General features: G+C 65.0%; 52 protein-coding genes, 1 tRNA gene and 3 pseudogenes (2 of these 56 running past the window's edge). 25 read left to right on the top strand and 31 right to left on the bottom strand.

The window, feature by feature from the left end; translation table 11 throughout:
* The 5 genes in view from ccmA to yajC are tightly spaced (at most 25 nt apart) and all read right to left on the bottom strand, a layout consistent with a single transcriptional unit that may run on beyond the window.
* Positions 1–574, bottom strand: partial view of a heme ABC exporter ATP-binding protein CcmA gene (gene ccmA, locus L0V05_RS12580; protein WP_234870990.1) — the 5' portion only. Its footprint begins 65 nt before the window's first position; the window shows 574 of its 639 coding nt (coding positions 1–574); the start codon lies at positions 572–574; its stop codon lies beyond the left edge, outside the window.
* A 5-nt stretch (positions 575–579) separates the two neighbouring features.
* The gene (locus L0V05_RS12575; RefSeq protein WP_234870989.1) at positions 580–933 is read right to left on the bottom strand and encodes an Mth938-like domain-containing protein; all 354 of its coding nucleotides are present in this window, start codon (positions 931–933) and stop codon (positions 580–582) included.
* 18 nt (positions 934–951) lie between these two features.
* Complete coding sequence (gene secF, locus L0V05_RS12570) at positions 952–1,923, bottom strand: protein translocase subunit SecF (RefSeq protein ID WP_234870987.1); 972 nt, start codon at positions 1,921–1,923, stop codon at positions 952–954.
* Between the two features lie 11 nt (positions 1,924–1,934).
* Positions 1,935–3,602 (bottom strand): protein translocase subunit SecD, encoded by a 1,668-nt coding sequence (gene secD / locus L0V05_RS12565; RefSeq protein WP_234870985.1) that lies wholly within the window; start codon positions 3,600–3,602, stop codon positions 1,935–1,937.
* A gap of 25 nt (positions 3,603–3,627) precedes the next feature.
* Positions 3,628–3,951 (bottom strand): preprotein translocase subunit YajC, encoded by a 324-nt coding sequence (gene yajC, locus L0V05_RS12560; protein WP_234870983.1) that lies wholly within the window; start codon positions 3,949–3,951, stop codon positions 3,628–3,630.
* 184 nt (positions 3,952–4,135) lie between these two features.
* Between yajC and L0V05_RS12555 the strand changes: the two genes are divergently transcribed.
* The 3 genes from L0V05_RS12555 (at position 4,136) to L0V05_RS12545 (ending at position 6,900) form a co-directional block, all read left to right on the top strand.
* A complete protein-coding gene (locus tag L0V05_RS12555) occupies positions 4,136–4,828 on the top strand; it encodes a trypsin-like serine peptidase (RefSeq protein WP_234870981.1) in 693 nt (230 codons plus the stop codon).
* Positions 4,829–4,895: 67 nt separating this feature from the next.
* Positions 4,896–6,185, top strand: coding sequence for a serine--tRNA ligase (serS, locus tag L0V05_RS12550; protein WP_234870979.1), 1,290 nt, complete (start codon positions 4,896–4,898; stop codon positions 6,183–6,185).
* A 1-nt stretch (position 6,186) separates the two neighbouring features.
* A complete protein-coding gene (locus L0V05_RS12545; protein ID WP_234872181.1) occupies positions 6,187–6,900 on the top strand; it encodes a TspO-related membrane protein in 714 nt (237 codons plus the stop codon).
* A gap of 32 nt (positions 6,901–6,932) precedes the next feature.
* On the opposite strand, the gene L0V05_RS12540 is transcribed toward L0V05_RS12545, so the two are convergent.
* Complete coding sequence (locus tag L0V05_RS12540) at positions 6,933–7,649, bottom strand: L,D-transpeptidase (RefSeq protein WP_234870977.1); 717 nt, start codon at positions 7,647–7,649, stop codon at positions 6,933–6,935.
* Between the two features lie 52 nt (positions 7,650–7,701).
* Entirely contained in the window at positions 7,702–8,079 is a 378-nt protein-coding gene (locus tag L0V05_RS12535) for a hypothetical protein (protein ID WP_234870975.1), read from the bottom strand.
* 216 nt (positions 8,080–8,295) lie between these two features.
* On the opposite strand from L0V05_RS12535, the gene L0V05_RS12530 reads away from it, so the two are divergent.
* Positions 8,296–9,054, top strand: coding sequence for a class II aldolase and adducin N-terminal domain-containing protein (locus L0V05_RS12530; RefSeq protein ID WP_234870973.1), 759 nt, complete (start codon positions 8,296–8,298; stop codon positions 9,052–9,054).
* A gap of 109 nt (positions 9,055–9,163) precedes the next feature.
* Here the strand turns inward: L0V05_RS12530 and der are convergent, their stop codons facing one another.
* The 4 genes from der to L0V05_RS12510 all read right to left on the bottom strand — a co-directional run bounded on the left by der (position 9,164) and on the right by L0V05_RS12510 (position 14,657).
* Positions 9,164–10,633 (bottom strand): ribosome biogenesis GTPase Der, encoded by a 1,470-nt coding sequence (der, locus tag L0V05_RS12525; protein ID WP_234870971.1) that lies wholly within the window; start codon positions 10,631–10,633, stop codon positions 9,164–9,166.
* A 67-nt stretch (positions 10,634–10,700) separates the two neighbouring features.
* On the bottom strand, positions 10,701–12,080 hold the full coding sequence (locus L0V05_RS12520; RefSeq protein ID WP_234870969.1) for an outer membrane protein assembly factor BamB family protein: 1,380 nt from the start codon (positions 12,078–12,080) through the stop codon (positions 10,701–10,703).
* A 6-nt stretch (positions 12,081–12,086) separates the two neighbouring features.
* Positions 12,087–12,734: a tetratricopeptide repeat protein gene (locus tag L0V05_RS12515; protein WP_234870967.1), complete on the bottom strand. Its 648-nt coding sequence runs from the start codon at positions 12,732–12,734 to the stop codon at positions 12,087–12,089.
* Between the two features lie 78 nt (positions 12,735–12,812).
* On the bottom strand, positions 12,813–14,657 hold the full coding sequence (locus tag L0V05_RS12510) for an ABCB family ABC transporter ATP-binding protein/permease (protein WP_234870965.1): 1,845 nt from the start codon (positions 14,655–14,657) through the stop codon (positions 12,813–12,815).
* Positions 14,658–14,758: 101 nt separating this feature from the next.
* Here L0V05_RS12510 and L0V05_RS12505 point away from each other — a divergent pair, with 101 nt between their 5' ends.
* On the top strand, positions 14,759–15,103 hold the full coding sequence (locus tag L0V05_RS12505; protein WP_234870963.1) for an ArsR/SmtB family transcription factor: 345 nt from the start codon (positions 14,759–14,761) through the stop codon (positions 15,101–15,103).
* A gap of 119 nt (positions 15,104–15,222) precedes the next feature.
* Here L0V05_RS12505 and L0V05_RS12500 read toward each other — a convergent pair whose 3' ends face one another.
* Entirely contained in the window at positions 15,223–16,569 is a 1,347-nt protein-coding gene (locus tag L0V05_RS12500; RefSeq protein WP_234870961.1) for a LysM peptidoglycan-binding domain-containing protein, read from the bottom strand.
* Positions 16,570–16,671: 102 nt separating this feature from the next.
* On the opposite strand from L0V05_RS12500, the gene L0V05_RS12495 reads away from it, so the two are divergent.
* Positions 16,672–17,226: an LOG family protein gene (locus tag L0V05_RS12495; protein ID WP_234870959.1), complete on the top strand. Its 555-nt coding sequence runs from the start codon at positions 16,672–16,674 to the stop codon at positions 17,224–17,226.
* On the opposite strand, the gene rarD is transcribed toward L0V05_RS12495, so the two are convergent.
* The 8 genes and pseudogenes from rarD to L0V05_RS12455 all read right to left on the bottom strand — a co-directional run bounded on the left by rarD (position 17,163) and on the right by L0V05_RS12455 (position 25,680).
* Entirely contained in the window at positions 17,163–18,116 is a 954-nt protein-coding gene (rarD, locus tag L0V05_RS12490; RefSeq protein WP_234870957.1) for an EamA family transporter RarD, read from the bottom strand. The genes L0V05_RS12495 and rarD overlap by 64 nt on opposite strands.
* A gap of 153 nt (positions 18,117–18,269) precedes the next feature.
* Positions 18,270–18,509 (bottom strand): annotated as a pseudogene (locus L0V05_RS12485) (superoxide dismutase); the annotation flags it as partial.
* Between the two features lie 166 nt (positions 18,510–18,675).
* Positions 18,676–19,584: a prolipoprotein diacylglyceryl transferase gene (locus tag L0V05_RS12480; protein WP_234870955.1), complete on the bottom strand. Its 909-nt coding sequence runs from the start codon at positions 19,582–19,584 to the stop codon at positions 18,676–18,678.
* A gap of 93 nt (positions 19,585–19,677) precedes the next feature.
* A complete protein-coding gene (locus L0V05_RS12475) occupies positions 19,678–20,280 on the bottom strand; it encodes a superoxide dismutase (protein ID WP_234870953.1) in 603 nt (200 codons plus the stop codon).
* Positions 20,281–20,459: 179 nt separating this feature from the next.
* Positions 20,460–21,017 carry a sarcosine oxidase subunit gamma gene (locus tag L0V05_RS12470; protein WP_234870951.1) on the bottom strand — a complete coding sequence of 186 codons (558 nt, stop codon included), beginning with the start codon at positions 21,015–21,017 and terminating at the stop codon, positions 20,460–20,462.
* Positions 21,010–24,018, bottom strand: coding sequence for a sarcosine oxidase subunit alpha family protein (locus tag L0V05_RS12465; RefSeq protein WP_234870949.1), 3,009 nt, complete (start codon positions 24,016–24,018; stop codon positions 21,010–21,012). Before L0V05_RS12465 ends, L0V05_RS12470 begins: the two co-directional genes overlap by 8 nt.
* Complete coding sequence (locus L0V05_RS12460) at positions 24,015–24,338, bottom strand: sarcosine oxidase subunit delta (RefSeq protein ID WP_234870947.1); 324 nt, start codon at positions 24,336–24,338, stop codon at positions 24,015–24,017. Before L0V05_RS12460 ends, L0V05_RS12465 begins: the two co-directional genes overlap by 4 nt.
* 94 nt (positions 24,339–24,432) lie before the next feature.
* On the bottom strand, positions 24,433–25,680 hold the full coding sequence (locus L0V05_RS12455) for a sarcosine oxidase subunit beta family protein (protein ID WP_234870945.1): 1,248 nt from the start codon (positions 25,678–25,680) through the stop codon (positions 24,433–24,435).
* A gap of 192 nt (positions 25,681–25,872) precedes the next feature.
* On the opposite strand from L0V05_RS12455, the gene ccmI reads away from it, so the two are divergent.
* Genes ccmI through L0V05_RS12440 form a run of 3 tightly spaced genes read left to right on the top strand, consistent with a single transcriptional unit; the run spans position 25,873 to position 27,808 of the window.
* Positions 25,873–27,099: a c-type cytochrome biogenesis protein CcmI gene (gene ccmI / locus L0V05_RS12450; RefSeq protein ID WP_234870943.1), complete on the top strand. Its 1,227-nt coding sequence runs from the start codon at positions 25,873–25,875 to the stop codon at positions 27,097–27,099.
* A complete protein-coding gene (gene ruvX / locus L0V05_RS12445; protein WP_234870941.1) occupies positions 27,096–27,581 on the top strand; it encodes a Holliday junction resolvase RuvX in 486 nt (161 codons plus the stop codon). The genes ccmI and ruvX overlap by 4 nt, the downstream gene beginning before the upstream one ends.
* Entirely contained in the window at positions 27,578–27,808 is a 231-nt protein-coding gene (locus L0V05_RS12440) for a DUF1289 domain-containing protein (protein WP_234870939.1), read from the top strand. Before ruvX ends, L0V05_RS12440 begins: the two co-directional genes overlap by 4 nt.
* Before the next feature lie 6 nt (positions 27,809–27,814).
* Here L0V05_RS12440 and L0V05_RS12435 read toward each other — a convergent pair whose 3' ends face one another.
* Positions 27,815–28,594 carry a phytanoyl-CoA dioxygenase family protein gene (locus L0V05_RS12435; protein ID WP_234870937.1) on the bottom strand — a complete coding sequence of 260 codons (780 nt, stop codon included), beginning with the start codon at positions 28,592–28,594 and terminating at the stop codon, positions 27,815–27,817.
* A gap of 124 nt (positions 28,595–28,718) precedes the next feature.
* Positions 28,719–29,744, bottom strand: a complete 1,026-nt coding sequence (gene dusA, locus L0V05_RS12430) for a tRNA dihydrouridine(20/20a) synthase DusA (protein ID WP_255683794.1) — start codon at positions 29,742–29,744, stop codon at positions 28,719–28,721.
* Positions 29,745–29,957: 213 nt separating this feature from the next.
* Here dusA and L0V05_RS20725 point away from each other — a divergent pair.
* From L0V05_RS20725 to L0V05_RS12420, 3 genes and pseudogenes are all read left to right on the top strand, one after another.
* Positions 29,958–30,116, top strand: a pseudogene (locus L0V05_RS20725) (transposase); the annotation flags it as partial.
* 8 nt (positions 30,117–30,124) lie between these two features.
* A pseudogene (locus L0V05_RS12425) lies at positions 30,125–30,445 on the top strand (integrase core domain-containing protein); the annotation flags it as partial.
* A gap of 999 nt (positions 30,446–31,444) precedes the next feature.
* Complete coding sequence (locus tag L0V05_RS12420; protein ID WP_234870933.1) at positions 31,445–32,527, top strand: hypothetical protein; 1,083 nt, start codon at positions 31,445–31,447, stop codon at positions 32,525–32,527.
* 188 nt (positions 32,528–32,715) lie between these two features.
* Here L0V05_RS12420 and L0V05_RS12415 read toward each other — a convergent pair.
* Positions 32,716–32,805: transfer RNA gene (locus tag L0V05_RS12415), tRNA-Ser, on the bottom strand.
* A 295-nt stretch (positions 32,806–33,100) separates the two neighbouring features.
* On the opposite strand from L0V05_RS12415, the gene L0V05_RS12410 reads away from it, so the two are divergent.
* The 7 genes from L0V05_RS12410 to L0V05_RS12380 are packed head-to-tail and all read left to right on the top strand — an operon-like array spanning position 33,101 to position 39,665.
* A complete protein-coding gene (locus L0V05_RS12410; protein ID WP_234870931.1) occupies positions 33,101–34,168 on the top strand; it encodes an SPOR domain-containing protein in 1,068 nt (355 codons plus the stop codon).
* Between the two features lie 23 nt (positions 34,169–34,191).
* A complete protein-coding gene (locus tag L0V05_RS12405) occupies positions 34,192–35,346 on the top strand; it encodes a D-alanyl-D-alanine carboxypeptidase family protein (protein ID WP_234870929.1) in 1,155 nt (384 codons plus the stop codon).
* 1 nt (position 35,347) lies between these two features.
* The gene (gene tmk / locus L0V05_RS12400; protein ID WP_234870927.1) at positions 35,348–35,980 is read left to right on the top strand and encodes a dTMP kinase; all 633 of its coding nucleotides are present in this window, start codon (positions 35,348–35,350) and stop codon (positions 35,978–35,980) included.
* Complete coding sequence (locus L0V05_RS12395) at positions 35,980–37,119, top strand: DNA polymerase III subunit delta' (protein WP_234870925.1); 1,140 nt, start codon at positions 35,980–35,982, stop codon at positions 37,117–37,119. The genes tmk and L0V05_RS12395 overlap by 1 nt, the downstream gene beginning before the upstream one ends.
* Positions 37,120–37,126: 7 nt before the next feature.
* A complete protein-coding gene (locus L0V05_RS12390) occupies positions 37,127–37,936 on the top strand; it encodes a TatD family hydrolase (RefSeq protein WP_234870923.1) in 810 nt (269 codons plus the stop codon).
* Entirely contained in the window at positions 37,936–38,730 is a 795-nt protein-coding gene (locus L0V05_RS12385; RefSeq protein ID WP_234870922.1) for an MBL fold metallo-hydrolase, read from the top strand. The genes L0V05_RS12390 and L0V05_RS12385 overlap by 1 nt, the downstream gene beginning before the upstream one ends.
* A complete protein-coding gene (locus L0V05_RS12380; RefSeq protein WP_234870920.1) occupies positions 38,727–39,665 on the top strand; it encodes an AEC family transporter in 939 nt (312 codons plus the stop codon). The genes L0V05_RS12385 and L0V05_RS12380 overlap by 4 nt, the downstream gene beginning before the upstream one ends.
* 13 nt (positions 39,666–39,678) lie before the next feature.
* Here the strand turns inward: L0V05_RS12380 and L0V05_RS12375 are convergent, their stop codons facing one another.
* Positions 39,679–40,791: an alpha/beta hydrolase gene (locus tag L0V05_RS12375; protein WP_234870918.1), complete on the bottom strand. Its 1,113-nt coding sequence runs from the start codon at positions 40,789–40,791 to the stop codon at positions 39,679–39,681.
* A gap of 154 nt (positions 40,792–40,945) precedes the next feature.
* Positions 40,946–42,112: a M20 aminoacylase family protein gene (locus tag L0V05_RS12370; protein WP_234870916.1), complete on the bottom strand. Its 1,167-nt coding sequence runs from the start codon at positions 42,110–42,112 to the stop codon at positions 40,946–40,948.
* Between the two features lie 198 nt (positions 42,113–42,310).
* Between L0V05_RS12370 and L0V05_RS12365 the strand changes: the two genes are divergently transcribed.
* The 3 genes from L0V05_RS12365 (at position 42,311) to L0V05_RS12355 (ending at position 45,350) form a co-directional block, all read left to right on the top strand.
* Positions 42,311–44,083, top strand: coding sequence for an ABC transporter ATP-binding protein/permease (locus L0V05_RS12365; RefSeq protein ID WP_234870914.1), 1,773 nt, complete (start codon positions 42,311–42,313; stop codon positions 44,081–44,083).
* A gap of 241 nt (positions 44,084–44,324) precedes the next feature.
* Positions 44,325–45,038 carry a DUF1194 domain-containing protein gene (locus tag L0V05_RS12360; protein WP_234870913.1) on the top strand — a complete coding sequence of 238 codons (714 nt, stop codon included), beginning with the start codon at positions 44,325–44,327 and terminating at the stop codon, positions 45,036–45,038.
* A gap of 90 nt (positions 45,039–45,128) precedes the next feature.
* Positions 45,129–45,350, top strand: a complete 222-nt coding sequence (locus L0V05_RS12355) for a hypothetical protein (RefSeq protein ID WP_234870911.1) — start codon at positions 45,129–45,131, stop codon at positions 45,348–45,350.
* 3 nt (positions 45,351–45,353) lie between these two features.
* Here L0V05_RS12355 and L0V05_RS12350 read toward each other — a convergent pair whose 3' ends face one another.
* Entirely contained in the window at positions 45,354–46,025 is a 672-nt protein-coding gene (locus tag L0V05_RS12350) for a Crp/Fnr family transcriptional regulator (RefSeq protein WP_234870909.1), read from the bottom strand.
* A gap of 274 nt (positions 46,026–46,299) precedes the next feature.
* Here L0V05_RS12350 and L0V05_RS12345 point away from each other — a divergent pair, with 274 nt between their 5' ends.
* A complete protein-coding gene (locus L0V05_RS12345; protein WP_234870907.1) occupies positions 46,300–46,473 on the top strand; it encodes a hypothetical protein in 174 nt (57 codons plus the stop codon).
* Positions 46,474–46,478: 5 nt separating this feature from the next.
* Here L0V05_RS12345 and L0V05_RS12340 read toward each other — a convergent pair whose 3' ends face one another.
* The 4 genes from L0V05_RS12340 to L0V05_RS12325 form a co-directional block, all read right to left on the bottom strand.
* The gene (locus L0V05_RS12340) at positions 46,479–47,198 is read right to left on the bottom strand and encodes an alanyl-tRNA editing protein (protein WP_234870905.1); all 720 of its coding nucleotides are present in this window, start codon (positions 47,196–47,198) and stop codon (positions 46,479–46,481) included.
* Positions 47,195–49,660: a DUF3772 domain-containing protein gene (locus L0V05_RS12335; RefSeq protein WP_234870904.1), complete on the bottom strand. Its 2,466-nt coding sequence runs from the start codon at positions 49,658–49,660 to the stop codon at positions 47,195–47,197. The genes L0V05_RS12340 and L0V05_RS12335 overlap by 4 nt, the downstream gene beginning before the upstream one ends.
* Entirely contained in the window at positions 49,657–50,691 is a 1,035-nt protein-coding gene (locus tag L0V05_RS12330; protein ID WP_234870902.1) for a cysteine synthase A, read from the bottom strand. The genes L0V05_RS12335 and L0V05_RS12330 overlap by 4 nt, the downstream gene beginning before the upstream one ends.
* A 95-nt stretch (positions 50,692–50,786) precedes the next feature.
* Positions 50,787–52,907, bottom strand: a complete 2,121-nt coding sequence (locus tag L0V05_RS12325; RefSeq protein WP_234870900.1) for a BTAD domain-containing putative transcriptional regulator — start codon at positions 52,905–52,907, stop codon at positions 50,787–50,789.
* Between the two features lie 469 nt (positions 52,908–53,376).
* Between L0V05_RS12325 and L0V05_RS12320 the strand changes: the two genes are divergently transcribed.
* Complete coding sequence (locus L0V05_RS12320) at positions 53,377–53,601, top strand: hypothetical protein (RefSeq protein ID WP_234870898.1); 225 nt, start codon at positions 53,377–53,379, stop codon at positions 53,599–53,601.
* A gap of 92 nt (positions 53,602–53,693) precedes the next feature.
* Positions 53,694–53,951 (top strand): YjiS-like domain-containing protein, encoded by a 258-nt coding sequence (locus L0V05_RS12315; RefSeq protein WP_234870896.1) that lies wholly within the window; start codon positions 53,694–53,696, stop codon positions 53,949–53,951.
* Between the two features lie 36 nt (positions 53,952–53,987).
* On the opposite strand, the gene L0V05_RS12310 is transcribed toward L0V05_RS12315, so the two are convergent.
* A protein-coding gene (locus tag L0V05_RS12310; RefSeq protein WP_234870894.1) for an ATP-binding protein crosses the window boundary here: on the bottom strand, positions 53,988–54,636 show its 3' portion. It continues 188 nt past the right edge of the window; only the last 649 of its 837 coding nucleotides appear in the window; the start codon falls outside the window, past its right edge — the gene reads right to left on this strand; it ends in the stop codon at positions 53,988–53,990.

Raw genomic sequence — 54,636 nt, 5'->3', positions numbered from 1 at the left:
GCGTGAGGTCCAGCACTTGCGCTTCCGGCAGGCCAAGGTCGATATGGGTCGCGATCAGTGCCGCGCCCCCCCGTGCGAGATGGCTGCGCAGCACCGCTCCGAACAACGCGACGGAAGCCGCATCGAGCGACACGGTGGGCTCATCAAGCAGCCAGATCGGCCGCCCGGTGACGATCAGGCGCGCAAGGCCAAGACGGCGGCGCTGCCCGGCCGACAGGTTCTTTGCCGCGCGGTCCTTCAGGCCGTCTAGGTTCATCGCCAGAAGCGCCCCCGGCACACCGCCCTGCCCGTGGACTGCCGCCCAGAAGTCCAGGTTCTCGGCCACGGTCAGCGTCGCCTTCACCCCGTCCGCATGTCCGGCATAGGCCAGAGTCTCGGGGGGAAGCGATACCTCGCCGGCAACGGCGGGCTGAAGCCCTGCCACCGTGCGCAGAAGCGTCGTCTTGCCGATGCCGTTGGGGCCGCGCAGGACCAGGGCCTGCCCTGCCGCAAGTGTGAAGCTCACCCCTTCCAGCACGGTAACCCCGCCCCGGGCGCAGGACACATCGCGAACCTGCAGCTCGGCCGGCTCCATGCGGGTCAGACCGGGATCAGGGCGGTCGCGATCAGCCGCCCTTCCGAGAGAAGCACGTTGTAGGTGCGGCAGGCGGCGGGCGAGTTCATCGGCTCGACACCGATCCCGGCTTCTTCCAGCACAGTGCGGAAGGCTCGCGGAACAGGTGCAAGCTCTGCCCCCATGCCGACGAACAGCACATCAATGCGACCAGCAAGCCTGAGCGGCGTCTCCGTATCGTCAAGACCGCCCCACCCCACTGCCGACCATGGCGAAATCACCACCGGGCCGCGCAAGACCTGGCCGCCAAGCCGGAAGAAGCCGGGGCCATAGCTCTCGATCGGCAGCGCTTCCGGATAGGTGATCTCGGTCAGGCGCATTCCTGCCCCTCGTTCGCGTCAGGCGTCGATATGGGCGAATTCGTTGCCCTTGCCACCCTTCGGCTTCTCGCTGCGGTCAAGGCCGATCATCAGGACGATGTTCTTTGCGACATAGACCGAGGAATAGGTCCCCAGCAACACACCCATGAAGATCGCGAAGCTGAAGCCGCGGATCACGTCGCCGCCGAAGACCAGCATGGAGCCAACCGCGATCAGGGTGGTCAGCGAGGTCATCACCGTCCGGCTGAGGGTTTCGTTCACGGAAAGGTTCATCACATCGCGCAGGGGCATGGTCTTGTACTTGCGCAAGTTCTCCCGCAGCCGGTCGAACACGACGACCGTATCGTTGATCGAATAGCCAAGGATGGTCAGCAGTGCCGCGACAATGGTCAGGTCGAATTTGATCTGGAACAGCGCAAATATGCCGATGGTGATGAAGACGTCATGGAGAAGCGCCAGCACCCCGCCAAGCGCCATCTGCCATTCGAAGCGAAGCCAGATGTACAGCATGATGCCGATACTGGTCGCCGCGACCGCCAGCACCGAGGACCAGACCAACTCGCCCGAAACCTTCGGCCCGACCGACTCGATCGACGGGAAGGTGATCCCGGGATCAACGGCCTTCAGCGCAACTTCGACCTGCTCGATCGTTTCCGGCGTGACCGACTCGGTCTTGTCCAGCGCCGAGATGCGGATCTGCGCCACGTGCTGGTCAGCCCGGAAACTCGGGTCGAAGACCTCGGTGATGGTGATGTCGCCAAGCGGCAGCTTTTCCAGCGCCTGACGGAAGGCGCCCACATCCACGGCCTGCGTGGATTCGGTGCGGATCGTCGTGCCGCCCTTGAAATCGATGCCAAAGTTCAGGCCCATCACGCCCCAGGCGATGAAGGCCAGAACCATGAGCATCATCGAACCGCCAAAGGTGATCCATTGCCACCGGAAGAAGTCGATGTTGGTCTTTTCGGGAACCAGATGCAGACGCCAAGCCATATCCGATCTCCTCAAACCACGATGGTCTTGGGACGGCGCCAGCCGTACCAGATCTCGATCAGCTGGCGCGTCACCAGAAGCGCCGTGAAGACCGATGTGACAATGCCGATGGCCAGCGTGATCGCGAAGCCGCGCACGGGGCCTGCCCCCATGAAGAACAGCACCAGCGCGGTGATCATCGTCGTCAGGTTGGCGTCGATGATCGCCGACATGGCGCGCTCGTACCCGATCTCGATGGCCCGCGCAGGACCCTTCTGCACCCGCAATTCCTCGCGGATGCGTTCATAGACCAGCACGTTGGCGTCAACCGCCATGCCGATGGTCAGCACGATACCGGCGATACCCGGCAGCGTCAGAGTGCCGCCGATGATGGACAGCACGGCAAAGATCAGCGCCATGTTAATTGCCAGAGCGACGGTCGCGAAGACGCCGAAGAGGCCATAGCAGGCGATCATCAACGCCGAGACCGCGACCATGCCGATGATGGCGGCAACCCTGCCGGCATCGATGCTGTCCTGCCCCAGTTCCGGTCCGATGGTGCGCTCTTCGAGGAAGTTCAGCTTGGCTGGCAGAGCGCCGGAGCGCAGCAGCACCGCAAGCTCAGTCGATTCCTCGACCGTGAAGTTCCCGGTGATGATGCCCGAGCCACCTGCGATGTGGCTCTGGATCGTCGGCGCCGAGACGACCTCGTTGTCGAGCACGATGGCGAAGGGCGACCCGATGTTGTTGGCGGTGTAGTCCCCGAAGGCGCGCGCGCCTGCCGGGTTGAAACGGAAGTTCACGGCAGGGCCGCCGTTCTGGTCGAAGGCGGGCTGGGCATCGACCAGATCCTCGCCGCCGACGACAGGCGTCCGCTCGATGATGAGGAAGCTGCCCGGTCGCCCCCGTTCCGGCAAGACCACGTTGCGCGGGCTGCCGGGATCGGCATTTGCGTTGGAGGCCCGCCCGACAACCGGGTTGAAGGTCAGGCGCGCCGTCGTGCCGATCAGCGATTTCAGTTCGGCGGCGGTACCGATGCCCGGAACCTGGATCAGGATTCGGTCGGCGCCCTGGCGCTGGATCGTCGGTTCGCGCGTGCCAGCCTCGTCGATCCGGCGGCGGACGATTTCCAGCGACTGCGCCATCGTTCGTTCGTCGGTGGCGGCCTTTTCGGCGGCCGAAAGCTGGATCGTGATCGTGTCGCCCTCGGCGCTGACCTCGAGCGAGCTTTGACCCACCCCCGTCAGCGTCGTCACCGGCTGCGCCAGCCCCCGCACGATTTCGACGGCCTTCGCCATGCCGTCAGGGTTGCTGATCTTGATCTTCAGCTCACCCGGAGGCGCATCCAGTCGCCGGACATTGCCCACCGCGTCGCGCGCCTGCCGCAAGCTGTCGCGCGCTTCGGGCCAGAGGATGTCGATCCGGTCGGCATAGACATCGGCAACCTGCACCTCGGCCAGAAGATGCGCCCCGCCCCGCAGGTCGAGACCAAGATTGACCAGCCCGGACGGCAGCCAGTTCGGCCAAAGTGCCACGTCCGCCTCCTGGGCGGGTGTCGCGGCCCCGGCGGCCTTCTCGATCGCCGCGGTTGCGTCATTGTGTTTCTCGACGCGCGAGTAGAACGCGTTCGGCATGGCATAGAGCAGACCGGCGGCCACGACGGCCCAGATCAGCAGGCGCTTCCAGAGCGGGGTTTGCATGGACGTGTCCGTGAAGGGGGCCGGCTCAGGCCGCCGGTTCGGTTTTCGACATCACCTGGGCGATGGTGCTGCGCGGAGTACGAACGCGGACGCCATCGGCGATCTCGACCTCGAGGATGCCGTCCTCGTTCACCTTGGTCACCTTGCCGATGATGCCGCCCTGCGTCAGCACCTGATCACCGCGGCGCAAGGCCTCGACCATGGCCTTGTGCTCTTTCAGCTTTTTCTGCTGCGGACGGATGAGAAGGAAATACATGATCCCGAAGATCAGGATCAGCGGCATGAAGCTGGTGATTGCCGCGGCGCCGCCGCCACCGGCGGCCTGTGCGAAGGCGGGGGTTACGAACATCTGTCGTCCTCTCGGCTCGTCGGGGGGACCCCCGGAAAAACTGGTTGCGCACCCTATCTGGGGGGTCGGGGGATGGCAAGGCAAGCCCCCCGCCCGCCGGGGCTTCCCGGCTTGCGTTGCGATCCTGTAGAGAATTCCTGTCGCCGGTGCAATTCAGCGCGTGGCGCAAGGGGCTGACAGTCGCGTGAAACAGATCGCCATCGCTCTTGTCGTGGGCAGCCTGCTGACCTTCGCTGTCCTGACGCAGGGTTGGGGCGAGGCGATCGCCCCCCCGGCCGCCGTCGGAGAAATCACCTATGGCGAAAAGCCCGGCGCGGCGATCTGCACCGGTACGCTGGTCGCCCCGGATCTCGTCGTTACCGCCGGACATTGTCTGCGCCATCATGAAGGCGGTCCTCCGGTTGATCCGGCCACGATCCGCTTTTCGGCCGGGCGCAACGGCGATGCGGTCGTGGCCGAGGCAAAGGGACGCGAGTCGCTCTTTCCCCAGACGGTTCCGCAGGGCGAGCCTTCGATCGCCGGGGATGTGGGCCTCCTGCGCCTCGACCATCCCCTGCCCGGCATCGCCCCCCTGCCCTTTGCCGAAGCCGAAGGTGTGAACCTTCTCGTCATGGTCAGTTATCGCCGCGACGACCCGCACCTGCCCACGGTCGAGCCGGACTGCGGCATCCTGTCGACGACCCCGGCCCTCTTCGCCCTGACCTGTCCGGCGGTCTCGGGCAATTCCGGCGCTCCGCTCCTGGTGGCGGACGGACCGGGCTGGGCCGTCGCCGGGGTGATGGTCGCCCGTGACCGACGCAGCGGACTGATCGGTAGCTGGGCGGCCCGTCCTCGTTTGGGCCTGCGCACCGCCGTTGCGTCGAGCGCCGCGCCGTAGCGCCGTTTGCATTGCGCCTTGGCCTGCGGCATATGGGGCCGACGAGGCCAAACCCGAGGACGCCATCATGCACGACATTCGCGCCATCCGCGAAAATCCCGCCGCCTTTGACGCCGCACTCGCGCGCCGGGGCTTGGCCGGAATGTCGTCGGAGATCCTCGCCATCGACGAGGGCCGCCGCGCCAAGATCCTCGCGGCAGAGACCGCGCAGGCCGAGCAGAACCGCGCCAGCAAGGACGTGGGCGCCGCCAAGGCGCGCGGCGACGATGCAGAATTCGAGCGCCTGCGCGCGCTGGTGGCCGAGAAGAAGGCCGAGATCGCCCGCCTGACCGACGAGGCCGCGACCGAGGATGCCCGCCTCCGCGACCTCCTCCTGACCATCCCGAACCTGCCGCTCGCCGATGTGCCTGACGGTGAGGATGAAAGCGGCAATGTCGAGATCCGTCGGTGGGGCACACCGCGCAGCTTTTCCTTCAAGCCGAAGGAGCATTTCGACATCGCCGGGGTGAAGCCGGGGATGGATTTCGAGACGGCGGCGAAACTCTCCGGCAGCCGCTTCGTGGTGCTGAAAGGCGCGGTGATCCGCGTCCACCGCGCGCTGGCGCAGTTCATGCTCGACACCCACATCACCGAGCATGGCCTGACCGAGACCTGGACCCCGGTCCTCGTCAAGGAGGACGCGATGTACGGCACGAACCAGCTGCCGAAATTCGCCGAGGACAGCTACCAGACCACCAACGGCTGGTGGCTGATCCCGACGTCCGAGGTCACGCTCACCAACTCGGTCGCGGGCGAAATCCTCGACGAAGGCCAGCTTCCGATCCGCATGACCGCCCATACCCAGTGCTTCCGTTCGGAAGCAGGCTCGGCGGGCAAGGACACCTCCGGGATGCTCCGCCAGCACCAGTTCGAGAAGGTCGAGATGGTGTCCATCACCACGCCCGACACCTCGCTTGCCGAGCACGAGCGCATGACGAAATGCGCGGAAGCCATCCTGGAAAAGCTGGGCCTGCCCTATCGCACCATCGTCCTTTGCACCGGCGACATGGGCTTTGGCGCGCAGAAGACCCATGACCTCGAAGTCTGGCTTCCGGGACAGAACACCTATCGGGAAATCTCCTCCGTCTCGGTCTGCGGCGATTTTCAGGCGCGGCGGATGAATGCGCGCTTCCGTCCCGCGGGCGGCAAGCCGGAATTCGTCCATACGCTGAACGGCTCGGGCCTTGCCGTGGGCCGTGCGCTGATCGCGGTGCTGGAGAATGGCCAGCAGGAGGATGGCTCGGTCGACTTGCCGGCAGCCCTGCATCCCTATCTGGGCGGCAAGACCCGGATCGGCGCCGACGGCGTGCTTGTCTGAGATGGCCCCGCGCCTGCGTGCCCTTCTCGTCCTGATCGCGGCGCTGGCCTTCGGGCTGTCGCCGATCTTCACCCCCGATTTCCGCGGCTACGATCCATCACAATTGCCGGTGCAGGCCGGGCGGCCGTCGATCCTGCCGGCGGGCTACGCCTTCTCGATCTGGGGGCTCATCTATCTCTGGCTGCTGGTGCATGCCGGCTACGGCCTGTGGAAGCGGGCCGAGGACCCGGTCTGGGACGCAACACGCCTGCCGCTGCTCGTCTCTCTGGCGGTCGGGGCGATCTGGCTTGCCGTCGCCGTACGCTCGCCGTTCTGGGCCAGCATCCTGATCGTGGTGATGCTTGTCGGCGCGCTTCTGGCGCTGAAGCCGACGCGCGATGCCCCTGACCACTGGTTTCTCGCTGGACCCATCGCGCTTTTTGCCGGTTGGCTGACGGCGGCCAACGGCGTGTCCTGGGGCGTGCTGATCTCGGGCTTCGGACTGCTGGACGACCGCATCGCCGCCTATGCGATGCTTCTCGTCGTGCTGAACCTCGCGCTTTACGTGCTGTCGCGCCTGACCCGCGCAACGGAATACGGGCTGGCGCTGATCTGGGCGCTGGCGGCAATCATCGTCGCGAACGGCACTGCAGTGCCGACTGTCTCGGGCCTTGCCCTGATCGGCATCGTTCTGGTTGCGATCTATGCCGTGCGGGCCTTGAACAAGGCCGCGTGACGGGGCGCGATACCCGCGCCCCGGCGCCTTCCTCAGTAGATGCTCGCCAGTCCCGCCGGTTTCGTCGACGGCAGAACGATCACACGCGCCCCCTCCCTGACCCGGTCGTAAAGGTCGATCGCATCCTGATCGAGCAGACGGATGCAGCCCGAGGACACGGCCTTGCCCACATATTGCGGCTCGCAGGCGCCGTGGATGCGGTAAAGCGTGTCCTCGCCGTTCTGAAACAGGTAGAGCGCCCGCGCGCCAAGGGGATTGCCCGGCCCCGGCGCCATGCCGCCATTGGCCACCGAGTAGGGCGCGAATTCAGGGCGGCGCGCGATCATGCTGTCTGGCGCCTTCCAGCGCGGCCATTGCTGCTTCCACTGCATCCGCGCCTCGCCGCTCCAGGCATAGGCCGCCGCGCCGGTGCCCACGCCATAGCGCAGGGCCTTCCCACCGGGCTGGATCAGGTAGAGGAAATTCGCATCCGCATCGACGACCACCGTGCCCACCGGCAGGTTCGGCTCGGGCACGGCAAGGTTGGGAAACGGGCTGTCGATTTCCTGCCGCCAGAACTGGGGCGGCACGATGCCGTCGGGGACGGCGGGAACGGGATGGGGTTCATCGGTGAGGGCGCCGTAGCGCGCGGGCATCGGGACCGGGGGCGGCACTGCGGCGGGCGCCGCGCGGGTGACCTCCTGCGGCCTGACGCAGGCGGCGAGGAGCGCGGCCGGTGCAGCGGCAACGAAAAATCGACGGGTCAGCATGGGACATCCTTTTGGCTGATCTTGAAAGCCGCCAGCGGCGGCGCTCGGGTGATCAGCAGGATCTGGGCGGGTCCCGGGGCCGCTCGGGCTGCCAAAGATCGCGCGACACGGTCTCTGCTGCGATCTGGATGTCGGAGCCGGGGCGAACGGGCAATACCGCCTCGCCGGGCAGGATCGCCACCGGAGCGGGACAGACCGATCCCGGCAACTTCGGCCCCGGGCAAGGGACCGTCAGCGCCACTGGCCTGGCTGCGTCGCTGTCAATGGTTACAGGCCGCTCTGTCTCGGGCAACCGATCAAGGCTCGCGGCAACGGCGACGGCTGGCGTCGCGATGGCCGCGGCTGCGCCGACGCCCGCACCGAGATAGGCGCGCCACGGCAGCGTCGCCAACACCAGACAGACGATCATGAGGGATCGGAGGGAGGTCATGCGAGCGGAATCGCACAGGCGCCCCGCGCTGTCCACCGCACGGCGCGAGCTTCCCCGAACAAACGATTGTGAACATGCGGAAATCCGCCTCTTTGTCTCTGCAACCGACGTTTTCCCGCACATCCGAACCCCGACATCGACAGGTCGGGAAAGCCGAACCACCGCAAGGGATTCCGCGCTACGCTGATCATGATCGCCCGAGCGAAGGAGGACCCGATGACCGCCACTGCCACGCCGCTCCGTAACATCGCCCATTGGCCCGAACGCGTCGATCTCGCGGCGTCCTTTCGCTGGACGGTCAAGCTCGACATGCACGAAGCGGTCGCCAACCATTTCTCGCTGGCGGTCGGCAATGGCGGCAAACGCTTCCTCATCAACCCGAACGGCCGGCACTTCGCCCGCATCCGCGCATCGGATCTTCTGCTCCTCGACGCCGACGATCCCACGACGATGGACCGCCCCGACGCGCCGGATCCGACCGCCTGGGGCCTGCATGGCACGATCCACCGCGAGTGCCCGCATGCGGTCTGCGTTATGCATGTCCATTCGATCCACGCCACTGTACTCGCCAGCCTCGCCGACAGCCGCCTGCCGGCGATCGACCAGAACAGCGCGATGTTCCACAACCGCACCGTCGTCGATGAACACTACGGCGGAATGGCCTTCGAGGACGAGGCGGCACGCTGTGCGCTGCTCCTGTCCGATCCCAAGGTCACGACGATGGTCATGGGCAATCACGGCGTGCTGGTCGTGGGCCGGACCGTGGCCGAGACCTTCAACCGCCTTTACTACTTCGAACGCGCCGCCGAGACATATATCCGCGCCCTGCAGACCGGCCGCCCCCTGCGCGTCCTGCCCGAAGAGGTTGCCGAGAAGACCGCGCGGGAATGGGAAGCCTATCCGGGCTTTGCCGAAGCGCATCTGCACGAGCTGAAGGCGCTGCTGGATGCGGAAGGGTCAGACTACGCGAGCTGATCGTCGGGTGGCCCGATCGGTCCAGGCGCCGGGGGACTTTGCGTCCCCCGGACCCCCTGCAGGATATTTGTGAACAGAAGAAGATCAGGGGCACAGCGGCATGGCCGCGTCAGTCCTTCTTCTTGTCCAGGTGCTTCCTGAGCCGTGACGGGGCGCCCCAGTTTTTCTTTTCCTTGTAGGGGTTCTTGTCGCCCTGGCTGCGCAGCGTCAGACGGATCGGCGTGCCCGGCATGTCGAAATGGTCGCGCAAGCCATTGACAAGATAGCGCTTGTAGCTGTCGGGCATGTCCTCGGGATGGCTGCACATCACGACAAAACCCGGCGGGCGGGTCTTCACCTGGGTCATGTAGCGCAGGCGGATGCGGCGGCCGCCCGGCGCGGGCGGCGGATGCGCCTCGGTCATCGCGCCGAGCCAGGAGTTCAGCCGCGCGGTCGGAACGCGGCGGTTCCAGATGTCATGCGCCTTCAGGATCGCGTCATGCAGCCGGTCGAGACCGCGCCCGGTCTTGGCCGAAACGGTGACCAGCGGCGCGCCGCGGAGTTGCGGCAGGAGGCGTTCGAACATCTCCTTCAGCTCGGCGAGCTTTTCCTGCTTCTCGTCCTCTAGGTCCCACTTGTTGACCGCGACGACCACAGCCCGCCCCTCGGTCTCGGCGAAGTCGGCGATGCGCAGGTCCTGCTGTTCGAAGGGGATTTCCACGTCCAGAAGCACGACGACCACCTCGGCGAAGCGCACGGCGCGGAGGCCATCGGCGACCGAGAGCTTTTCCAGCTTGTCGTCGATCTTCGACTTCTTGCGCATTCCGGCGGTGTCGAAGATGCGGATCGGCGTGCCCATCCAGTCGGCCCGGATCGAGATCGCGTCGCGGGTGATCCCGGCCTCGGGCCCGGTCAGCAGGCGGTCCTCGCCGAGGATCTTGTTGATGAGCGTGGATTTCCCGGCATTCGGCCGGCCGATCACCGCAATCTGCAGCGGGTGCTTCTCGGTCGGCTTGTGGGCCTGCGGATCAGCTTCCTCTTCGGCCTCGTCCTCGGGCACGTCGATGTCCACGACCGGCGCATCGGCCTCGGCACGTTCGCGGAACTCCTCGCCGATCGGGCGCAGGACGTGGTAAAGCTCGTCCATCCCCTCACCATGCTCGGCCGACAGCGCCAGCGGCTCGCCCAGGCCCAGTTCCCAGGCCTCGATCACGCCCGCCTCGCCTGCCCGCCCCTCGGCCTTGTTCACGCCAAGGATGACGCGGGCGTTCTTGCGGCGCAGGATCTCGGCGAACACCCGGTCGGTGGCGGTCAGCCCGGCCCGGCCGTCGATCAGGAACAGGCAGACATCGGCCATGTCGACCGCGCGCTCGGTCAGGCGCCGCATCCGCCCCTGCAGGCTGTCGTCGGTCACATCCTCGAGCCCGGCCGTGTCGATCACGGTGAACCTGAGGTCATGGATGCGCCCGTCGCCTTCGCGCAGGTCGCGCGTCACGCCCGGCTGGTCATCGACCAGGGCGAGCTTCCGCCCGACAAGGCGGTTGAACAGCGTCGACTTGCCGACATTGGGCCGGCCGACGATGGCAAGGGTAAAGGTCATGGGCGCACTCCGCGGCCCGTTCCCGGGCCGTCATCATTCAAGCCGCTCGCCTTACACGCTTCACCCGTCAACGGAAAGCGTGAAGTTTCCCGTCCTCGCCCACGACGAACAGCGTGCCGCCAACCACAATCGGCGCCGTCGCCGCCCCAGCCGGCATCTGCGACGTGCCGACCAACGCGCCGTTCGTCGGGTTGAAAAGCCGCAAGAGCCCGTCCGACGAGGCGACAACCAGATGCCCGCCCGCCATCACTGGCCCGTAATGGGCGAAGATCGACTTGCGCTTGCGTGGTTTCTCCTGGGGATAGAGCGGCATTTCCGTCGCCCAGATCACATCGCCCGTCGCAGCATCGAGCCGGACGATCCGGTTCTCGTCGTTGACGAGGAAGATCGATCCGCCCGCCACCGCGATGGTGTTGACCGCGCCTTCCGTGGCCTCCCACTTGCGCTTTCCGGTGGTGGCATCGATGGCCACAGTTCGGCCGCTGGCATTGGCGACGAAGATGGTATTGCCCGAAACGACGGGATCAGAGGCGATATCCTGAATCTTGGAATAGCCGCGCGCGATACGGTTCCCGAGGACCGGCGCCGACCACATCTGCATCCCTCCGGTGCGGAACGCCGCCACAAGGCTGCCGCTCGAGAACGGGAACAGCGCGTACCGGTCGGTCAGTGCCGGGCCGCCACCGCCGACATAGGAGGTCTGCGCCGGAAGCCCCGCCAACTGCCAGCGGACTTTGCCATTCGAGGCATCGATGGCCCAGGCCGAGCTGTCGCGCGCCGTGACATAGACGGTGCCATCCGCCACGGCCGGTGTCCCGGTCGCCGCAGACGAGAAGCGCTGGCGCCACAGGATCGCGCCGTTCGACGGCTCGACCGCCAGAAGCTCGCCATAGCCCGTCGTCACGAACAGCTTGCCGTCGCCATAGGCCAGCCCGCCGCCCGCAGCCTCGCTGCCCGGATCGAGCGGCGGCGTAAGGCTGATTGACCACAGAGTTCCGCCGCCGGTCGAGGTAGCCGTCAGCGTCGACCGCGCGTCGATGGTGAAGACGCGTCCCCCCGCGGCCACCGGCGTCGTCGCCACACGGTAGCGGCGGGAATCGCCCTCGCCGATCGTGCTGGACCAGATGAGTTGCGGGCTGGGCGACAGCGCATTGTGCGGAGCGAGATGGCGCACGTTGCTGCCGCGATGCGTCCATTCCGACAGCGATACCGGCGCGCCAAGGCTGATCGGGACCGAGCGGTTGACCGCCCCCGTCTCATCGGTTGGCGCGGGCGCGCCTTCCGTCGTCACCTGGTTCTCCAGCGGCGCACGCACATCGAGGCGTTCGCCCTGCAGGATTACTTCCTTCGGTGCGCAGGCGGCCAAGGCCGCCACCAGCGCCAGTCCCGCAATCGCCCTGCTCTGCATCCCTGCCCCTGCCCTTGCCTGTCCTGCCCGACCGGCCATTGCGGTTTATTGTGCCGGCGGCTCGCCGCCCAGTGCCACGATCAACTGCCCGACCCGCGCGCGGGTCGCCTGCGTCGCCTCCTGCAACTGGACGAGCTCCGTCAGCGCCTTGATCGCGCCCGGCGCGTCGCCGTCCTCGACCTGAAGAAGGGCCAGCTGCTCCAGCGCCAGCGGACGATAGGGCCGGCCAGCGATTGCAATCGCCTCCAGCGCGGTCCGCCGTTCGGCGAGAGGCATGTCCTTGCCCGCGATCAGAACCCGCCGCAGCACGGCAAGATCGCGATAGGCGTCCGACAGCGTCGCATCTGCCGCGACCTTGTCGAGCGCGGCCAGCGCACCGGCCTTGTCAGTCACCGGATCGCCGGCCAGAAGAAGATCGAGGATAGCCCCGCGATCGCCGGTCGCCCCGATCGCCGCCAGCGCCTTGAGCCGCGCGGCCGGATCGTCATTATCCAGCGCACCCAGGACGGCATCGCCGAAGGCTTCCGAGGCCGCCTGTCTCTGGGACTTCTGCCATTCGTTCCAGGCGGCACCACCCACGATCAGCAGAACCAGCAGGATGCCGATCCAGCCGTATTTCTTCATCAGGGCGAAGAGCTTGTCGCGGCGGACCTCTTCGGTCACCTCGTCGATGAAACTATCCGGATTGCTCACGCGCGGGGACTCCGTGGTTTTGACCCGTCTTACCGGCGGCCCTGCCGCCGCGCAAGCCCGCCTCCGCCCCGACGCGCGTCAGGCTGCCTCGGCTTCTTCCTCTTCAGCCGATTGCCGCGCCCACATCGCCGCATATCGCCCGCCGAGCGCGACCAGTTCCTCGTGGCGCCCTTCCTCGACGATCCGGCCGGCCTCGAGCACGATGATCCGGTCGCTGTCGACGATGGTGGACAGCCGGTGCGCGATGGTGATGACGCTGCGGCCCTTGCCCATCGCCTTGAGGCTTTCCTGGATGTCGCGCTCGGTCTGAGTGTCGAGCGCGCTCGTTGCCTCGTCCAGAAGCAGGATCGGCGGGTTCTTCAGCAGCGTGCGGGCAATGCCGACGCGCTGCTTCTCGCCGCCCGAAAGCTTCAGCCCACGCTCGCCCACCGTCGTCTCGTAGCCGGCCGGCAGCGCCGTGATGAAGTCATGGATCTTGGCCGCCTTCGCTGCCGCCTCGACCTCCTGCCGGGTTGCCTCGGGGCGACCATAGGCGATGTTGTAGAAGACGGTATCGTTGAACAGCACGGTATCCTGCGGCACCACGCCGATCTGGGCATGGATGGAATCCTGCGTCACATCGCGCAGGTCCTGACCGTCGATACGGATCGCCCCGCCCGTCACGTCGTAGAAGCGGAACAGCAGCCGTCCGATGGTCGACTTGCCCGACCCCGAAGGACCGACAAGCGCGACCGTCTCGCCCGGCCCGACGCGGAAGGAGATGCCCTTCAGGATCTGCCGCTCGGGATCGTAGGCAAATTCCACCTTGTCGAAGGTCACCTCGCCCGCCGACACCTTTAGGTCCGGCGCACCGGGCTTGTCCTTGACCTCGGCGGGCTGGCCCAGAAGGCCGAACATCTCGCCCATGTCGACCAGCGCCTGCCGGATCTCGCGGTAGACCGTGCCAAGGAAGTTCAGCGGCATGGTGATCTGGATCATGTAGGCGTTGACCATGACGAAGTCGCCCACGGTCAGCTTGCCCGCCTGCACCCCCATCGCCGCCATGACCATGACGATCACGAGCCCCACGGTGATGATGAAGGCCTGGCCCGCATTCAGCACGCTCAACGACAGGCCGGTCTTGACCGCCGCCTTCTCGTAACGCTGCATCGCCACGTCGTAACGCGCCGCTTCTCGCGTCTCGGCGCCGAAATACTTGACGGTTTCGAAGTTCAGAAGGCTGTCGATGGCCTTCTGGTTCGCATCCGTATCCTGATCGTTCATCTCCTTGCGGACTTTCACGCGCCACTCGGTGATGCGGAAGGTGAAGGTGACGTAGATCGCGATCGTGACGACCACGACCACCGTGTATTGCCAGCCGAACATCACGGCGAAGATCGCCGAAACCAGCACCAGCTCGATGATGAGCGGCCCGATCGACAAGAGCAGGAAGCGCAGGAGGAAATCGACGCCTTTCACCCCGCGTTCGATGATGCGGCTCAGGCCCCCGGTCTTGCGCGTGATGTGATAGCGCAGCGACAGGCGGTGGATATGCGTGAAGGTCTCGAGCGCGAGCTGGCGCAGCGCGCGCTGCCCCACGCGCACGAAAACCGCATCCCGCAATTCGTTGAACGCGACCGAGGCGAGCCGCGCCACGCCGTAGGCCACTGTCAGCCCGACAGCGCCGTAGAGGAGCAGCCAGCTGTCGTCGCGATGCTCGTTTGTCAGCGCATCCACTGCCGCCTTGTAGAGGAATGGCGTGAAGACGGAGACAAGGCGCGCGACGACAAGGAACAACAGCGCAAGGATCACGCGGCGCTTGACCCAGCCCAGTTCCGGCGACGCCGGCCAGAGATATGGGGCGACGCGGCGGATGGTTTCCCACCCTTTCGTCGGGCGGTCGGAAACATCGGCGCTGGTGGCGCTGGCAGAGGGCTTGCGCATGGAACTTTCCCAGAAATCCCTGAACGGGAGAGGATTACGTTGTTCGCGGGACGGTTCTGGAGTAGAAACCCACTATTCAACGATTCACGAGTAGTTGAAGGATGGAGCAAAGTAAAGTCCTCGCCGCCCTGTCGGCCTTATCCCATGAATCGCGGCTGGAGCTGATCCGGCTGCTCATGGACAAGGGCGACGAAGGGCTTGCTGCGGGCGCGATAGGCGAAGCACTCGGCATCGGGGCATCGCGGCTGTCCTTCCACCTGTCGGCACTGGAACAGGCCGGGCTGATCCGGTCGCGGCGCGCGTCGCGCAACGTGATCTATGTCGTCGACCGTGAAGGCATTGGCCGCACCCTCGGCTTCCTGCTCGCCGATTGCTGCAAGGGCGATGCCAAGGTGATGGCCTGTTGCCGCGAGGCTTCGGGACAGCCGGAAGACAACGGGCCCTAGGCTCCGTCTCGAACCACCAAGACAACTGGCGCCCGACGAAACCGCCTCAGGGCTGCGATGTCACGACCGTCTGCGCCGGGCGTCGGGACAACCCACGGCCAGGTCGCGATTCGGGCCGCCTAGTCCTTCCTTGGAACCGAGAAGACCTGACCGGGATAGATCAGGTCCGGGTCCTTGATCTGCGCCTTGTTGGCCTCGAACACCCGCACATACATCACGCCGTCGCCGTAGTTCTCCTTGGCGATCTCCCACAGGGTAAAGCCGGGCTGGACGGTGATGTTGACCGGCTTGCCGGTTTTCGACCGCAGCGCGGCCAGAGCATCCGGGGCCTCGCGCTGGAACGGCGTCTCGTAGCGAGAGGTCACGTCACCTGCCGCGTCCAACTGATCGGCGCGCAGGGTGTAGATGCCCGGCGCGACTTCGCCGAGCGTTCCGCTCCAGCTGCCATCGGTGCCGACCGACGTTTCGAGCACGGGCGTGTTGTCGAGATAAAGCCGCAAGGGCGATCCCGCCTTGCCGTGGCCGGACAGTTGAACCGCGCCGGTCGTGGAATAGGAGATGGCGCCGATCGTCACGTTGTCGGGCAGCGCCGTTGCGCCTTGCACGACCTTGGCACCTTCATCCGTCACCAGCACGGCGGTGGCTGTCGTCGGCTCTGTTTCAGGCTCGCTGTCATCCTCGGTCGCTCCAGCCGCCGTTGTTGCGGCTGGAGCCCCAGTGCCTGTTGCAGCGGGCTGAACCGCTTCGGACGTATCCGCACCCATGGCTTCGGTCGTTTCGGCGGCAGCCACCTCGGTGCCCTCGGGTGCCGTCGCAGCGGCTTCGGTCTGGGCCGTCTCGGTCTGGGCCGTCTCGGATTGGGCCGTCTCGGCAACGGCTTCGCTTGCCTGCGCCGTCTCGGTTCCGGCGGGCTCGGCAGTCGCGGTCGCCGGTGTCGGTGCCAGCACCACCTCGTCGACCGAGGCGATCGCCGCCCCCGTTTCCGGCTTCATCGAAAGCTTCACGACACGGGGCGCTTCGCTTGGCGGCAGGGTGAACATTGCCACGAACTTGCCCTGCTGGTCAGCCACGGCACTTGCAGTCGCCACGCCATCCACCATGACCGATACCTCGGCCTCGGCCAGGGCACGGCCCGCTACCAGCGCATCGCCCTCGGGTGAGACGCGGACGACGTCGAAGGCGGGCGGTTCGGCCGCAGATGCCTCTGCGGTCGTCGCTTGTTCCGTTGCCGGTTCCGTTGCGGGCGCTGACTCTGTCGCGGCAGGTTCCGCTGCCGGCGCGGTTTCCGCAGGGGGTTCCGCAGCCGTCGCCTTTTCCGGCTCAGGTGCCGGAGCCGCCGTCTCGGCCGGTTGCGGCGCCGGTGCCTGGCCTTTCCAGATCAGCGCGCCAACGCCCACCACGACCGCCGCGCCGCCCGCAATCGCCAGCGTCTTCGCGCCAGCGCCCAATTCTTTCCACCCCGACATTCCAATCCCCCTGCCGGGTCTGTTGCCGACCCGTGCTTGTCCTTCCCGTAGCAACCCAGATAACAATCCGCAACGCAACAGATTTCAGGACCAATGCCACCGATGATTCCGCTTCGTTCCGTCTGCGTGTTCTGCGGCTCACGCCCCGGCGCCCGTCCCGCCTATGCCGAAGCCGCACGCGAGCTTGGCCGACTGATCGCGGCCGAAGGATGGAGGCTGGTCTATGGTGCAGGTGATGTCGGCCTGATGGGCGAGGTCGCGCGCGCCGCGCAGGCCGACGGGGCTCGCTCGCTTGGCGTCATCCCCACGCATCTGCTTTTGCGCGAAAAGGGCAAGCGCGACCTGACCTCGTTCGTCATCACCGAGGACATGCATGAACGCAAGAAGGTCATGTTCATGAACTCGGACGCGATCGTGGTCCTTCCGGGCGGCGCCGGAACGCTCGACGAATATTTCGAGGTGCTGACCTGGCGCCAGATCGGACTTCACAAGAAGCCGATCTTCCTTCTCAACACGGACGGCTACTGGAACCCGCTTGCCGAGCTTGGCGACCATGTCATCGCGGAAGGCTTCGCCGAGGATGCGATGCGCAGCTACTCTTCGCTGGTTCCCGACGTCGCGACGCTGGCCGACCGGCTGCGAGAGGCGCTTTCCTGACGGAAGGATGCGAGCGAATAGATCGCGACGGCAACCCAAATCAGGGCGAAGGCGGCCTTGTGCCAGATGGTGAAGGGCTCGCCAAACACCACGACGGCACAGAGGAACTGCAGCGTCGGGTTCACGAACTGCACCAGTCCGACAGTCGCCATCGACGCTTTGTGCGTGGCGGCCGCGAAAAGGATCAGCGGCCCGCCGGTGATGACGCCCGAGCCGAGCAAGAGCAGCGTGGTCTCCCAGCCGTCACCAGGATTGTGGCCCATGAAATGCCCGCCGGGCCGGCCGCCTTCGCTGAACCATCCTGCCTGAACGCCGGCGATCCAGATCAGCGCAAGCGGCGCAAGCAGCGTCACCTCCGCCGTCACCGAGGCGATCGGGTCCGCCTTGAGCCGTTTCTTCACCAGCCCGTAGATGCCGAAGGTGATGGCCAGGGTCAGAGCGATCCAGGGCGGCACATGCAGCCCCCAGGTCAACAGAGCCACGGCGATCCCCGCGACCACCGCCGCAACCGCCTGCAGGGCCGAGAGCTTTTCGCCGAAGAACACGACGCCGATGACCACCGCGACGATCGGGAACATGTAGTAGCCAAGGCTTGCCTCGGTCGCCATGCCGATCTGGACCGACAGGATGAACAGGAACCAGTTGGTCGAGATCATCAGCGCCGCCAGCGCCACGACCCAGACATCATGCGACCGGATCAGGCTGCCGACCTCGCTGAGCCGCCCCTTCACCAGCAGCACCACGGCGAAGAACACTGCCGACCAGATCGTGCGGTGGCTCAGCACCTCCAGCGGCGGCACCTGCGCGAGCGCCTTGTAATAGAGCGGCGAGAGGCCCCAGATTACCGCGGCGGCCAGCATGGCGAGCACGCCCTTGGTTCCCTCGCTCACCACCCTGCCCCCTGGAAATGCCCCAATGAAAACCGCCGCCTGGACTGCCGGGCGACGGAATGAGGATTTGCAGATTAGACGATCAGCGGCAAGCGGTCAGAGCTTGGCCGCGACCGCTTCCTAGTTCGCCAGCTTCTCGAGGAAGTTGGTGGCCTAAGCCGGACGCCTGTTGCGGAAGTCGATGTCGTAGCTGTGTTCCCACACGTCGCAGCCCAGCAGCGCGGTCTGACCGAAGCAGAGCGGGTTCACGCCGTTCTCGGTCTTGGTGATCTTGAGGCTGCCGGCCTTGTCCTTGACAAGCCAGACCCAGCCCGAACCGAACCGGCCCGCACCGGCGGCGGCGAAATCGTCCTTGAACTTCTGTACCGAGCCGTAAGCCTCGGTCAACGCCTCGCAAGAAGCCGATCTGCCTGCTCAATACCGAGGGCCAATGGAATCCGCTGATCGCGCTTGGCAACCATGTCATCGCCGAGGACGCGATGCGGAGCTGTTCTTCACTGGTTCACGACGTGACCACGCTCGCCCAACGCCTGCGGGCCGACTTCGCCTGATTACGGGATCAGCCGGTCCCGGAGGCCACGGCGGCCCGCATCTCCTCGATATGCGCGCGAGTCCAGCTGGTCGGAATGCCAAGCGGATAGAGAAGCAACGCCACGAACAGCAGCACCTGGATCAGCGGCACTGGCGACGGCCTTGCAGGCGTCGGCGTCCAGGACCCGGGCGGTCGGATTGCGACCACGATCAGCAAGACCAGCCCCGCTCCCGCCATGGCCAGGTTGAAAATCTGCCCAGGCGGCAGGCCGAACAGCGCGGATTCATAATCGCGCATGAAGTCAATCGCGGTCCTCAATCCAGCATAAAGCAGCAGGAACAGCCCCGTCGAGACCCCCTTGCCCGCCGGCCATAGCCGCAAAACGGCCCATAGCACCGGCACTAGCAGCAGGTTCTTCAGGCTGTCATAGAGCGCGACCGGATGCCGCGCGCCCTCGACACCAGGAATGATCACGGCCCAAGGCAGGTTGCTCGGGCTGCCGATAACCCCGCCCTCGATGAAGTTGCCGACGCGACCGACGGCCATCAGGAAAGCCCCTGGCACGACGGTCTCGTCCAGCAGGGCCATGAGTGGCACCTTCCGCCACCACGAGAACACCGCCAGTCCGGCGAGCGAGCCAAGCAGAACGCCGTGCGACGCCATGCCCCCCTGCCACCAGTCGATCGCCGCCGAAGGGTGCGCCTTGTACCACTCTGCTTCGTAAACGACGATGTCAAAGGCCCGTCCGCCGACCAGCGCGCCGAGCGCAAGCAGGTTCGACAGCTCAAAGACATCCTTGGCGGTTAGCCCAAGCCACTCCCGCCGCATCATGAACCATGCAAATATGCCAAGAAATCCGAGCGTATAGACCGCGCCATACCAGTAGAGGGTGACAGGCCCGACACTCAGGAACGCCAGATCAAAATCCGCGACCATGATTTGTCCTCCGGGCAGGTTCCTGCCCAGAGAAACTGTTTCATGCGCGACAGGGCCGCGCCTTGACTTGCGTCAACCAATCACGCGCCGGGTTCAGAGCCGCGCCGCGACTGCTTCCCAGTTCACCAGCTTTTCCAGGAAGTTGGTCAGGTAAGCAGGGCGCTTGTTGCGGAAGTCGATGTAGTAGCTGTGCTCCCACACGTCGCAGCCCAGAAGCGCGGTCTGTCCGAAGCACAGCGGGTTCACGCCATTCTCGGTCTTGGTGATCTTCAGGCTGCCGTCCTTGTCCTTGACGAGCCAAGCCCAGCCCGAACCGAACTGGCCGGCACCGGCGGCCGCGAAATCGTCCTTGAACTTCTGGACCGAACCGAAGGCCTCGGTCAGCGCCTTTTCCAGCGCACCCGGGATCTTCTTGTTCTCGCCCGGCGCCATCCATTCCCAGAACTGGTTGTGGTTCCAGTGCTGGCTGGCATTGTTGAAGATACCGTTCTGGGCCACCGCACCGGCCTGGTAGGTGCCTTTGACGATGTCCTCGAGCGACTTCGATTCCCACTCGGTGCCTGCGATCAGCTTGTTGCCGTTGTCGACATAGGCCTTGTGGTGCAGGTCATGGTGATACTCCAGCGTCTCCTTCGACATGCCGAGGGAGGCCAGCGCATCATGGGCATAGGGAAGATCGGGAAGGGTGAAAGCCATCGGAGCATCCTTTCGCTTCTGTTCGCTCGGGCGGCATCTTTGTCGCCGCGCGGCCGGGGTCAAGGTCAATCTGTCGCGGAATGGCGAAAGGACAAGCCTTCTCCTCAGTCGGAGGGGTAAACACTCCGGGCGCGGACAGGCTCCCGCCGACCGCATTGCGAGGCGACAGCCGGGTAGAGTCAGGCCAGACCCAGCTCGCTGCCGGGCTGCGCGGAATGCTCCAGAAGGCCGAAGACATAGCCTGCGACCGAGCGGAAGCAGACGATGCGGTAGCCGCTCCCCTGCCGCCAGAAGGCACCTGCCACCTGCGCGAGGCGCGTACGGCGCAACTCGCCCTCGGCCAGCGTGCCGTGATCCACCGGCGAGAGCTTCATCAGCACCTCGGCCGCCAGCGGTCCCTCGACATCAAACACCGCGCGGGCGTCCGACACGTCGACGGCCAGGTGATGCTGGCCCTTCAGCGCCTTCGCCACTGCGTCGAGCGCCTTGCCGACCTCGGCATAGGGCACGACCAGCAGGTATTCGTCCGGGCTCATCCAGCCCGCGGCCCGGTCGCCGTCGATCACGATCCGGCGTTGCTCCGGCAGGGCACAGCCGGTCGCCGCCTTGATCGCCTTGTCGAGCCCCGCCGTCCCCGGCTTGGCCCGCAGCGTGATCATGCCCAGAGGCCCGATTTCGCGGATCGTGGCGAAGCCGCGGTAGGTCTTGCCGCCCAATGCGCTGACAGGTTCAGACATTCTGCTTCTCCCCGTCCTTGTCATAGAAGACCGGATCGACGATCCGCACCTTCATCAGGCTGCCGTCGAGCTTGGTGAATTCCAGCGTCTCGCCCATCCGCTCCGGCCCGCGTTTCACCAGACCCATGGCGATGCCGCGCCCGAGCGTCGGCGAGAAATAGGTCGAGGTGATCCGCCCCTGCACGTTGCGCTGGCCGTTGGCGTTGACGCCGATATCCACCGCATAGGCGCCATCCGGGATGACAGAGCCATCCAGCGCTTCGAGCCCCACCAGCTTCCAGCGGTTCGGATCGGCCAGATAGGTCCGCTCCTGCCCGCGCTTGCCGAGGTAGTCGGCCTTCTTCTTCGAGATCGCCCAGCCGAGGTTCAGGTCCTGCGGGATCACGGTGCCGTCGGTTTCATCGCCGATCATGATGAAGCCCTTTTCGGCGCGCAGGACGTGCAGCGCCTCGGTTCCATAGGGCATCGCCCCGAACTCCGCGCCCGCTGCCACGCAGGCATCCCAGAAGGCCCGGCCATGGCTGGCCGGGACCGCGATCTCGTAGCTGAGTTCGCCCGAGAAGCTGATCCGGTAGACACGCACCGGGAACCCGCCAAGCGTGCCGTCGGCCCATTGCATGAAGGGCAGCGTCTCTTTCGAGACATCCATCCCGCCGAGTTTCTCCAGCAGTTTCCGCGCATTGGGGCCGACGACTGCGACCTGGGCATATTGCTCGGTCACGTTGGCGGTATAGACCTGCCAGTCCCACCATTCGCACTGGAGCCAGTCCTCCATATGCGCGTGGATGCGGTCGGCACCGCCCGTGGTGGTGTGGCAGAGGAATGTCTCTTCGTCGATCCGCGCCACGACACCGTCATCCATCAGGAAGCCGTTCTCGCTGCACATCAGGCCGTAGCGGCACTTGCCGACCGGCAAGGTCGACATCACGCCCGTATAGAGCATGTCGAGGAACTTGCCCGCATCCGGGCCCTTGACGATGATCTTGCCAAGCGTCGAGGCGTCAAGCAGGCCGATGCCCTTGCGGACATTCAGCACCTCGCGCTTCACCGCGTCTTCGTGGCTTTCGCCGTCGCGGGTGTAGCAATAGGGCCGGCGCCAGAGGCCGACCGGCTCGAAATAGGCGCCATTTGCCTCGTGCCATTCATGGATCGGCGTGCGGCGGAGCGGCTGGAATATCTCGCCCCGCGCCTCGCCCGCCAGCGCCCCGAAGGTGACCGGGGTATAGGGCGGGCGGAAGGTGGTGGTGCCGACTTGCGGGATCTGTTCATTCAACGCCTGAGAAAGAACCGCCAGACCGTTGATATTGCTTAGTTTACCCTGATCTGTCGCCATGCCGAGCGTGGTATAGCGCTTGGTATGCTCGACGCTCTCGTACCCCTCGCGCGCCGCAAGCTGCACGTCGGACACCTTCACGTCGTTCTGGTAATCGAGCCACATCTTCATCTTCAGCGCCGGACCCGCGCCCTGCGGCATGACCCAGACCGCCTCGGTGGCGATGGAAGCGGGGTTGGAGATGGATGCAGCCTCGGCCTTCTTCGGCTTGTGGCCGGTCGCCTCGGCAGCGGCGCGACCGGCGGCATCGGCATCGGCCAGAAGCCCGGCCTCTTCGGTTCCGTTCGCGGCGCCGGTGACAATGACCATCGGCTGGCCTTCGGCGCCGGTCGGCGGACGGGTCGCGTCGGGGCGGAAGGCAGCGATCCTGTCATCCCACAGCAGCTTGCCGCCGCAATGGCTCCAGAGATGGACCACCGGCGACCAGCCGCCCGACATGGCGACGGCATCGCAGGCGATCTCTTCCATCACAGCGCCCTCGCCCGCCTGCAGACCGATCTGCACGCCGGTCACGCGACGGCCGCCCTTGACCTTGACCACGGCGCGCCCGGCCTCGACCCGGATGCCGGCAGCACGGGCCATGTCGGCCAGCTCACCGGTCACGACCGCACGGGCGTCGATGATCGCCGGCACGGACAGGCCCGCGGCCTTCAGCGCCAGTGCCGTGCGATAGGCGTCGTCGTTGTTGGTCACGACCACGGTGCGGTCGCCAACGCTGACGCCGTAGTTCACCACGTAGTCGCGCAGCGATGCGGCCAGCATCACGCCGGGAATGTCGTTGCCGGCAAAGGACAGAGGCCGCTCGATGCTGCCGGTCGCGCTGATGATCCGCCCGACGCGCAGCCGCCAGAGGCGGTGCTTCGGACGCCCGTCGCCGGGGGTATGGTCCGCCACCTTCTCGTCGGCCAGCACATAGCCGTGGTCATAGACGCCCGCCGCCGTCGTGCGGATGCGGAGCGTCACGTTCTCCATCTTCGCAAGGGCCGCGACTGTCGCGTCGATCCAGGCTTCGGCGGGCTTGCCGTCGATCTCGACCCCGTCAACCGGCGCGCGGCCGCCCCAATGGGCGGTCTGTTCGACCAGCCAGACCTTCGCCCCGGCCCGGGCCGCCGAGAGTGCGGCCTGCAGCCCCGCGATACCGCCGCCCACGACCAGCACGTCGCAGAAGGCATAGGCCTGCTCGTAGCGGTCAACGTCGCGATCCTTGGGCACGCGGCCGAGACCCGCCGACTGGCGGACGATCGGCTCGAACAGGTGCTTCCACGCCGCGCGCGGGTGGATGAAGGTCTTGTAGTAGAAGCCGGCCGGCAACATCCGGGCGACGTAGTTGTTCACCACGCCCACATCGAATTCGAGGCTCGGCCAATGGTTCTGGCTGGCGCTTTCCAGTCCGTCGAACAGCTCGGTCGTGGTCGTGCGCTGGTTCGGCTCAAGCCGCGCACCGGAGCCAAGGTTGACCAGCGCATTCGGCTCTTCCGGACCGGCGGCAACCACGCCGCGCGGACGGTGATACTTGAAGCTCCGGCCGACCATCATCTGGTCGTTGGCCAAGAGCGCAGAGGCCAGCGTATCCCCGGCATACCCCTTGAGGCGCTTGCCATTGAAGGTGAAGTCGAGGGCGGCGCTGCGGTCGATCAGCCGGCCGCCGCGGGCAAGACGCGTGCTCATTTGTACCCCTTCCAGTCGGGACGGCGGGCCTTGATCGCGGCCACAACCTCGGGCGGCGGCTCGGGCGTCTGCGCCGGATAGGTCGCGAACACCTCGAGCGTCGCGGTGTCGCGCGCAGCGAGGAACCACTTGCCGCAGCCATAGGCATGGCGCCAACGCTCGAAATGCACGCCCTTCTCGTTGCGGCGAGCGAACATGTAGCTTTCGAACTCGTCATCCGACGAACCCGGCCCGAAGCGCTTCAGATGCGCCTCGCCGCCGGGGGCGAGTTCGGTTTCCTCGGCCTTCACGCCGCAATATGGGCAGGTGAGCGTCAGCATTGGCGAGCCTTCACATGCGAGGGAAAGAGACGAATTTTCATGCGAAAATTCGGGAACAGGGTGCTGATTTTTCGCAGAAAAATCGCGGGGGTCATCAGTGCGCCACCCCGGCTGCGACGGATTCGTCGATGAAGCGGCCTTCACGGAAGCGCCCGAGGTTGAACTCGGCGGCCAGCGGCCCGGGCTCTCCCTTGGCCATCAGTTCGGCCATTGCCCAGCCCGAGCCGGGGATCGCCTTGAAGCCGCCGGTGCCCCAGCCGCAGTTGATGAAGCAGTTGCCGAGCGGCGTCTTCGAGATGATGGGCGAGCGGTCGCCGGTCATGTCGACGATCCCGCCCCATTGCCGCAGCATCTTCAGCCGGCTGATCATCGGGAAGGTCTCGATCAGCGCGCGCAGCGTTTCCTCGATATGCTGGAAGGAGCCGCGCTGCGTGAAGTTGTTGAAGCCGTCGGTACCGCCGCCGATCACCATCTCGCCCTTGTCGGACTGGCTCATGTAGCCATGCACGGTATTGGCCATCACGACCACGTCCATGCAGGGCTTGATCGGCTCGGAGACCAGCGCCTGCAGCGCCACCGCCTCGATCGGAAGGCGGAAGCCCGCCATCTCGGCCACCTGCCCCGAATGGCCGGCCACGACGATGCCGAGCTTGCTGCAGCCGATGAAGCCCCTGGTCGTCTCGACGCCGGTGACCTTGCCACCTTCCGACCGGACGCCCTTCACCTCGCATTGCTGGATGATGTCCATGCCCATGGCCGAGCAGGCCCGCGCATAGCCCCAGGCGACGGCATCGTGCCGCGCGGTGCCGCCGCGCGCCTGGTAAAGCGCGCCGAGGACCGGATAGCGCGGCCCGTCGATGTTGATGATCGGCACCAGTTCCTTGACCCGCTCCGGCCCGATCCATTCGGTGGTCACATTCTGGAGACCGTTGGCATGGACCGTGCGCAGGTAGCCGCGCACCTCGTGATGGGTCTGGGCGAGCATCAGAAGGCCGCGCGGGCTGAACATGACGTTGTAGTTCAGGTCCTGGCTCAGCGTCTCGTAAAGGCTGCGGGCCTTCTCGTAGATCGCGGCGGACGGGTCCTGCAGGTAGTTCGAGCGGATGATGGTGGTGTTCCGGCCGGTATTGCCGCCACCGAGCCAGCCCTTCTCGATCACCGCGACATTGGTGATGCCAAAGTTTTTCCCAAGATAATAAGCGGTTGCAAGGCCATGCCCGCCGGCGCCGACGATGATGACATCGTAACGCGGCTTTGGCTCGGGGCTGCGCCAGGCGCGCTCCCATCCCTGGTGGAAGCGCAGCGCCTCGCGGGCGATGGCGAAGACGGAATAGCGTGACATCGGACCTGCCCCCTGTTTCCGGGTGTCCCTGCTTCTGGAACGGGGCCGAGTTTTAGCCGCACCCGCAAGCGGCACAATCGGGAAAAATGCGACATTACCCATCACGCTGCCGCGACAGGATCGCGCAGTCGAATGCGGCTTTTGTCCGGGGGCCCGCCGCATTACATGGAAGCGGCAGAATGCGGAGGTGTCATGCTGTTCTGGATCGCGGCAGGCGGGATCACTCTGGCAGTCGGGGCGATCCTGCTGCTGGCCGGTTTGCGGGCGGGCGGCTCGGCCGCTCCGGCGGCGGAATTCGACCTGCAGGTCTATCGCGACCAGTTGCGCGAGGTCGACCGCGACGAGGCGCGCGGCGTGATCGGCGCCGAGGATGCGGCGCGGCTGAAGACCGAGCTTGGCCGCAAGGTGCTGGAGGCTGACCGCGCCCGCGCAGCCGCCACTGGCGATGTGGCCCCGCCGCGCTCGGCGCAGATGGCCCTTTCGGTCGCGGTGCTGGCCCTGATGCTGGGCGGGGTCTGGGCCTATGTCCGGCTCGGCGCGCCCGGCTATCCCGACCTGCCGATCGCCGAACGCCTGGCGATGGCCGAGGAAGCCCATGCCAACCGTGCAACCCAGGCCGAAGCCGTAAAGGCCGCCGCCGCCAATCGCCCTGCCCCGCCACAGGCCTCGGCCGAATTCCTCGGGCTGATGGACAAGCTTCGCGCGGCCCTGAAGGACCGGCCCGATGACGCCGAGGGCCACCGGCTTCTGGCGCGCAACGAGGCGTCGCTCGGCAATTTCGACGCGGCAATAGCGGCGCAGGACAAGGTGATCTCGATCAGTGGCGACAAGGCCACGGGCGAGGATCACGCTGTGCTGGCAGAGATGATGATCCTGAACGCCGGCGGATTCGTTTCCCCCGAGGCTGAGGCCGAACTGTCGAAGGCGCTGCAGCTCGATCCGGGTAACGGCACGGCCATCTATTACGCAGGCCTGATGTTCCTGCAGAACGGTCGCCCCGACCGCACCTTCCAGCTCTGGGCGCCGCTTCTCGACCGGTCGGGCAAGGACGACCCATGGGTCGAGCCGATCCGCGCCAATATCGAGATGGTAGCCGAGGCTGCTGGCGAACAATACACGCTCCCGCTCGAACCCGGAGCGCCCGGCCCCTCGGCGGCCGATGTGCAGGCCGCCGGCGAGATGTCGGCCGAGGACCGCCAGCAGATGATCCGCGGCATGGTCGAGCAACTCAACGACCGGCTGGCAAGTCAGGGCGGCTCGCCCGAGGAATGGGCGCGGCTTGTCACGGCCTATGCCGTGCTGGGCGAAACCGACAAGGCCAAGGCGACCTGGGACGAGGCTCAGACGGCCTTTGCGGGGCAGGACAATGCGCTGGCGACGATCCGCGATGCCGCCCTCGGCGCAGGGGTGGCCCCATGACGGTCATTGACCAGATCTCCGATTTCGCCGCCGCCCTGCCCCGGCATGGCGCGCTGGCGGGCCTCGATCTGGGCGACAAGACCATCGGTGTCGCGGTCTCGGACGGGCTGCGGCAGGTGGCGACGCCGCTTCTGACCATCCGGAGGGTGAAGTTCACCACCGATGCCGAGGAACTCCTGAAGATCGTGCGCGCCCGCGATCTCAAGGGGCTGGTGCTCGGCCTGCCCCTGAACATGGACGGCACAGAAGGCCCGCGCGTACAATCGACCCGCGCCTTTGCCCGGAACCTGATGCGCCTGACCGACTTGCCGATTGTGTTCTGGGACGAACGCCTGTCGACCGTTGCGGCAGAAAGGGCACTTCTGGAGGCGGATACGTCGCGGAAGCGTCGTTCCGAGGTGATCGACCATGTCGCAGCCGGCTATATCCTGCAGGGGGCCTTGGATCGGCTGGGATTTCTTGCGCAGGAGAATGGCGCGTGAAGCAGGACGTCTGGAAGCGGCAGGAGATCGAGTCGCCCTGCGTCAAGCTGTGCGTCGTCCATCCCGAGGAACGCATCTGCGTCGGGTGCTACCGCAGCATCGAGGAAATCTCGGCCTGGTCGCGCCTGACGCCCGAGGAACGCAGCGCCATCATCGCCGACCTGCCCTCGCGCGCCCCGCGTCTGGCCCGCCGGCGGGGCGGGCGCATCGGCCGGCTAGATCGCTGACCCAGCTCAGGGCTGGCTGAGCCAATCGGCGACCGTGGGCAACTCGGGACGGAAATAGGCATTCACCCGCCCGATCGGATCGGCCACGGACCCATCGGCCCAGGGGGCCATGCCATGCAAGACCAGTCGGTGGAGTAACAGCGCCTCGCCCGGTCGCGCGGAAAGCACGACCCGTCGGCAGGTGGCGAAAACCTCACGGCGCGCGGCCTGATAGATGTCGGTCAGATCGACTCCTGGCCATTCGGCCTGTGAATGCGGGGCCAGTGCCCCCGCGAAGGCGCGGCGCAGGACTTCGTGACTGCCTTCCCAGACGACAAGCGGCGCCGCATCCGGATCGGCATCGGTCAGCGGCAGGCCGAGGATGAAGCCATGCGGCTCGCGGATCATCCGCCGCTTCCGCGGCCCGACCGCCAGTAGACCGTCCACATGGGCGGCGTCCCGGTCCCGGCGAAAGCGGAAGGCCGCCTCGCTTTCCTCTGGCGAGGGGCGCGGATACCCGGGCCGGAGCACCGACAGCTGCGCCCGGTGCCATGTCTCGACCGCCATGGGCAGCGCCCGGCGGAGGCTGGGCGGCAAGGGTTTGCCGGCCACTGCGCCCGTCTCGTCGTTCGCCAGGGCATCCACACCCGGAAACCACGTGCCGCGACAACGCCATTCGCCGGAAGGGTCTTCGATGGCCTTGCGGGCCAGTGGCAGCGCCGCCTGAACCCAGCCCAGCACCGCCGGATCGTAGGGAAGCCGGGCCCAGCCCGTTCCGGCAAGCGCCTCTGGTATCGGCGATGACATCGTGCGTCCTGCTGCCTTCGTGGCCTTTGACCCTAGCGACGAATTTCCCTCGGCACCGCACGAAATTCGACGGTTGTGGGCAGATTGGCGTCGGCGTCGGCAGCGTCTCGTGCAGGCTGCGCCGTCAGGAGGTTGCAGGCTGAGGTTGCAGTTCCGCAAGGGCCGCGTCGATCAGCTCCAGTCCCGCGCCGGGTCGGCTCGCACCTTCGGACAGGACACGCCGCCAGCCCCGCGCGCCTGGGCGGCCATGGAACAGGCCGAGCATGTGGCGAGTGACCTGGTGAAGCCGGCCACCCTGCTCCAGATGCCGCCCGATATAGGACCGCATCGCCTCGACCACGGCAAAGGCATCCCGCCCCGGTCCGTCGCCCCAGAGACCATCCGCCCCGATCAGCGTGTTGCCCGGTTCGTGATAGGCCGCCCGGCCGATCATCACGCCATCGAGCCCCTGTTCAAGCAGGCCGTCTGCCTGCTCGAGAGATGTGATCCCACCATTGATCGCGATCGTCAGATGCGGGAACGCGCGCTTCATCTCCAGGACAAGCGGGTAGTCGAGCGGCGGAATCTCGCGGTTTTCCTTCGGGCTCAGCCCCTGAAGCCAGGCTTTGCGGGCATGGATGATGAAATGATCGACCCCTGCCTGGCTGACCGTTTCCAGAAACGCAGGCAATACCTGCTCTGGAACCTGATCGTCCACACCGATGCGACATTTGACCGTAATCGGCACCGGGCTTTCATCGATCATTGCGGCCACGCAATCGGCCACCAGCTGTGGCTCCTTCATCAGCACTGCACCGAAGCAGCCTGATTGCACCCTGTCCGACGGACAGCCGACATTCAGGTTGATCTCGTCATAGCCCCAGTCACGGGCGATCCGGACCGCCTGCGCCAGCTCTGCTGGCTCTGACCCGCCGAGTTGCAGCGCGACCGGATGCTCTTCGCCCGAATAATCAAGAAGCCGGGCCTTTGGACCATGAACGATCGCCGCCGAAGTCACCATTTCGGTGTAGAGCATCGCGCGACGGGTCATCAGCCGGTGGAAGTACCTGCAATGACGGTCCGTCCAGTCCATCATCGGCGCGACGGAAAGGCGCGCGGCAGAGCGGACAAGTGAGGTGCTCCCAACATCAGGGAGTTGCGTTCGTAACAAGGCTCTGGTTTCCGTGCGGTTCGAAACTATCACTTATCAACCTCGTCGGTCTCTTGCCATGCGTCTCCTACCGGCCCTTTGACTTGGCGATCCATTCCAACTGGTCAAACAGGCCGAGACTTCGCAAATCGCCTCAATCGCACTCCGCTTGACCTGCCCCCCTGAAGCGTCCGCACTTTTAGGTTAGTCTGTTCTCCAGCGAAGGAGACGGACATGAAGCGCAGCAGGTTCACGGAACAACAGATCATCGGCATCCTGAAGGAGCATCAGGCTGGTTTGAGCGCGTCGCAGCTTTGCCGGAGGCACGGAATCAGTGATGCGACGTTCTACAACTGGCGCTCTACGTATGGCGGCATGGAGGTCAGCGAGGCTGTCCCTAGATGGTGGTCAGCAACAACGGCACGGAACTGACCTCGAACACGATCCTGACCTGGCAACAGGACCGGAATGTCGAAAAGCATTACATCGCGCCGGGCAAGCCCATGCAAAACGGCATCGTCGAAAGCTTCAATGGCCGACTTCGAGACGAATGCCTCAACGAGCACCTGTTCACCAGTCTGCGCCACGCGCGACAGTTGATCGTCGCATGGCGTGACAACTACAACTATCACCGCCCGCACACGAGCCTCGAAGGGCTCACGCCGCGGGAGTTCCTCAACCGGTCACTAAATGACCAAACCCTGAACAGAACTAACTTCTGAACGAGGACAATCCGGGGAGCAGGTCAAGCTTTTCCAGAGCCCGATTTCTGGGATGCGCCGTCACTTCAAGGGCTAGGATATCTGAGGGACAGTTGCGTGAAGTATGCTCTAGTTCACCATGTTGGACATGAGGGATCAGGAGACAAGGAACCTGCTTGGTGGTAAGCGAACTTCGCGAGATCACGGATTCTTACGATGCAAACAAACCCACTAGCGCCCCTTTAAAGCGCCAAGGCTTCAAGGAGATATCTCAGTCGCCCTGCCTCGATGCCACTTAGCAAGTGCCGCCGCACGCCCTCCACGCCGTCAGGAGCGCGGCAGAAGGATTGACGCTATGCAAGTATCACAACGGGCAAAGCCTCAAACCTTCCCAAACAGACGCGGGAGATGGTCAATTCGCCGCCCCTGAAAGCCCACCGTAGCGCGTCCCGCTAAGCAATGAAAATGGCGCGGATAGGCCATTAATGGGTGCACAAAAACCGCGCCAAACACCCAGCCTCGCACTATGGTGGATGCCACGGCAGATCAATGAAATTTCTCATCACGAGGGGTCAGGTCAGTGACTACACAGGAAACACCATGATCCTTCGCAACATTCTGGAGGTGAAGCATCTCATACCGGGCAGGGGCCATGACGAATTGAGAGGTATCCGAATGCCTTGAAAGACCAGGGGTTAGGATCCCGCATCCAAGGCCAGAAGAAACTGCAAGCCAGGGTCCACTACGTGCTCAGACGCCATAGCTAGCACAATGACACCCGAATCATGTTCGCAACCTTGGCGAATGGCGCCGGAGCGTGACGCGAAACGATCCGTACTCAGCCATCTTCCTTACACCATCGAACTCGACGCAACTGTCAACCTCTGGCTCTGAACGGAATGAGCCTGAACCCAGCTGCAGAATGAATGGGTCGATAGATGGATTTGGATAACCGGAGGAGCCTTGATTGCACCGGCGTTATGTGCGTAATTTCGAAAGAGACTGAAAGGCTAGAGGGCAATGCTCAGGGGACTTTCTCAAAAGCCGCGTTGGCCGCTCGAGGCCCCAAACTATTTTCACTGTGCCCCCAAAACTGGGAGCACTACGCTTTACTACATCCTTAGCAAACATCGCGATTTTTGCGCAGCGCGAGGTAAAGAGCCAAACTTCTATTACGATGACGAGTATTATTCCAGGGGTGAGGGATATTTTTGGAAGGATCGATTCTCTCACTATAAGGGCGAGAAGATAGCCGGCGATTTCTCAACCAGCTATATCTATTCACCGAGTTACTCTTCCGGTGATGAGTACAAGAAATGCATCGGGCGCATCTTTAAAACAAGAACGCCAAGGCATACTTACTTCAGCACATGCATCCGGCACCCCCTTATGTGGCATTGGTCTCACTACTTGCATCGTGTAAGAAATGTCGATGGTTTCCGCGCATTGCCTCCGGCAACGGGGTCGTTTGAAGCCTACCTCGAGGAAAGGCAATCAAGCGGAAAACTCGTCACCTTTGAAGATCAGGTAAGATTTTTGAAGCGCACCTTTTGGGGACCGATTGCCCGTCGGAATCTACTAATCCTCATCTATGAACGGGATGTGGGCCCGGACCTTTCGATTGCATACTCCAAGATCTGCAATCTACTCTCGATTGATCCCGCCAACTTCGAGCCAATTCGGGGAATCACTTCCAGCGAACGCATCGAAAGTCAAGAAATTGTTACTGAATGGAGGGGACCTGGAACCCTTGCAGATATACGGGCGAACCGAGCTTATCTGCCCGCAGTGTACCGGGTCGACTCCGACGGGGTAAGCCAGAAAGGCGACTCGTTTTCTCGTGGCGATATCATCATCGAAAGGGATCCCCGCCATATTTCAGTAATAAGAAACCTAGACGTCGCAACCAAGAGACGATATCTTGGACACTATGAGTCCATGACCACCTCGTTGACAATAGACGAAGTTGTCGAACTCAATGCGCGATTTTTCAGGAATGCGACCAGTGAACTCAGCCGGCTTTTGGGAGGTAGTATAGTGGAATGGGAAGAAGGCCGCCTGAACCCGCCAAAGATTGAAAAGGTTCAGCCCAGCTATCTCTAGCGAGATGCCCACAATCGGTGAGACGAAGTCAGGCAGCCTTATGCCCCTTTGGACGCTCCGGGTTCTAAATGCTTATCTATTTTTGTGGCGGCGAAAAGGCGACAGCCTTTGTGAACGAGGCTCAATTAGGGGGAAAGTACTGCACAGACAAGTCGCGGGCTCCGACGCTCAAACGAACTTGGCAACAATGGCGGAAGCGGTGGGATTCGAACCCACGGTGCGGTTCCCCGCACGCTAGTTTTCAAGACTAGAGCCTTAAACCACTCGGCCACACTTCCGGAACATCGGTGATCGGGCAGGCTTATGGTCGATCTGGCGCCGGCGCGCAACTGCCTGCGAAAGACCGATCTCGTCGCGGTCGAGCACCGCCTCGCTGTCGATCACATCTCCGCGCCAAGGACAGAGGAAATCCGCCGAAGGCGCCTGCCACTCTTTCCAGCGCCGATACAGGTCGATATGATGCGCGCGGGCAGGTCCCCGCGGGGTGCGCGGGGAGCGAGAAAGCGCGGCGAAGAACGCGCGGCAAGAAAGGGACTAATGACCATGCGGGCAAGCGCGCGTCTCATCGCACTCATGACGGTTTCGGTTCTGGCGCTAAGCGCCTGCCAGGAAGGCACCTCGCCGACAGGCGGCGTCGGCGCCTCGGACAAGCCGGCCTCCGCCACGGCGGCCCCGACCAGGAGTTCGACCCGACTCGTCGACCGCGATGTCGAGGCTCCGGAGGTGTTCCAGACCACCGAGCAGGGCCTTTGGGATGGACGTCCGTCGCTTGGCGGCGTCTGGGCGGCCTCGCCTGATGCGAAGGACCCCGAACGTGTCATCATCCGCAACACCGACAACGGCAAGTTCGTCATCGGCGCCCTGTTCCGGCGAGAACGCGACAATCCCGGGCCGAAGATCCAGATCTCCTCGGACGCGGCCGATGCGCTCGGCATGATCGCGGGCAAGCCGGCCAAACTGAACATCACGGCGCTCCGGCGCGAGGAAGGCCCCGCCGCGGATGCAGCGGCCGCTCCGATCCTCGACTCGGCCGAAACGGTCAGTGCCGAAGGAATGGATGCGACCGCCGTTTCGGCCGCAATCGACAAGGCCGAGGCAAAGCCCGCCGCGAAACCTGCAGCCGCTGGCGCGGCGATGGCGACTGCTGCGGCCGCCACTGCTGCTCCAGCCACCGCGGGCGCCGAAGCCGAGGCAACCGCCGAACCGCCCAAGAAGAAACGCTGGTGGCAGCGCGACAAGACGCCCGAGGCTGATGCGGCAACGGCAACTGCGGACGCGGCAGCCCCCGGAGCCAAGCCTTCGAGCGCTGCTCCGGCCGCGGTCGCGACGGCGCCGCTCGCCACTGCCACCACCGCCGCTAAACCTGCCCCTGCCAAGGCGCCGGCACCGGCCACCCCCGCGGCATCTGGCGGCAAGAGCATGATCCAGCTCGGCATCTTCAGCGTCGAGGCCAACGCAAACCGGGCCGCAGAGATGGTGAAAAAGGCCGGCAGCTCTGCCACCGTGCGCACCGAGCGCAGCAACGGCAAGATCTTCTGGACCGTCGTCGCCGGGCCGGCCAACACCCCCGCCGAACGCGAGGCGCTGATGGCCAAGGTCAAGGGGCTTGGGTTCAAGGACGCGTATTACGTGTCGCGCTGACGACTGTTGAAAGGACCGGACGCATGTTCAAACGCCTCCTCCGCCTGACGCTTGCCGCGCTTGTCGTGATGGCCCTGCCCGCACGGGCCTTCGAAACGGCGGCGACCTCGGCTTGGGTCTATGACGTCGGGACGCAGACCGTGCTTATGGACAAGAATGCCAACGTGCCGCTGCCGCCCGCCTCGATGTCGAAGCTGATGACCCTGAACATGCTGTTCGAGGCGCTTCAGGACGGCCGCGTCACGATGGATACGACCTTTGCCGTCTCGACCAAGGCGAAGTCGATGGAAGGCTCGACCATGTTCCTGAACGAACTGGACCGGCCGAGCGTGCGCGAACTGATCCACGGCATCATCATCAATTCAGGCAACGATGCCTGCGTCGTCGTGGCCGAAGGGCTTGCGGGGTCGGAAGAGGCCTTTGCCCGCCAGATGACCGAGCGGGCGCAGGCGCTTGGCATGACCAATTCGACCTTCGCCAACGCCTCGGGCTGGCCCGACCCTGGCCAGCGCATGAGCATGCATGACCTAGGCATCCTCGCCCTGCGCCTCATCACCCAGTTCCCCGAGGAATACGCGGTCTTCAAGGAGACCGAATTCGACTACAAGGACCGCTCGCCCGCCAACCGCTTCAACCGCAACCCGCTTCTGAAGCTGAACATCGGCGCGGATGGCCTGAAGACCGGGCACACGACCGAAGCGGGCTATGGCCTTGTCGGATCGGTCGTGCAGGGCGACCGCCGCATCATCCTCGTGATCAGCGGCCTGCCAAGCGACACCGCCCGGTCCCAGGAAGCCGAGAAGATCGTCAACTGGGCCTTCCGCCAGTTCGTCGAGAAGACCGTCGCCAAGAAGGGCCAGCGCATCGCCTCGGCCAATGTCTGGCTGGGCGACGCGCCTTCGGTCGGGCTGGTGCCGGCAGAGGATATCTCGCTGCTCGTGCCGTCGCAGGTGCAGGAGGCGGTGACGGCCGAGGTCAGCTATACCGGCCCGCTCATGGCGCCGATCCCGGCCGGCACGCAGGCGGCCGAGCTGGTGATCCACGTCCCCGATCTTCCCGATGCCCGCCTGCCGCTGGTGACCGAAACGGAAGTTGGCAAGGCAGGCTTTATCTCGCGTCTTGGCACGGCGGCAAACGTGCTGTTGCAGCGCTACATGGAACAGGCGCCAGCCAGCTGAGATGGGCAATCCGGGCCTTTTCATCAGCTTCGAAGGCATCGACGGATCTGGAAAATCCACCCAGGCGCGCCGGCTGGCCGAGCGTCTGCGCCAATCTGGGCACACGGTCGTCCTGACCCGCGAACCGGGCGGCAGCCCCGGCGCCGAGGAAATCCGCCGGCTGGTGCTGGAAGGCGATCCCGACCGCTGGTCGGCCGAGACCGAGATCCTGCTCTTCACCGCCGCCCGCCGCGACCATCTGGAAAAGACGATCCGTCCGGCCCTCGCCCGGGGCGAGGTCGTCATCACCGACCGTTTCGCCGATTCCACCCGCGTCTATCAGGGCCTGACCCGCGGTGACCTGACCGAGATGGTCGACCGCCTCCACTCGCTGATAATCGGACAGGAACCCGACCTGACCGTGCTTATCGACATGGACCCGGCACAAGGCCTGGCCCGCGCCAAGGGCCGCAGCGGTCCCGAGCAGAGGTTCGAGGATATGGGCCTTGCAGTTCAGGAGCAGACCCGCGCCGGTTTCCTTGCCCTCGCAGCCCGCGATCCCGCCCGCTTTGCCGTCATCGATGGCAGCGGGAGCGAGGACGAGGTGGCGGTGCGGGTCGAGGCGGCGGCGCTTGCCCGGCTGGCGGCGCGCTGATGGCCCGCGCGCCCGCAGCCGAGGTCGAGGCGCTGCCCGAGCCCGACCGGGTGGAAGGCGCTCCGCATCCCCGCGAAACCGGGCATCTCTACGGGCAGGCGGCGGCAGAGGCTGCCTTCCTCGACAGCTATCGTCGGGGGCGGCTGCATCACGGCTGGCTTCTGACCGGACCGCGCGGTGTGGGCAAGGCGACGCTCGCGTGGAAGATCGCGCGCTTCCTTCTGGCCACGCCTGCCGACGATGGCGGCATGTTCGCCCCACCCCCGCCCGAGACGCTGGACATCCCCGCGGACCACCCCGTTGCGCGGCGCACCAGGTCATTGGGCGAACCGGGGCTTTTTCTGCTGCGGCGTGGGGAAAATGATAGTGGATCGGGTCTCTCGGCCGAGATCCGCATCGATGAAGTTCGAAAAGTGAAACACTTCTTCCAGATGTCCGCCGCCGATGGCGGGCGTCGGGTGGTAATCATCGACGCCGCCGACGAGATGAACGTGCAGGCCTCGAACGGAGTCCTAAAGATTCTCGAGGAACCGCCGCAGGACGCAACCCTGCTCCTCATCAGCCACCAGCCGTCGCGCCTTTTGCCGACGATCCGCTCGCGCTGCCGCGAACTCAGGCTCGCCGCTCTGGGACCGGAGGACATGGCGGCGGCCCTGACGGCCGCAGGCGGCGAGACCGATGCCCCCGAGGCTCTGGCGGAACTGTCTGGCGGCTCGGTCGGAGAGGCGATCCGCATCGCCAACCTCGACGGGCTGAAGCTTTACGCCGACCTGATCGCACTGATGGCCACCCTGCCCCGGCTCGATCGCCCACGGGCGCTGGCGCTGGCCGAGGCGGGCGCGGGTCGTGGGGCCGAAGCGCGCTTTGACCTGATCCTTCGGCTCATGGACCTGTTCCTGGCCCGCCTCGCCCGGTTCGGTGCAACCGGCGAGATGCCCTCCGAAGCGGCGCCGGGCGAGGCGCGGGTGATCGAACGCCTGTCGCCCAATCCGCAGGCGGCACTGACCTGGGCCGACCTTGCCCAGACACTTGGCCAACGGGCGCGGCGCGGGCGGGCGGTCAACCTTGACCCTGCCGCGCTTCTCATGGATATGGTGCTCAGGATCGACGAGACGGCGGGCAAGCTCGCCCCGAGGTGAGCCCCGCATGACCCCCACTCCGCCCGAAATCGTCGACAGCCACTGCCACCTCGATTTCCCCGACTTCAACGGCGAACTCCCGCAGGTCATCGCCCGCGCCCGCGCGGCCGGGGTGACCCGGATGGTGACGATCTGCACGCGGCTGAAGAACGAACCGCAGGTCCGCGCGATCGCCGAAGCGCATGAGGGCGTGTTCTACGCCGCCGGCACCCATCCGATGAGCGCCGCCGAGGAACCCCTTGCCACGGTTGAGGAACTCGTCGCGCTGTCGCGGCATCCGAAGATGGTCGGCATCGGCGAGACCGGGCTCGACTACCACTACACCGCAGAGAGCAAGGTCATCCAGCAGGAGAGCCTCCGCATCCATATCGAGGCAGCGCGCCGTACCGGCCTGCCGCTCATCATCCATGCCCGCGACGCCGACGACGACATGGCCCGCATCCTGACCGAGGAATTCCGCGCCGGCGCCTATCCCTGCGTCATGCACTGCTTCTCCTCGACCGCGGCCCTTGCCGAGGCCGCCCTCGATCTCGGCTTCTACCTGTCGATGTCGGGCATCGCCGCCTTTCCGAAATCGGGCGACCTGAGGGCGATCTTCGCCGCCGCTCCGGTGGACCGGATCCTGCTGGAAACCGACAGCCCCTATCTTGCCCCGCCGCCCCACAGGGGCAAACGCAACGAGCCGGCCTATACCGCCCACACCGCCAAGGTCGGGGCCGAAGTCTATGGCATGCCGCTTGCCGAATTTGCGCGCCAGACCAGCGCAAATTTCGACCGGCTCTTCTCCAAGGCCGCGCGGGCGGCGAAGGCGGCCTGATGCTGCGCGCGACGATCCTCGGCTGTGGCTCTTCCGGCGGCGTTCCTCGCCTTGGCGGGCTCTGGGGCGACTGCGATCCGTCGAACCCCAAGAACTACCGCCGCCGCTGCTCGCTTTTGGTTGAGCGCATCGGCGCCGAGGGTACGACCCGCGTGCTGATCGACACCTCGCCCGACATGCGCGACCAGCTGCTGGATGCCGGCGTGGGCGCACTGGATGCCGTCGTCTATACTCATGCCCATGCCGACCATGTCCACGGCATCGACGACCTGCGGCAGGTGGTCTTCAACCTGCGCCGGCGCCTTCCGGTCTGGGCCGATCCGCAGACGCAGGAGGCGCTCTACTCCCGCTTCGGCTATGCCTTCGTGCAGCCCGAGGGATCTCCCTATCCGCCGATCCTCGACATGCACACGATCCATGGTCCCTTCACCATCGAGGGCCCGGGCGGGGCGCTGACCTTCCAGCCCTTCCGTGTCGATCACGGCTCGATCGAGGCGCTCGGCTTCCGCATCAACGATCTCGCCTACCTGCCTGACGTAGTCCGGATCCCTGACGAGGTCTGGCACCATCTCGAAGGGCTCGATGTCTGGATTGTCGATGCCCTGCGCCGCACGCCGCATCCGACCCATGCGCATCTGGCGCTGACACTGGAATGGATCGCGCGGGTGCAACCGCGCCACGCAGTCATCACCAACATGCATATCGACCTCGACTACGCGACGCTCGAGGCCGAGCTTCCGCCCGGGATCGTTCCCGCCTTCGATGGCATGGTGGTCGAGACCGCAGCTGAATGAACGCCCTCATCGACGTCATCTTTCCGGTCTTCGTGGTCATCGGTCTGGGCTATGCGGCGGCGCGGGCCGGGCTTTTCAAGGAACAGACGGTCGATGGCGTGATGCGCTATGCGCAGAACTTCGCGGTGCCCTGCCTGCTGTTCAAGTCAATCGCGACGCTCGACCTCGGGGCGAACTACGACTTCGGCCTGCTCGGGTCGTTCTTCATCGCCGCCTTCGCAAGTTTTGCCGCAGGCTATCTGGGGGCGCGCCTGCTCTTCCGCCGCCCGGTGATCGACAGCGTGGCCATCGGCTTTGCCAGCTACTTCTCGAATTCACTGCTCCTCGGCCTGCCGATCACCGAACGCGCCTACGGACATGACGCGCTGGCCGGCAACTACGTGATCCTGTCGATCCATGCGCCGACGCTCTACATTTTCGGCATCACAATAATGGAACTGGCGCAGAGCCACGGTCGGAACCTCGCCGCGCGTGCGTTGGTCCGCCAGGTCCTGAAGGGCATCTTCACCCAGCCGATGGTGCTGGGCGTGGTCTCCGGCCTGCTGGTGAACCTCTCCGGCCTGCCGCAGCCGGTGGCGATCATGGCCGGCGTGGACATGCTGGGGAAATCGGCGATCCCGGCCGCGCTGTTCGGGCTGGGCGGCGTGCTTCTGAGGTACCGCCCCGAAGGCGATCTGCGCACGATTGCAATGGTCTGCGCGATTTCCCTGATGTTGCATCCTGCCCTGACCTACCTGCTGGCCCGGCATGTCTTCGCGCTCGACACCGCGCATCTCCGTTCGGCGGTGATGACCGCGGCAATGCCGCCGGGGGTCAATGCCTACATGTTCGCCGCGATGTATGGCGTGGGCATGAGGGTGGCCGCATCCGCCGTGCTGCTGGCCACCTTCGCTTCGATGCTCTCGATTTGGTTCTGGCTCCAGATCCTGCCCTGAAGCCGCCTCGGGATCATTGCCCGAAGATGCGGATCGGCACCCCGTTCAGAATCCTGTCGAGCGGCTGGCTGCCCTCCACCCCGAACCTGGTCGAGCGGCTGAGTCCGGCCCCGATCAGTTGCACCACTTCAGGGGACCCCGCAAACTTCGAATGGCTGCCGGACGAGGAATCGTCGACCTGGGACAGGTCGATGACGGTCACCCCCAGCTGTTCAAGCACGGCAGCATCCGTCGCCCCGACCCGCGGCACACCGCCCGCGATCACGCGTGAGAAGCGCAACGCGGCGTCGTCCTTGGAGACGAGGATATAGATCTTGTTGCGAACCGACTCCGGCAGCTGCGACAACTGGGAGCGGAACAGGTCAAGGTCGATATCCGGCGCGGCAAGGATGATGTGCTTGATCCGCGTCATGTTGCCCAGACGGCCGTCCTGGGCCGCATCAACCAGCCCTTCCATCGTCAGGAGACAGCCCATCGAATGGGCAAAGATATCGACGTCCCGTGCGTTCGTCTGTTGCAGGATCGCGCCCATCTGCGGGATCTTGGCCCGCGCCACCAGCGCGCTGTTCATGTCATAGACATAGCGGGGCGCACTTGCCGCCGAGGCCCAGGTGAACAGGACCGGCACACCGGAATAGCTCGTGTCCTGAACGAACTGCGTCAGGCGCAGGACCGCGTCGCTGGTCGTGTTGTTGTAGCCGTGGACAAAGAGCAGCACCTTGCGCTCGGCAGGCGTGCGCGTGCGCAACTCCCGGTCCATCTGCGCGACAAAGTCGGTACGGTTCGGGAAGACCGTCGGATCGACGACGGCGAAGTACTTGCGCGGATCGGGCGGCAGGGTCCGCGAACGCTCCAGCTGGCCGACCACATGCGTCGGCGGAACCGTCACGTCGACCGAAGCGAGACCCAGATCAGGGGCGCGCTGCCCGGAGAAGAAGGCGCCAACCACCTCCGACGCCGCGCGCGTGGTGATGATGAATACGCGGTGGCGGGTGACGTCCGGTATGGATTCCGCCGGCACGGTCGGATCGTCGATACCGATCAGGTCGGGCGGGCGGCTGCATCCCGCGACCGTTGCTGCCGCTATGGACGCTGCCAGGGCCAAGCTCCGAAGCTCAACGCGCATTCCAGACCTCATGAAGCAATATCCGAGAACTGGTCCACACTCCGGCCAGCTGGCGGGAAGCTACCAGTGCGACCATCCTTCGACAACACGGCTTTGGGCTGCAAAGTTCGCAAATGCAGCAATCCAGATGTCATTCGCCGCCGGGACGCGCCCCCTAGGCCGCTGGCATCCGCGCCTCGACCATGCCGGCATACCAGCTCGAGCCGAAGGGGATGACGTTGTCGTCGAAATTGTAGGCCGGGTGATGGACCATCGCCGTATCGCCATTCCCGACGAAGATATAGGCGCCGGGGCGTTCGTTCAGCATGAAGCTGAAATCCTCGGCCCCCATCAGCGGCGCGGCATCGGTATCGACATGGCCCGAAACGGCAAGGGCGACCTCGGCGGCGTAATCGGTATTCTCGGGCGCGTTCATCGTCACCGGATAGCCGCGCGAATAGGCGACCTCACCCCGCGCGCCCATCGCCAGCGACACGCCCGAGACGATGTCGGAGATGCGCTGCTCGACGAAATCCTGCACGGAATGGTCCATGGTGCGGACCGTGCCCTTCAGCTTGACCACCTGCGGGATGACGTTGTGGGCCGGGCTGTCGGTTTCCACCACGCAGACCGAGACGACGACCTGCTTCAGCGGATCGACGTTGCGGCTGGCGATCGTCTGAAGCGCGACGATCACATGGGCGGCCACCACGGTCGTGTCGATGCAGTCGTGGGGTTTGGCGGCGTGGCCGCCCTTGCCGGTGATGGTGATGTCGAACTGGTCCGCCGCCGCCATCATCGCACCCGGACGGATAGCGAAATGGCCGACTGGAATGCCAGGCATGTTGTGCATGCCGTAGACCTCCTGCACGCCGAAGCGCTCCATCATCCCGTCCTTCACCATCTCGCGCCCGCCGCCGCCGCCCTCTTCCGCCGGCTGGAAGATCACGACGGCAGTGCCGTCGAAATTGCGGGTCTCGGCCAGATATTGCGCCGCCCCCAGGAGCATGGCGGTATGGCCGTCATGGCCGCAGGCATGCATCTTGCCCTTGGTCTTCGAGGCATAGGGCAGACCGGTCTGCTCGATAATCGGCAGGGCGTCCATGTCGGCGCGCAGGCCGATCACCCGGCCGACGGTATCGGTCTTGCCCTTGATGACGCCCACGACACCAGTGCGGCCGATCCCCTCGACCACCTCGTCGCAGCCGAACCCGCGCAGAAGTTCCGCCACCTTGGCTGCCGTCCGGTGCACATCGAACAGAAGCTCGGGATGCTCGTGAAAATCCCGCCGCCAGGCGGTGATCTGGGGCAGCAGTTCGGCGAAACGGTTCTTGACGGGCATAGGGTTCTCCTTCCGGGCAATGGCCCGATGATCCGGCGATGGTGGGCGCTTTCCAGCGCGGCTTCAAGCCGGGACTGACGCTTGGCGGCGGGGAGAGGCCGAGGCAGGCTGGCATTGCCAGGATTCGGCGCCTAGGGTCACCGCGTCGTCCGGGCAGCCCCTGCGGGCACTGCCGCAACACAGCGCAAGAGCTTACTCATGCCGAGCTTTCTTTCCCCTGCTGTCGAAAACCTCCGGTTCATCCGGGAACAGCTGGCGATCATCGTGCGATCGCTCCGGCACACCAAAGGCAAGCGCGATCTCATCCTGCTTCTGGCCGGCATCGTCGTTGTCATTCTGGGAACCGCCGTCGCGCAGGTTCGCCTGAATGCGTGGAACCAGCCATTCTACGATGCAATCGAGCGGAAGGACCTTCCGGCTTTCTTCCATCAGCTCTGGATCTTTTTCGCCATTGCGGCAGTGCTTCTGGTCCTGAACGTCGCGCAGACCGGCGTTACGCAGATGATCGCGCTGACCCTGCGCGATCTGGCGACCCGCGACCTGATCGGGCTCTGGATGTCTGACAAGCGCGCCGCGCGCATCGCCCGAGAAGGCGAGATCGGTCGCAACCCTGATCAGAGGATGCATGCCGACACCCAGCACCTCGCCGATGTGTCGACCGGGCTGCTGGTCGGATTCCTGCAGTCGGCGGTCCTGCTGGTCAGCTTCATCGGGGTGCTCTGGATCCTGTCCCGCGGCATCGTGCTGCAATTTAACGGCACGAGCCTGCAGATCCCCGGCTATATGGTCTGGGCGGCGCTGCTCTATGCCTGCCTCGGCTCGGGCCTGTCATGGCTCGCGGCGCGACCGATCGTGCGGCAGGAAGCCACGCATTACGCCCGTGAGGCCGAGATGCGCATCACCTTCGTGCGCGGTGTCGAGCAGGCCGATGCCATTGCCCTGACCGGGTCAGAGGCCGACACAAGGAGAAGGCTCGAGGCCGCGCTGGCCAATGTCATGCAGATTCTCAAGACACTCGTCCTCACCCGCGTGCGGCTTACCGTGGTCACGGCAGGATATGGCTGGGTCGGAAACGTCGTTCCGATCATCGTTGCGGCCCCCGGCTATTTCAGTGGCAGCCTGACCTTCGGGGAACTCATGGTCGTCGCCGGCGCCTTCCGCCAGGTCCAGGGTGCGCTTGGCTGGTTCGTTTCGAACACCGACGCCATTGCCGACTGGCGCGCGACGATGAACCGCGTCATGGAGTTTCGTCGCGCCCTCCTCTCGATCGACGGCCACGATCAGGTCGGCGAGCGCATCGAGATCGACCGGAACGATGCCAACCGCCTTGTCATGGAGAATCTCGAGGTCCACAACGCCTTCGGGCGCATCCGCGTCTGCGAGCCCAGACTTGAAATCGCGCCCGGGGAGCGTGTGCTGCTTCTGGGCCGGCCGCATGCCGGCAAGAGCACGCTGTTCAACGCCCTGGCCGGGTTGTGGGATCGCGGCAGCGGTCAGGTGCTTCTGCCGGCGGACAACCGCATCAGCTACATGGCGCAGCGCCCCTACCTGCCAAGCGCGTCGCTGCGCGAGGTTCTCAGTCCCTCGGACGCCGTGCCGGACGACAGGGAGCTTGTCCAGGCGCTGACACGTGTCGATCTGGCGCATCTGGCCGGGTCGCTCGACCAGGTCCAGGACTGGGAAGAAGCGATGCCAGCCCCGGCCAAGGTCCGGCTTGGCTATGCACAGCTGCTGCTGGAGCGGCCCCTCTGGATCGTGTCCGATGATGGCCTCGCACCGGGGGACGAGGCTCTGCAGGACCTTCTGCTGTCGATCCTGTCGACAGAACTGGCACAGACCGCGGTGATCGACATCTCGGACCGCAGGCTGCCATCCGCCTTCTTTGACCGGATCGTGCGGCTTGCCTCGGCCGAAAGCCCGATGCCAAGGCCCGCTCCGGTACAGCCTGCGGCCACGGGTGCCACGGCCTGACGCAAGAATTACCCGGTTTCGACCTTCTGCGATCCGGCCACCAGGCTTCCCCCCCGGCTGACGATCCGATGCATGGGCAGGAATAACGGCGAAAACAGTCGTTTGCCCAATGGAATAACGCGCGAATGACGCCCGCATGTTGCGGCTCTGACAGTTCGCTCACGTTCAGGCGCTTAGCTTTACCCTACGGCAATTGCGCAGGTCCGCGGTGATTGTCGCATCCCCGAGGGGAGGGTAGCGAATGAACAGGGTGGCAGTTGCGGCAATCATATCTCTGCTTTCTGCACCTGCGGTGCAGGCTGCGGAGTGCAGCGATGTGGCGCTGGTACTCGCGATCGATGCGTCCAGCAGCATCGACGCTACAGAGTTCGACCTGCAGATCGCCGGTTACCGGGATGCGCTCTCTTCGCCAGAGGTCGGCGAGTCCTTCCGCAAGGCCGGCACGGTGCAGATTGCGGCAGTCTTCTGGGCCGACAGTGCCTATGCCCCGCAAATCGTGCCCTGGCACCTCATCAGCGATCACGGCGACCTTTCCAGCTTTGCCACCATACTCGCATCCACCGAACGGCGTGTGACCGGCAATACCGATATGGGAACGGGCCTGAAGGCCGCGCTCGATCTGTTCGGCGCCGAAGCGATTTGCGCCGAGCGCCTTGTCATCGACGTCTCCGGCGACGGTCGGGCCACGGTCAATGCAAGGCGCGGAGGGATCGCCAATCTGGGCGCGGAACGCAAGCGGGCAAAGGATCTTGGCGTCATCGTCAACGGCCTTGCGATCACGGGAAACGATGCGGGCCTGGCCGACTATTACAGAAGCGAAGTTGCGCTTGGCCTGTCGTCCTTTGTCATGGAAGTGAACGGCTTCGCCACCTTCCACGAGGCGATTGCCCAGAAACTGATGCGCGAAGTCCTGGCCGATAGCTCTGCGCCGGATGGAGAACTTGGCCGACTGTGATGGCCTTCACAGTCTTCGGCGGCCGAATCAGTCACATTCAGACCAAGGACAGCAAGAAAGTCCCCCAACCCAAGGAAACGGAGAAAGAAAATGGCCAACACTTCCGCTCAGACCTCGATGTTCGGTATCATGTCGGCGCACCCGGTCTCGCTGATCCTCGGCATCACCAACCTGTTCCGCCGCCAGAAGCGCCGCGAAGAACTCGCCAAGATCTACTCGGATCTGCTGTGCGCAGATGACCACATCCTCCGCGACATCGGCATGACCCGTCTCGACATCATCCGGATGCGCGAAGGTCTGTTCCGCAACTGACGCCTACCCTTCGTCGCTGCTCGCCAGTATCTGGAGGGGCGCGCGGTCCCTGATGGACAGCGCCCCTCTTGGAAGATCGATCCACCCCTGTGCCCGCCAAAGTCCAAGCGTCTTGGCCACAGCCTCGCGGGTGGCGCCGGCAAAATCGGCAAGTTCCGCCTGAGAGAGCGGAATGGTGCCGCCCCGATCGGCATACTTCTCGGACAGATGCAGGATCCGCCGCGCAATCCGCGTCGGCAGGGGCTTGAAAGCCCGCTCCTCCAGCTTGTCGCTGATGTCACGCAGCCGTGCGCACAGAAGTTCGATGATCTCGATCGAAAGATCGGGTTCGTCGCGCAGGCCGGCCAGAAAATCGCTCCGGCGCACGCGCCGCAGCCGCACCGGACCAAGGGTCGTCGCGTCCGCCGTCCGCCGTCCGGCAAACAGGCCGATCTCGCCGAAGACCTCTGGAGGGGTCAGGATTTCAAGCGCAAGCTTGCGACCGTCCACCGAAGTCACGCTGATCTCGATCTCGCCTTCGTCCAGAACGTAGATGCTGTCTGCCTCCTCATCCTTCTGAAACAGGAGTGTGCCGGCCGGAAGCTGGACCTTGATCGCCACCCGCTCCATCAGGCGGCGCAACGCCGGCGAGGCGTGGAACAGGCTGGCAAAGGATCCTTCCTTCGGATCGGTCATTTCGAATTCTCCCCTCGCACCGCGGGCCTGCCACGGTTTTCCCTTTGCGGATACCGTCGATCAGCCGGGGGCCTGACGCAAGCCCCGTGATCGGCCCGGCCGAGAGGTTTTTCCCTGGCGCGCCATCCCGCAGCGCAGCGAAATGGGAAACAGTGCTTTTCCGTGAAACCGCGGATGCCCCATCTCCTGCCACAGACCTGCCGGTTTGCGGACGAATCCGGCATGCATTTGTTCACCATGAACGAAACGTACAAGCGTACTGGATTTCCGAGTGATGAGACTGCCCGCCTTTAGAAAGTACTTCCAGATTGATCCCGAGGATCGGATCACCAGCCTGGCCGCGCTCTTCTGCGCAAGCCTGCTCGTCGGCCTCACCGGCCGCATCATCTGGGTAGCGGTCGAAGGCCCGATCGACAGCCCTGCCCCGATCGTCTCTCAGCAACCCTGACGATGTCAGTCTGACAGGATCACCGCCACACGCCGGTTCTGTCGCCCCTTCTTTTCGATCTTTCCGATCTCGACCCGACCGATTTCACCTGTCCGCGCGACATGGGTCCCGCCGCAGGGCTGAAGATCGACTTGATCGGCCCCTTCACCGATCCGCACAAGCCGGACACGCCCCTGCCCCATCGGCGGCATCACCGACATCGTCTTGACCAGGCTCGGATTGGCTAGAAGCTCGTCATCCGTGATCCAGCTGTCGGTCACCGGCAGGTCGCGATCGATCAGCGCGTTCAACTGGTTATTCAGCGCCTCGATATCATCGGGCGGGTCCGGCATGTCGAAATCGAGCCGCCCCTTGTCCGCGCCGATCTGCCCGCCGGTCACCGGTAGCGGAATCACCACGGACAGAAGATGCAGCGCCGTGTGGACCCGCATGTGACGATGGCGGCGTTCCCAGTCGAGAACCTGACGGACCCGCGTCCCTGCAGCGGGAAGCGCCACCGGCTCGGCCGGCACCAGCGCGACAGTGTTTCCGTCGGCCTTGACCGCCGTGGCGATCGCCGCCGACCCGCCTGCCCAAATCAAATGGCCGCTGTCCCCCGGCTGACCGCCTGCCGTCGGGTAGAACACCGACCGGTCAACAAGGATACCCCCTTCCGGCGTATGTCCGGTCACAGTCGCCTCGGCCTCGCGCATGTATGGGTCAGTGCGGAACAGAAGCTCGGTCATCGGTTGTCGTCCTCGCCCGGGCCATCGGGAATCTCGTCGCGAAAATGCTGCTCTCGCTCGGCCTTTGCCTTCGGGGCCGCGCTTCCGGGTCGCGGAGGAGCGGCCGTGCCTGCCGGCTGGCTCGTCGCGAGAGGCGAAAGCCCGTCGGCGTTGTGAATCCAGATCTCGCGCTGCGAGAACGGGATGCTGATCCCCTCTTCGGTAAAGCGGCGGACGATCTCGTGGTTCATCTCGGACCGGACCGAAAGCGAGAAGTTCACGTCGCGCAGGATCACCCGGATCTCGAAGTTCATCGCATCCGGGCCAAAGCCCATGAAGACCACCACTGGCGGCGGGTTCATCACCGCAAGCGGTTCGGCTTCGGCGATCTCGCGCAGGATGCGCTCGACCTTGCGGGTGTCGCTGCCATAGGCCACGCCGATCGGCACGATCAGCCGCCCGGTCAGGTTGAACCGGGTCCAGTTCGTCACCTGGCCAGTGACCAGATCGGCGTTCGGCACGATGACGTCGTTGCGGTCGAAGGTCTGGATCCGGGTCGAGCGTACCGAGATGCCCTTGACCGTTCCCTGCACGCCGCCGACCTCGATCCAGTCGCCTTCCGAAACGGGGCGCTCGATCAGCAGGATGATCCCCGAGACAAAGTTCGACACGATGTTCTGCAGGCCAAAGCCGATACCGAGCGAGAGGGCGCCGGCGACGAAGGCGAGGCCGGTCAGGTCGATCCCCGCCGCATTGATGGCGATCAGTCCTGCCAGCGCCAGACCCGCATAGCCGACCATCGCATTGACGGCGTTCTGGCCGCCAAGGTCGAGCCGCGTCCGGGGCAGGATCGAGGATCGCAGCACTCCCTGAAGCAGCTTCGTCACCATGTAGCCGATGGCGAAGATGAGCAGGAATGTCAGGAAAGCCGAAGGCGAAATCCGCGTCTCGCCGATGGTGAATCCGTTGCCAAGATTGGTCCAGAGTTCGGCCAGATCAGAGACCCGTGCGCCCCAGATCAGCGCGAACAGGGGCAGCGACAGCACGACAAGGCCAAAGCCGATCAGCACGGGGATCAGGTCGTCGCGCCCGTCCTCGCGACCCGTGACCAGCGCATAAAGATCGTCGATCCAGGCCTGAAGCACGGCGATGTAGCCAATCAGCGCCAGCGACAGGCCAGCCGGATAGACCAACGCGATCGCGGCCGGAACATAACCGACCGCCGCCAGCACCGGCGCAATCATCCCCAGAAGCCGGACCAGCCGCGCCCCAAGACCGATCAGACGGTCGCGAAAACTCGGCAGCTCGTTGGCCGGAGTGGCGTTGACGACATGCTGGCGCATGAGGTTGCCCATCCGCACCAGCAGCAACCCCGCCAGAACCACGATCGGGAAGGTTAGCATCGCAAGGGCGGCGTCGTTGGCCTGCAGCTCGGTGACCGCCTTTTCCTTCACCGCCTCGAGACAGATCATCAGCCCGAACAACGTGACGATGATCCGACCTTCGCGGCGGCGCGCGGGCGGGAGTGTAAGCAACGCCTGCTCTTCGCGATCTTGCGGGAACAGCCGCCCCCCAAGCCAGACCGCCGTGACGATGACGAAGCCCAGGGCAGGCAACATCTCGAGGATCTGTGCCCCGACCGGACCGAGAATAGAGGTCAGCGACAAGGCCCGCTGCAGCGCGATGATGCCCAGAAGCGGCAACACGAACTTGCCGATCGAAAGAATGCGGGTGAGGGCGACCTGCCAACGTCCTTTCGCCCGCTCAAGAACGATCCCCGAAAGATAGCCCAAAACCTGCTGGCCACGCAGAAGCGCCGCCGCCGCGAGGATGAGGTAGAACAGGATCAGCGGCAGGTTCGACTTCAGCGTCTCGCGCGACAGCGGATTGGCCCAGGCCGCGATGGTCTCGTCATAGAGATTCTTCGACGCACCGGTCAGCGCCTCCAGCCCGTCCGGCCAGTTAGCCGGATTGATCGGGGCGGGCAGAACCCGCAGAAGCTCGCTCGTCTGGCGTTCGCGCAGGACCCGGTCGATTTCCTTGATGATGCCGTCGGCCCGGCGATAGGCCTCGTCGGCCGAAATGCCGGGAGCCTGCAGCCGCACGAGTTGGTCGTTCAGGTCGCTGCGGCGCTGCGCGATCTCGGGGGCCTCGGCCGCGCCATCGGTCGGCGCAGGACCAAGCGCGTCGATCTGCGCGCGCAGGGTGGCGATGCGGGTCGAGTTGGTGTTCTGCGCCGTCTGGAACGCCGAGCGCCAGTCGACAAGCTGGGAACGCGTGCTGCCGAGTTGCTGGTCGGTCGCATCTTCGCTCGCGACCTGTACCTCGGCACGGGTCGCGATCTTTTCCCAGGTCGCGTAGTCCGGCCCCTTGTTCTCGGTCGCGACGTCGCTGGCAAGTTGGGCAGCGGCCGGCCCGGCAATGGAGCCGGCCAGCGCAACGGCGACAAGCGCGGCGCGAAGGGCAGCACGCAGCCGGATCATGCGTCTTCGAACACCGCCGGGATCGGGCGCGGCGGCGCGTCAAGCCATTGCGGCACCGGCAAGCCCTTTTCCTTCAGGAAGGCCGGATTGAACAGCTTCGACTGATAGCGGTTGCCGTAGTCGCACAGGATGGTGACGATCGTGTGCCCCGGTCCCATGTCGCGCGCCATGCGCACGGCGCCGGCGATGTTGATCCCCGAAGATCCGCCAAGGCACAGGCCCTCATCCTCAAGCAGGTCGAAGATCAGCGGCAGGGCCTCGGCATCGGGAATTTGGTAGCTGTAGTCGGGGCGGAACCCTTCCAGGTTGGCGGTGATGCGCCCCTGCCCGATGCCTTCGGTGATCGAGCTGCCTTCGGCCTTGAGTTCGCCCATCGTGTAATAGCTGTAAAGCGCGGCCCCCATCGGATCGGCAAGTCCGATCTTCACGCCTTTGGGTTGCAGCGCCATCGCCACCCCTGCCAGCGTCCCGCCGGAGCCGACCGCGCAGACGAAGCCATCGACTTTGCCATCGGTCTGGTCCCAGATCTCGGGCCCGGTGGTTTCGATATGGGCCTGGCGATTGGCCACGTTGTCGAACTGGTTGGCCCAGATCGCGCCGTTCGGCTCTGTCTGGGCGAGTTTCGCCGCAAGACGGCCAGAGTAATGCACGTAGTTGTTGGGGTTGCGGTAGGGCACTGCCGGGACCTGGACGAGTTCGGCCCCCGCCAGCCGCAGCATGTCCTTCTTTTCCTGGCTCTGGGTCTCGGGGATTACGATCACCGTCCGGAAGCCCATAGAGGCGCCGACCAGGGCCAGACCGATGCCGGTATTGCCTGCCGTCCCTTCGACAATCGTGCCGCCGGGTTTCAGGAGACCTTTCGCCACCGCGTCGCGGATGATGAAGAGCGCTGCGCGATCCTTGACCGACTGGCCCGGATTCATGAACTCTGCCTTGCCGAGGATCTCGCAGCCCGTCGCTTCGCTGGCCTTGTGCAGCCGGATGAGAGGCGTCTTGCCGATGGTTTCGGCGAGGTCTTTGTTGATCCGCATGGGCGTGTTTCCTCGGTGTGACACGCCCGGTTTAGGCATCCTGCGCCCGGAACTCAAGGCAGGAGGGGAAGCGACCGGCATGCCGGTGCCGGGGTTCAGTGCTGAACAGGCGGCTGCGCGGGCCGATCCGGCAGACCTGCCAGCCTGAGCATGTCGATGAAGCGCTGGTGATGGGCATCCTCGACATACCTGGGCATGAAACCCGGAGCGACGTTGCGCAAGGTCAGGTCCGGCCAGACTCCAAGGCAGGATTCGATCGCCGACGTGGCTTCCTCAAGATCGCCCAAAGCGGCGGCGGCCGCCGCCCGGAACAGTCCCGCGCGGACGAAACCCGGCTTCGACCGGCAAATCCGCCGCGCGCCATCGAGCGCGGCGTGATCCTCGCCTGCCGAAAACTGGGCAACCACCACGCTGTAATGCCGCCAGAAATCGGCGATGTCGTGCGAACTCAGGGTGAACGCTCGCTGCGCCATCGCCAGAGCCTCGTCGCGCAAGCCAAGATAGGCATATTGCTCGGCAAGGTCCGAATAGGGTGTCGGGAAGTCTGGGTTGAGCTCGATCGTGTGGCGCAGTTCGGCGGCGGCCTGTGCGTGTCGGCCAAGGTTCGACAAGCTCCAGGCATAAGCAAGCCGGGCCATCTCGTCATCCGGTACAGCCTCGACTGCCTTCAGGGCCAGGCGCATGGCCCGCTCCATGTTGTCGACGGTCTTCGGCAGAACGCCCTGGGCCATGCTTCCAGAAATGGCCAGCGAAAGGGTCCGCATGCCGCGCAGGCTGGCCGGCTCGAGTTGCAGCGCCTGCTCGGCCAGTCGGACCGCCTCGGTCAGGGACTCCTGCGTCATCTCGTAGTATTTGACGAAGGCCCGCTGCACGATCATGCGAACGCGGGCATCGTCCGGCGGGGTACGGTCGCGCACATTCCAGCGCGTCAGCATCAGGTCGATCCTGACCGCAAGCGCGATCGAATGCGCGACGCTTTCCTGAAATCCCGCAAGATCCTCGTCGCTGCCGTCGAAACGCTCGGCCCAGAGAAGCAGGCCCGCGACCGCGTCGGTCAATTGCGCGTTCACCCGGATCCGGCCCGGAGACCGCTGGACGCTGCCGCTTAGCACATAGCGCGAAGACACCTCTCCAGAAGACGAGGTCCCGGGTACAGATCGATGAAGGTTCTCCGACAGGATCCTGATCTCGCGCTGATGCAGCAGCGCGATGATGATGTCCTCGACCAGGACGCTGGCGAACTGGTCCTTCCCCTCGCCCGAGAGGTTGACGAAGTCGAGAACCATGACCGCTTGCTCTGTGCTTTCCGCTTGCGAAGGCGCGCGCGCGACTGGCAATTCGGACAATTCGGGCCGCGCAATCGGCTGAACCGACGCCGCGATGTCCCGCCGCAGGGCCTCAGTCTCGGCGCTTGGCGATACGTCGAATTCGCGGCGGAGCACGTCGCGGCAGAACTGGTACTGCTTCAACGCCCGGTCCCGCTGCCCGGCTCGGGCATAGAGCTCCATCAGAAGGCGGTGCGTGTCCTCGCGGGTTTCGTCCGAGGCAAGAAGGTCACGCGCCAGGGCCAGGCCCTCCTCCCCGCCCGTGCGGCGGGCAAGGCCGGCCTTCGCCTCGGCGGCCATTTCCATGAGCTTGTCGCGTTCTCCCTCCGCCCAGCGGTCGAAAACCGCCGAGCCTGAAAGGAAGCCCTCCAGGAACGGCGCCGCAGCAAGATCCAGGGCGGCGCGGATATCCTCGTCGCGCCCGGTGGCGACCAGCCGACCGAAAAGCTCGGCATCGACATCAAGAAGCCCTGCATCGAGCGACAGCATTTCGCGGTCCGCGCGGATCAGATCGGGCAAGTCGCTCGACATCTCGCGCCGAAGCACGGCAAGCGACTGGCGCAGGCTGTTGCGGGCATGATCTCCGTCGCGGTCCGACCAGAGAAGATCGGCCAGCCTGTCGCGTGGTGCCGTCATTCCCTTGCAGCGCGACAGATAGACAACGATGGCCAGCCCTTTGCGCCCAGCGATCTGGATCGTCTGCCCCGAGGAGCGGACCAACCGCGGACCGCCGAACAGTTCCAGACGAAGTTCGCGACGCGGAACCGCCCGGTCCCCGAGCACCTTCGAGCTCGGGAAGGTCCCCGACGCGACTTCGACATGCCGCATCGGCAGAAATGCAATCGAGGGGATCTGGCCGAACGTTCGCCTGCCTGTCTCGATGTCGCTCATCCCTGTCTCCTTCCACACGCAGTTCAGTGCGCCTGCACTCACGCAATCCTTGGCTTTCGCGGGAAGAACTTCTGTAATTCGTATCACATTTCGTGCATTTCGCATGCCGTCAGGGCCGACTTACCTGTGAGAAATGCCGTTTTTGGGCATCGTTTTGCGTAGATCCCGGCGATTCCCGGCAGCCCCGCTGGCGACAGCACACCCCCTGCACGAATAGTATGAAAGTCGATCTCTGCTCGGTTGCGCGGGCTTTGCCTGCCAGCGAGCGCGAATACCGATTTCACGCGGATCTCGCGAATCTAACGGCGGATTGTCCGCTTATTCACGCGCGAATGACGGAGCCGGCGCGACCGGCGGCCCGGAAAGTAACGCTACGTCATCCAAGCTGGCTGCATCGCTTCGTCCACACGACCATCCACGCAATCGCCGCACGCCTGAACACCGCAGATCATAACAAGGAATTGGTCCCATGCTTCGCTACGATCTGGTCATCAATGCCCACTCGGCCACCTCTCAGTCCGGCAGCGCCTATCTCAACCGCGAGCTCTATGAGTTCGAGAAGATCCGCCGCGCCAAAGAGGCAGACAAGCCACAGACCCGCCATACCCTGCGTCATGCCTTGCTTCTGGCGGCGGGATTGGGCGCCGTTCTTGGCGTGATGCAGATCACCCAGGCGCTGACGACCGTCGCCTGACCTGTCGCGCACCGCACCGACTGTCGTGACGCCGGGGCATCGCTCGGTGGTCCGACGCTGCAACGCTTCAAGAGTGTAAAGGGAGAGCTCCGATGGTCAGCACCACCGATCACATGATAGGCCAAACCCACGCCGCCGCTGCGGACGGCAGCACACAGGGCCACCTAACCAAGGGCCTCCTGCGCAGCTGGCTTCCCGGCCTGGCGGCGTGGATGGACCGTCAGGAAACGCGGCGCAGGCAGCGCGACTGCTATCGCGCCCTGCTTGGCTGTGACGACCACATGCTGCGCGATCTCGGCGTGACGCGCCTCGACGTCATGCACTACCTTGAACGGCTCGACGGGCGCTGATCCCGGGCAGCCGGAGCGCATCGGCCGGGAAGGGCGTCAGATCGTGACGCCCTGTCGTCCGGCGAGATCGGTAAAGAACTGCCAGGCCACACGCCCCGAGCGAGCGCCTCGCGTGGCCTGCCATTCGATCGCTTCGGCACGTAACTGCGCCGGATCGACCGCGATGCCATAGGCCGCGCAATAGCCATCGATCATCGCCAGGTATTCGTCCTGCGAACAGGGATGGAACCCCAGCCACAGCCCGAAACGATCGGACAGCGATACCTTCTCCTCCACCGCCTCGGACGGGCTGATCGCGGTCGAGCGCTCGTTCTCGATCATGTCGCGCGGCATCAGGTGGCGGCGGTTCGACGTCGCATAGAAGATCACATTGCCGGGCCGCCCTTCGATCCCGCCGTCGAGCACCGCTTTGAGTGCCTTGTACTGCTGGTCGTCATGGCTGAAAGACAGGTCGTCGCAGAACAGCAGGAACCGCGCCGGTGCCGTGGCAAGCACCGCCAGAAGCCGGCCGACCGAGGCCAGATCCTCGCGGCTCAGTTCGACGATCTTCAGGGGCAGGCCCTGACGCACCGCCTCGGCATGGACCGCCTTCACAAGGCTCGATTTACCCATGCCACGCGCGCCCCAGAGCAGCGCGTTGTTGGCGGGCAACCCACGAGCGAATTGCAGCGTGTTGGCCAGCAGC

Origin of the sequence: Alitabrizicola rongguiensis (genome assembly GCF_021491355.1) — a bacterium.
GTDB classification, from domain to species: Bacteria; Pseudomonadota; Alphaproteobacteria; order Rhodobacterales; family Rhodobacteraceae; genus Aliitabrizicola; species Aliitabrizicola rongguiensis.
The sequence above is the reverse complement of the archived record's forward strand: the minus strand, read 5'-3'. Positions and strand labels throughout refer to the sequence as shown.

What these genes read in the sequence shown, in the direction of transcription:
- L0V05_RS12545 (WP_234872181.1), top strand. Translation starts at nt 6,187, where the DNA reads ATGGCCCCGCGCCTGCGTGCCCTTCTCGTCCTGATCGCGGCGCTGGCC.
- L0V05_RS12500 (WP_234870961.1), bottom strand. Translation starts at nt 16,569, where the DNA reads ATGTCGGGGTGGAAAGAATTGGGCGCTGGCGCGAAGACGCTGGCGATT.
- L0V05_RS12535 (WP_234870975.1), bottom strand. Translation starts at nt 8,079, where the DNA reads ATGACCTCCCTCCGATCCCTCATGATCGTCTGTCTGGTGTTGGCGACG.
- L0V05_RS12470 (WP_234870951.1), bottom strand. Translation starts at nt 21,017, where the DNA reads ATGTCTGAACCTGTCAGCGCATTGGGCGGCAAGACCTACCGCGGCTTC.
- L0V05_RS12375 (WP_234870918.1), bottom strand. Translation starts at nt 40,791, where the DNA reads ATGCGCGTTGAGCTTCGGAGCTTGGCCCTGGCAGCGTCCATAGCGGCA.
- ccmI (WP_234870943.1), top strand. Translation starts at nt 25,873, where the DNA reads ATGCTGTTCTGGATCGCGGCAGGCGGGATCACTCTGGCAGTCGGGGCG.
- L0V05_RS12345 (WP_234870907.1), top strand. Translation starts at nt 46,300, where the DNA reads ATGAGACTGCCCGCCTTTAGAAAGTACTTCCAGATTGATCCCGAGGAT.
- secD (WP_234870985.1), bottom strand. Translation starts at nt 3,602, where the DNA reads ATGCAAACCCCGCTCTGGAAGCGCCTGCTGATCTGGGCCGTCGTGGCC.
- L0V05_RS12370 (WP_234870916.1), bottom strand. Translation starts at nt 42,112, where the DNA reads ATGCCCGTCAAGAACCGTTTCGCCGAACTGCTGCCCCAGATCACCGCC.
- tmk (WP_234870927.1), top strand. Translation starts at nt 35,348, where the DNA reads ATGGGCAATCCGGGCCTTTTCATCAGCTTCGAAGGCATCGACGGATCT.
- L0V05_RS12460 (WP_234870947.1), bottom strand. Translation starts at nt 24,338, where the DNA reads ATGCTGACGCTCACCTGCCCATATTGCGGCGTGAAGGCCGAGGAAACC.
- L0V05_RS12330 (WP_234870902.1), bottom strand. Translation starts at nt 50,691, where the DNA reads ATGCGGATCAACAAAGACCTCGCCGAAACCATCGGCAAGACGCCTCTC.
- L0V05_RS12410 (WP_234870931.1), top strand. Translation starts at nt 33,101, where the DNA reads ATGACGGTTTCGGTTCTGGCGCTAAGCGCCTGCCAGGAAGGCACCTCG.
- ruvX (WP_234870941.1), top strand. Translation starts at nt 27,096, where the DNA reads ATGACGGTCATTGACCAGATCTCCGATTTCGCCGCCGCCCTGCCCCGG.
- L0V05_RS12315 (WP_234870896.1), top strand. Translation starts at nt 53,694, where the DNA reads ATGGTCAGCACCACCGATCACATGATAGGCCAAACCCACGCCGCCGCT.
- L0V05_RS12505 (WP_234870963.1), top strand. Translation starts at nt 14,759, where the DNA reads ATGGAGCAAAGTAAAGTCCTCGCCGCCCTGTCGGCCTTATCCCATGAA.
- L0V05_RS12340 (WP_234870905.1), bottom strand. Translation starts at nt 47,198, where the DNA reads ATGACCGAGCTTCTGTTCCGCACTGACCCATACATGCGCGAGGCCGAG.
- der (WP_234870971.1), bottom strand. Translation starts at nt 10,633, where the DNA reads ATGACCTTTACCCTTGCCATCGTCGGCCGGCCCAATGTCGGCAAGTCG.
- L0V05_RS12530 (WP_234870973.1), top strand. Translation starts at nt 8,296, where the DNA reads ATGACCGCCACTGCCACGCCGCTCCGTAACATCGCCCATTGGCCCGAA.
- L0V05_RS12520 (WP_234870969.1), bottom strand. Translation starts at nt 12,080, where the DNA reads ATGGCCGGTCGGGCAGGACAGGCAAGGGCAGGGGCAGGGATGCAGAGC.
- L0V05_RS12420 (WP_234870933.1), top strand. Translation starts at nt 31,445, where the DNA reads ATGCTCAGGGGACTTTCTCAAAAGCCGCGTTGGCCGCTCGAGGCCCCA.
- L0V05_RS12380 (WP_234870920.1), top strand. Translation starts at nt 38,727, where the DNA reads ATGAACGCCCTCATCGACGTCATCTTTCCGGTCTTCGTGGTCATCGGT.
- L0V05_RS12435 (WP_234870937.1), bottom strand. Translation starts at nt 28,594, where the DNA reads ATGTCATCGCCGATACCAGAGGCGCTTGCCGGAACGGGCTGGGCCCGG.
- yajC (WP_234870983.1), bottom strand. Translation starts at nt 3,951, where the DNA reads ATGTTCGTAACCCCCGCCTTCGCACAGGCCGCCGGTGGCGGCGGCGCC.
- L0V05_RS12355 (WP_234870911.1), top strand. Translation starts at nt 45,129, where the DNA reads ATGGCCAACACTTCCGCTCAGACCTCGATGTTCGGTATCATGTCGGCG.
- L0V05_RS12325 (WP_234870900.1), bottom strand. Translation starts at nt 52,907, where the DNA reads ATGAGCGACATCGAGACAGGCAGGCGAACGTTCGGCCAGATCCCCTCG.
- L0V05_RS12540 (WP_234870977.1), bottom strand. Translation starts at nt 7,649, where the DNA reads ATGCTGACCCGTCGATTTTTCGTTGCCGCTGCACCGGCCGCGCTCCTC.
- L0V05_RS12510 (WP_234870965.1), bottom strand. Translation starts at nt 14,657, where the DNA reads ATGCGCAAGCCCTCTGCCAGCGCCACCAGCGCCGATGTTTCCGACCGC.
- L0V05_RS12480 (WP_234870955.1), bottom strand. Translation starts at nt 19,584, where the DNA reads ATGGTCGCGGATTTTGATCTGGCGTTCCTGAGTGTCGGGCCTGTCACC.
- L0V05_RS12385 (WP_234870922.1), top strand. Translation starts at nt 37,936, where the DNA reads ATGCTGCGCGCGACGATCCTCGGCTGTGGCTCTTCCGGCGGCGTTCCT.
- L0V05_RS12405 (WP_234870929.1), top strand. Translation starts at nt 34,192, where the DNA reads ATGTTCAAACGCCTCCTCCGCCTGACGCTTGCCGCGCTTGTCGTGATG.
- serS (WP_234870979.1), top strand. Translation starts at nt 4,896, where the DNA reads ATGCACGACATTCGCGCCATCCGCGAAAATCCCGCCGCCTTTGACGCC.
- L0V05_RS12475 (WP_234870953.1), bottom strand. Translation starts at nt 20,280, where the DNA reads ATGGCTTTCACCCTTCCCGATCTTCCCTATGCCCATGATGCGCTGGCC.
- L0V05_RS12360 (WP_234870913.1), top strand. Translation starts at nt 44,325, where the DNA reads ATGAACAGGGTGGCAGTTGCGGCAATCATATCTCTGCTTTCTGCACCT.
- L0V05_RS12390 (WP_234870923.1), top strand. Translation starts at nt 37,127, where the DNA reads ATGACCCCCACTCCGCCCGAAATCGTCGACAGCCACTGCCACCTCGAT.
- L0V05_RS12575 (WP_234870989.1), bottom strand. Translation starts at nt 933, where the DNA reads ATGCGCCTGACCGAGATCACCTATCCGGAAGCGCTGCCGATCGAGAGC.
- L0V05_RS12320 (WP_234870898.1), top strand. Translation starts at nt 53,377, where the DNA reads ATGCTTCGCTACGATCTGGTCATCAATGCCCACTCGGCCACCTCTCAG.
- secF (WP_234870987.1), bottom strand. Translation starts at nt 1,923, where the DNA reads ATGGCTTGGCGTCTGCATCTGGTTCCCGAAAAGACCAACATCGACTTC.
- L0V05_RS12495 (WP_234870959.1), top strand. Translation starts at nt 16,672, where the DNA reads ATGATTCCGCTTCGTTCCGTCTGCGTGTTCTGCGGCTCACGCCCCGGC.
- L0V05_RS12455 (WP_234870945.1), bottom strand. Translation starts at nt 25,680, where the DNA reads ATGTCACGCTATTCCGTCTTCGCCATCGCCCGCGAGGCGCTGCGCTTC.
- L0V05_RS12395 (WP_234870925.1), top strand. Translation starts at nt 35,980, where the DNA reads ATGGCCCGCGCGCCCGCAGCCGAGGTCGAGGCGCTGCCCGAGCCCGAC.
- L0V05_RS12465 (WP_234870949.1), bottom strand. Translation starts at nt 24,018, where the DNA reads ATGAGCACGCGTCTTGCCCGCGGCGGCCGGCTGATCGACCGCAGCGCC.
- L0V05_RS12335 (WP_234870904.1), bottom strand. Translation starts at nt 49,660, where the DNA reads ATGATCCGGCTGCGTGCTGCCCTTCGCGCCGCGCTTGTCGCCGTTGCG.
- L0V05_RS12350 (WP_234870909.1), bottom strand. Translation starts at nt 46,025, where the DNA reads ATGACCGATCCGAAGGAAGGATCCTTTGCCAGCCTGTTCCACGCCTCG.
- L0V05_RS12365 (WP_234870914.1), top strand. Translation starts at nt 42,311, where the DNA reads ATGCCGAGCTTTCTTTCCCCTGCTGTCGAAAACCTCCGGTTCATCCGG.